This window comes from Collinsella aerofaciens (genome assembly GCF_001405375.1).
GTDB lineage: Bacteria > Actinomycetota > Coriobacteriia > Coriobacteriales > Coriobacteriaceae > Collinsella > Collinsella aerofaciens_F.
In genome coordinates, this window is sequence record NZ_CYYP01000012.1 from 1 (window position 1) to 57,671 (window position 57,671).

The following is a 57,671-nucleotide window of genomic DNA, read 5'->3' on the forward strand; positions in this document are numbered from 1 at the left end:
TTCCTAGAACCTGTTGTTGTGGTGATTTCAGATTCTAGGACGAAGGCCGTTCTTCGTTAAACGGGCGCTAGGGTGTCACCCTTACACCAACATTTTCGACGCGATCCCAGAATAATCTACGATTGTCCATTAACTAACACTTTTACAGTCACTCATCCTGCATTTTCGCAATTTTAAACCCCTCCAAACGCTCAAATCACGTCTGAAGGGGTCGATTTTGCTGCGACTAAATTAGTGACAGTACTCATATTTGGCATTTTTTGCACACGGGGTCCCGGGGAAGCGACAATTCGACTTCCCGGGACTGTTCACCTATTCGGAAATCGGCGCTCCGTGGCCCCAAGAACCTTCCATGCCGCACACGGTCGAGGCAAACCCGGCAGCAAAGTCGAGCGCGCGCTCGATGGCCTCGGCGCCATCTTCACCACGCTTGGCGGAATCGAGATAGCACATCAAAAACGAAGTCAGGAACGAGTCGCCCGCACCCATGGTGTCCTTCATGTCCGCCACGGGCTTGGCATGCTGCCGATAGTAACGCTCGCCGTCATAGGCAATGCAACCCTCAGCGCCAGCCGTGGCCGATACAAAACGCGGACCCAGGCTCTTCACCCATGCCAGACGCTCGCGAATCTCGTCCTCGCTCGCGACGTCTGCTGCGCTAAAGAACGCGAAGTCAACGTAGGGAGCAATCTGTTCGTAGTACTCGTCGGTCGAATCATCCGAGAAGTCAAACGAAACGGTAATACCCGCTGCCTTCAGCTTAGGCAGCTCACGCTCGGTAAAGCAGTAGTTACCCGAATGGACCACATCAAACTGTTTCATATATGCCAGATCAAAACGATCGAGCACATAGCGCGCATCACCACGGATGCCACCCTCGTTAGACCCCAGAAATACACGATCACCATCAACCACAGTAACGCGTGCCACGCCGTTCTCGCCAATGAGCTGCTTGCACTTGGCAAGTTCAACGTCCTCATCCTCAAGACTCGCAATCACATGCTCGGCAGCAGCATCATTGCCAAAGATGCCCATATACGCGGAGCGCGCGGCTCCGCATTTCTTGGCATACACGGCAAAGTTCACCGCGTTGCCACCCGGATACATCGTGTGAATATGCTCGTAGCGGTCGACGACGTTGTCACCAAACCCAAGAGCGTTAACGTTGAATGTCATAGCGCTGTCCCCTTCTCGTCCTAACGAGATCGCCGTAATGGCCGCCGTGCCGCCCTGGCCCTACGCAAGCTTCAGCAAATCGGGCAGCTGGTCGATAATCTTGTCTGCTGCATCCTGGCTAAAGCCAAAGCGCTCCTCGCGCTTGGCGATTACTGTCAGACCGGCGCGCTTACCTGCGGTAATGCCATACAGAGAGTCTTCCACGCAGCAACAGCGATCCGCAGGCAATCCTAAACGATCTATGGCATGCAGATAGATATCAGGATCGGGCTTGCTGCGCTTGAACTGCTCGCCCGAGACCAAAAACTCAAAGTATTCGCGAATGCCGCAAGTACCCAGCACCTCTTCGATATTGTTGAGAGGAGACGACGATGCCAGCGCAACGCGAACCCCACGTTCTTTCAGCCCCGCCAGCGTCTCGGCAACGCCGGGGTTGAGCAGTTTTCTATAGTCGCAGGAATACGCGCTCGCCCACACCTCATAGCGTGCCTCGGCAGCCTCGACGTTGAGCTTGCCCAAACCCGCACGCTCATGCCAATCGACGAGCACCTGCTGAAAATCACGGTGCGATGAACCAACAATCGCATTAAGCTCGTCGCGCGTCACAGAAATCTGCAGGTAATCGATAAACTTCTCGAGTTCCTTTTGATAGTAAAACTCGGTGTCGACCAAAACGCCGTCCATGTCAAAGACAACGGCGTCAAAAGGAAATGCGGACACGGCACCCTCCCTAACAAAAGGACGCCCGCGAGCAGGCGCCCGAACCATGCATTAATCGGCGATTCTAACCCAGCAGCTTATCCAACGCCGCTGCAATACCATCTTCGTTGTTATTGGCGGTCACCATCTGGGCCACGGCCTTAACCTCGTCAACCGCGTTGCCCATGGCAACACCAGTGCCGGCCCACTCAATCATGGACTTGTCGTTCTGGCCGTCGCCAAACGATACGACCTCGCTGGCATCGATACCCAACTTGGACAGGGAGCCCTCGAGCGCGCGAGCCTTATCGATGCCGGGCGCCGTAAACTCAAAGTACCAATCGGCCGTAAACATACCCGAAAGCGTCTGAGCAAAGGGCGCGTACATCTCCTCGTGATGCGCTTGCAGATAGGCCGGGTCTCCCGCCGTCAGCAGCTTGTCCACAGGATAAGTATCCACGACCTCATGCAAGCTCTCGACCTCACGGATCTTAAGGTCGCAGGCATCGCGCTCATACTTGACGATATTCTTCTGCGAGCCGTCAGGCAGCGTGATCATGCAATGGTACGAGTCCTCGACGTGCAGATCGCGACCGAGCGAAATCATAGGGATCACGTCAAAATTACGCAGGTGATCAATCAGGCGATGCAATTCGTCGGCAGGCATAGCCTGATCGAACAGCACCTCATCGGTCTGGGCATCGACGACGTGAGCGCCGTTAAAGGCTACCAGCAAACCATCATGGTTCTGAAGGTCGAGCTCCTGGGCCAGGGCGTGAAGACCCCATACGGGACGGCCCGAGGCCAAGATGAGCTTAATGCCCGACTCCTGCGCCGCGAGCAGCTTCTCGCGCGTACGCTGGCTGATGACCTTTTGGTCGTTGGTAAGCGTACCGTCGATATCCATTGCGATGGCTTTGATTGCCATATATGCCTCCCTGTCATTGAACAGCCTTGTCTGAGCCATCATACAGAACACCCACGGCGGCGCTGTTTGCAGCGGGAAAAATGTCATATTGTCCCGAACATGAACGGCGCGTGGTCGTGAAGCTTTATCGCTCAGGTCAAATACGTCTGCTAGCGACACTCATCCGTCGGTGCGCCCTCGACGATCGCGATGCCCGCCGATGCACCCAACGCGCTGGCGCCGGCCTCGATGAATGCGCAAGCCTCTTCATAATTATGGATACCGCCCGCAGCCTTGATTGCCACGGCATCGCCGAGCACCTCGTGCATCAGCCGCACGTCCTCGAGCTTAGCGCCGCCATAGCTTCTGCCGGTCGATGTCTTAAGGAATCCCGGCTTAGCCTCCAGTGCAATCTCACAGACACGGCGCTTGGCGGCATCGTCGCCGTCCAGCTTGCACATCTCGACGATCACCTTGTCAGTGATGCCATGCGCGCGACAAAAATCAGCAATGGCAGTCATCTCGCGCTCGATGGCAACAAAATCGCGGTTCTCGACCGACTCCTGATTCAAAACGTAGTCAATCTCGGTAAAGCCGCGCGCAGCGTATTCCTCAAACCTCGCAAGCTTCTCCTCAAGCGTCATAGTGCCCTGGGGAAAGTCGATAGCGCCGGCAAGGATGATGTCAGAGTCCTCGAGCATGGCGCGACCCGTCTCGTACTCCTGCAGGCTCGCAAATACGCAGCGGAAGTTGTACCTTAACGCCTTCTCGACATACTGCTCAAACGTGTCCTCGGGGGCATCGATATAGTCGATGTATTTATTGATGGGTTTGGCAAACGTCATGCTGGGCCTCCTTGTTCAGGACCGACAACCAATCCGTGGGTTCACGCGAAAAACCACGTTCAATGTACGCCCGATACGCAAGGACAGCGTCCTCATTCCGACAAGCGGTATGAAATTAACCTTAAAAGTATATTCATGGACAGCGAATGGCGCCGCACGCGAATGCCGACAGCAAGACACTCCCCTCAATACACCCTCATGCCCATTCAGAATAGCAAGGGGCCCGTATCTGTTGGGATACGGGCCCCTTTCGGCCATGACCTATCTCAGCAACAAAGACTACTTGCGGTGAGCGCGGTAGAACTTGATCGCACTATCTTATCCGAGCCGGGGCACGTTCGCACAGCGCGCGTATGACGGTTGCAAAACCACCCCATTTGAAACAAAGGCAAAAAAGTACTTGCAAAGACGCGTTCCGACATATAAGTTGATAAAAGACCGCCGTTGCGGTTTTAAGTAGATCGAGCATATGAAGTTTGAGTTTTAGCGTGTAAGAGAAGGAAGATCGGCAAAGTACAACCCCAAACGCAATGACAACTTAATGAGGTAACTGCCACATGTGAGGCACCCAGGGCATTGCTGTCTCGATTTTGAGCACGATGCCTTCCGCCTTGCATGGGCCGTTCCATCCCGCCCCTGCAGCAACTGCCTCACGGGCTCATTGAAAACCGCATAGCACCCCAACGTCAGCACATCACCCACGGCAAGCACATCACTCACGACAACCAACACATCAACAAACAGCACGAACATCAACCGATTGGAGAAGCTATGACAAACCACCACGCTGAAGACGGCGATAAGAAAAGCATTCTGGATGCCCGCATTGAGCAAGCATATGCAAACGAATATGACGCCGCCTTTGCCGCCGCGACCATCAAGAACTACGCGTCGCTACCGCTCGCGACAATCTTGGCCGACCACCCTCAACTGCTGAAGCGCTGCATAAAGATCATGGGCGACCCCGACATTCGCAAGCTGACAGACCCCTATGCCCCAAAACGCGACAACGATTCGTACGTTCTTACCGTAGGCCGCCTAGCCCATATGCTTACGGCGCTCGACACGAAACTCAAGCTCGAATGGGAACCCGACGAGCGTCATGAACTCGAAAGCAAGCGGAACACCCTGCGCACCGCACTGTTCCTTCCGTTGGACGGCCTCAAGCGCTGCAACGTCGAGCTCAATACACAGGCGCGGCAAAAGCCCGGGACCACAGGGCAGAAAACTCCAAGACCCCATGCGGCCATCGTCGACCGCAACCGATATAACCGCACGACCGCGCACTTTTCCGCCGACGGAGCAGCCATAAGGACGCTGATCGACCTGCTGTGCCTCCTGAGCATCAACGAGCTATTTGAGGGCTATCTCGCCCTTGTTCCCGCGACGGCACCCAAGTCGGTAGCAAAGATCATCGAGACCTGCAGACGCCAGTTTGAGCGTCATCGCAATGGCAGCGAGATGAACACCAGCATCGCGCAGTACTACGCGGCTCATTACAAAAATGACGGATGTGCCCCTGTCGAGCATCAGCTGCGGCTCGCCTACACCACGCCCGCCGCAACGCTCTATCGCTTTGGAGCCCTTGGCGCTTGCGAGCCGCACGAACAGGCAGCCTGCCCCACAACCGAGCTCGATCTCAGGCTCGGACGAACCCTGTAGCCCGCCAGCCCCTCCGCGGGCAACAATCCTATTCCTCCACAACACAGCCAACAGAAAGGAGTCCTCATGGACACCAATCATTCCCCCATCATCAGCCCCCTCACCATGCGTGAATCCGCCCGAGGCATCACGCTCACCAGCATTTACGATGAGATGCTCGCCCGTCGCGAGCTCTCCGTCATGGGAAACATCGAAACCCCGATGGCCCACGACCTATGCCAGCAGATCCGCCTGCTCGATGCCACCGACCCCAGCCGCCCCATCACCATATTTGTCGCCAGCGCCGGCGGAAGCGTGCGATCGGGTCTTGCGATCTATGACGCCATGCGCCTTGCATCGTGCCCCATCCGCACCGTCTGCCTGGAATTCGCCGCGTCCATGGGCGCCGTGATCTTTATGGGCGGCGACGATCGCCGTATGGCGCCCCATGCAGAGCTCATGATTCACGACCCGCTGATCCCCCAGGGGGCAGGCGGCTCGGCACTTGCGCTGCAGGAAACCAGCCGGCGTCTCATGCAGACCCGCAAGACCCTCACGCAAATCCTCTCGGACCGCAGCGGCCTCACGCCCAAGCGCATCCAGTCCCTCACTGCAAAAGACACCTACCTTTCGGCCGAGCGCGCCGTCGAGCTCGGCTTTGCCCACGAAATCCTCTCGACCACCAAGGAGGTCGCCCATGTCTAACCTCGCCAGCCGCCTCGCCGCATCTGAGTCCGCATCGTCCACCATCCTCGCCAAGGATCGAACGCTTTCCTGCGACACCCGCCAAACGGGACTCAACAACAACGCACTTGTGATCGGCCCCTCGGGAGCCGGCAAGACCCGAAACGTCCTCAAGCCCAACCTGCTGCAAATGAACGCAAGCTACATCGTGCTCGACACCAAAGGCACGCTCTGTCGCGAAGTGGGACCCGTGCTGGCAGCCCACGGTTACCGCGTGCAATGTCTCAACTTCGCCGACCTCAACACCGTCCCGGCCCTTGCGCCCGGCATCGAGCGCTGCGGCTACAACCCCCTGAGGCACATTCGCCGCAAGGCGGACGGCAGGCCCAACCAGCAGGACATCCTCTCGGTGGCAAAGGCCATCTGCCCCATCGAGGACAACAACCAGCCTTTTTGGGATCATGCGGCGGCAAACCTGCTGTCGTGTCTTATCGCCTACGTCACCGAACAGCTACCCGCCGACGAGCAGACGATCAGCTCGGTCATCAAGCTGATCGAGCACCTGCAGGACGGTGCCACGGGTCGATTGTTTGACGACCTGATCACGACCGACCCCCAAAGCTATGCCCTCTCGCTATGGCGACGCTACGCCATTACGCAAAATGCCGAGCGCATGCACGCGAGCATCGTCGGCATCCTTGCCGAAAAGGTCATGTGTCTGGGATTCGACGGTGCGGCACAGCTCTATCGTGAGTGCCATCAGGTGGACTTCGCTTCCATGGGACACACCCCCTGCGCCCTGTTTGTAACCGTGAGCGATATTGACCGCAATCTCGATCCGCTGACCGGCCTCTTTATTTCGCAGGCGTTTATGGGCCTCATTCGTGAGGCCGATAGGCAGCCCGACGGCAGCCTGCCCGTGCCCGTGCGCTTTATGCTCGATGACTTCGCAAATCTGCAGATCACCCAGATCGACAACGTGCTCTCGATTATCCGAAGCCGCAACATCTGGGCAACGCTGCTGCTGCAGTCGACCAACCAGCTCGATGCGCTCTATGGCGAGGCACGCGCACGCTCCATCATGGGCAACTGCGACACGCATCTGGTGCTGGCGTTCCAGGATCCCGAGAGTGCCCGGGTGTTTTCCGACCGCGCCGACGCGCTGCCCAGCACGCTCATGGCGACGCCGATCGATCGCTCGTGGCTCTTTGTACGCGGTCGCACTCCCGAACAGGTCGAGCGCTTTAAGCTCGAAGACCATCCGCTCTACGGGGAGCTGCCCGAGGCGCAGCGAGGCCATGCGGAGGCCGAGATCTAGGCGCAGGGTTCTCGCAGCGCGCGGCGCCCCGGCGATGTTCCACAAAAGCCGTGCGTCCCGGGACCACGGCAAAGCAAAGGGGCCCGCATCCGATAGGATACGGGCCCCTTTCGTCATAAGCCAAGTCAGCCGAAAAACTACTTGCGGTGAGCGCGGTAGAACTCGATGAGCGCCTGGGTCGAAGCGTCCTGCTCGGCCTTGGCGGCGTCGTCGTGGAAGGCCGGGGTAATCTGCTTGGCAAGCTGCTTGCCCAGCTCGACGCCCCACTGGTCGTAGGAGTCGATGCCCCAGACCGTGCCCTCGACAAACGTGATGTGCTCGTACAGGGCAATGAGCTCGCCGAGCGCAAACGGGGTCAGCGTGTCGCCGAAGATCGAGGTCGTCGGGCGGTTGCCCTCAAAGCAGCGAGCCGGGACGATCTGCTCGGGCGTGCCCTCGGCACGAACCTCGTCGGCCGTCTTGCCAAAGGCGAGTGCCTTGGTCTGGGCCAGGAAGTTGCCCAGGAACAGCTCGTGGACATCCTGGCCGCTATCGGTTGCGGGGTTGGCAGTGTTGGCGAAAGCGATAAAGTCGGCCGGGACCACCACGGTGCCCTGGTGCAGCAGCTGGTAGAAGGCATGCTGGCCGTTGGTGCCGGGCTCGCCCCAGAAGATCTCACCGGTGTCGGAGGTCACGGCGCTGCCGTCCCAACGGACATGCTTGCCGTTGGACTCCATGGTGAGCTGCTGCAGGTAGGCCGGGAAGCGGTGCAGGTACTGGCAGTACGGCAGCACGGCGTGGCTCTTGGAACCGAAGAAGTTGACGTACCAGACGTTGAGCAGGCCCATCAGCGCGACGGCGTTGTTCTCGAGCGGCGTGTTGCAGAAGTACTCGTCGATGGCGTGGAAGCCCTCGAGGAACTGCTGGAAGCGCTCGGGGCCGAGCACGACGATCAGCGACAGGCCCACGGCGGAGTCGACGGAGTAGCGGCCGCCGACCCAGTTCCAGAAACCGAAGGCGTTGGCGGGGTCGATGCCGAAGGCCTCGACCTTGTCGAGTGCGGTGGAAACGGCGACGAAGTGCTTGGCCACGGCCGCGGCGTTCTGCTCATCGGAACCGTCGATGGCGCCCTGAGCCTTGAGCTGCTCGAGCATCCAGGTCTTGACCTCGCGGGCGTTGGTGAGGGTCTCGAGCGTGGTGAAGGTCTTGGAGACGATGATCACGAGCGTGGTCTCGGGATCGAGGCCCTTGAGCTTCTCTGCCTGATCGTTGGGGTCGATGTTGGAGATATAGCGGCAGTCGATACCGGCGTCGGCATAGGGACGCAGGGCCTCGTAAGCCATGACCGGGCCCAAATCGGAGCCGCCGATGCCGATAGACACCAGGTGCTCGATCTTCTTGCCGGTAACGCCCTTCCACTCACCGGAGCGCACGCGCTCGGCGAAGGCATACATGCGATCGAGGACCTCGTGCACGTCGGCGACGACATCCTGGCCGTCGACAATGAGCTGGCCCTTATCGCTTGCCGGACGGCGCAGCGCGGTGTGCAGGACGGCACGGTCCTCGGTGGTGTTGATGTGCTCGCCGGAGAACATGGCGTCGCGGCGCTCCTCGAGCTTCACCTCGCGGGCAAGATCGCACAGCAGCTTGACGGTCTCATCGGTCACCAGGTTCTTCGACAGATCGAAGTGCAGGTCACCGGCGTCAAAGCTCAGCTTGTTCACGCGCTCGGCATCGGCGGCGAACCAGGCCTTGAGGTCGATACCATCGGCCTCGAGCTTCTCCTGATGAGCCTCGAGTGCCTTCCAAGCGGCAGTCGACGTAGCATCGATAGGTGCGGCAACAGTTGCCATAGAGTCCTCCTCAGCATACGGGCGCACGCCTCCATGCACCCGGACATTCAGATGCCACTATTCTAGCGCAGGTCAAGACTACAATCAGCGAGCGTTGCCAATCGGCCCCCAAACGGCAGCCGATCAAAAAGGGACAGGCTTATTTTGGCAGGTCAAACGCTTTACCAACCAAAAATAACCCGTCCTTTTCTGGCAAATATTAGGCCGCGGCGCAGACGCTACCGAGCAACTCACGCAGAGGAGACCCGATGCCCTCCAGCAGTTCGGGCGCGATAATGGCAAAAACGGGAACCTCGCCGGTGCCCACGACAGCAGGCACCTTGCCCTCCGAGACAATGCATCCATAAGGCACAAAGCCGTCTTCGCCGGCATCGAGCGCCGCCATGCGACGCGCGAGTTCGCGCGCAAAGCCAGCAGTATCGGCATCGCCAATCGCCAAGACAAAGTCCACGCCTTCGTCGGTCGCCAGGGCCACGGCTTCGTCGATCAGCTCGTCTTCCCCGTCGCCCTCAACCGAGCCGCAGCGGAAAAGTACACGCTCGAGTAGTGCTCGATCAAGCGAGCCAAGTGCCGCCGAGACAAGCTCATCGCACGTATGCTTGTCACCGCCCAGCACGACCAGTGCCTTGGTACCACCGTAGTGAGCAACCAATCGCCCGCACCAGCGAGCCACGTCTCCATCCGCAACAAGGCGCGTCGGCATACCAAACCCATAATTGACCATCTTTCCCACAACCCTTCCGTGCGTATAGGCGATATCAATCGTTAGGCTCATGCTACGAAGCGAGGTTTTCCGGGCTGTTTCGCACTCTTTAGAGCTGCGTTAAAACCCCGATGCAGCCGCACGACCATACCTACCAAAACAAACCAGTCCCTTTTTGGCAGGTTTTGACGATGTCCGGATGAGCGGGTATTATCGAACATGTATTCGATAAGAACATGTGTTTGATGGGAGGACGCGTGGGGCACGAGCGTCACACCTATATCTGCATCGACCTTAAGACGTTTTACGCCAGCGTCGAGTGCGTCGACCGCGGACTCGACCCACTCACCACCAACCTGGTCGTTGCCGACGAATCACGCGGGCGTACGACCATCTGTCTCGCCATTACCCAAGCCATGAAGGACCTCGGAATCCATAACCGCTGTCGCCTGTTCGAGATTCCCGACGGCATCGACTACATCAAGGCCGCACCGCGCATGCAGCATTACATGGAAGTGTCGGCGCAAATCTACGGCATCTATCTGGAATACGTGAGCCCGCAAGACATTCACGTCTATTCAATCGACGAATGCTTTATCGACGTGACGCCCTATCTAGACCTCTACCACACTAATGCCAAAGGCTTTGCCTGCATGTTGCGCGATGAGGTCCTCGCGCGCACCGGCATCACGGCGACGGTCGGCATCGGCCCCAACCTATTCCAAGCCAAGGTAGCGCTCGACATTACCGCCAAGCACGTACCCAGCCGCATCGGCATACTCGACGACGAGACCTTTCGCAAGGAGATCTGGCCCCATCGTCCCATCACCGACATCTGGGGCATCGGCCCCGGCGTGGCAGCCCGCCTCGAAAAGTACGGGGTATACGATCTGATGGGCGTCGCGGCGCTCGACGAAAACCTGCTTTACGACGAGCTCGGCGTCAATGCCGAGTATCTTATCGACCACGCCTTTGGGCGCGAGCCGACAACCATCGCCGATATTCAGGCCTATCGCCCGCAGGCAACCTCAACAACCACGGGGCAAGTGCTATCGAAAGGCTATGCCTATGAGCAAGCCTACACCGTGTTGCGCGAGATGGTCGACAACGCTGTGCTGGACTTAGTCGATAAGCACGTGGCGTGCGACAGCATCTCGCTCTTTGTAGGCTACGCGAGCGAGCGCGCCGACATACGCCGTCTCGACGCCAGCGGCACAGCGCAATATGTGGACGGATGCGGGCATTTGCGTTCGAGCACGTCGAGCATCGAACCCGCCGCAACCGCCGGCCACGAGCTCGCACCCCGTGCGCCCAAGCCCGTCCAACGCGATGACGAACGGCGCCGCCTGGTGCGCGAAGCACAGGCAATCGACGGCATCTTTGTGGGAGAGCACGGCGGCAAACCGCGTGGTGGCTATGCTGCGCTGTTCGCACATTCCAATGCATCCCGCAAGCTGCCCGAGCGCACCAATTCGTTTAAGAAGATCATGGGCTATTTCGATGAGCTCTGGGCGCAGACCGTCGATCCCAAACGACCGGTCAAACGCATCAACTTGGGATTTGGCAACCTCATGCCCGAAGAATTTGCCACTATCGACCTGTTTAGCGATATCGAGGCCGATGAGCGCGAGCGCGAGCTGGCGCGCGCCGTCCTGGCCGTGAAGGGCAAGTACGGCAAGAACGCGCTCGTCAAGGGATTGAGCTTTACCGCCGGCGCCACCGCACGCGAACGCAACGATCAGGTAGGAGGACATCGTGCCTAAGTCCCAACAACAGCCGATGCGGCCACCGACGCCTTTTGAACGTCTAGCGGACCCCGAGGGAAGACGTCGCTCCACCGACCCCAAGCTCACCGCCAACGGCTCCGTCCGCGCCGGCCGTGCCGCGCAGTTTATGCCCTTTGCCGCCCTCACGGGATACTACGAGCTCGTACGTAAGCAGGAAATCACCGTCGAACCCAAATGCGAGCTCACGGAAGAAAAAGCCCTCGAGCTTTCGAAAAAGCTCGAGGGCCTCAAACGCGGCGACTTGGTGCGCGTTACCTATTACGATACATACGGCTATCGCAGCCGCACCGGCATCCTCGACGAGGCGCTCCCTGCGTTCAAGCTCCTCAAGCTCCGAGACATCGCCATCGACTTCGACGACATCCAGGACATTGAGCTACGCGGACGAGCCTAGCGACGAGAACGCTTGCGCAAGACGAGAGCAATGCCAAGCACTGCGGCAGCTGCAACCAGCAATCCCAAGACCAGCGTGAGGGTCGAGTCGCCAGCGCGAGGCAGCGAGCCGTCCTTCGGAGTCTTCTTAGCGGTCGTCGTGACGGTGGTCGTGGTGCTGCTCGACTGGTCGTTGCCACCCGTCTGGCTGCCGCCAGGCTGATCGCCGCCACCCGGCTGCGAAGGATCGGTGGGTTCCGTCGGATCCGGAGTACCGGGATCAACCGGATTCTCCGAATTCTCCTTGCGCTGGATCCAGACCTGGCAACCATAGAACGGGTTGGCGGTACCAAGGCACAGACCCTGGTTGGTCACCGCAAAGGTGCGCAGACCATGGTTATACGGATCGTTAAAGCCATTGGTCGTCAGCGTCGTAAAGTTCACGCCGTCCTCGGTCACATACATATCAAAGCCGCGCTCGGCATCGCGCAGGTAACACATGCACGTAAGGACACTCTGCAACTTCTTGAGGTTCTCCTCGCTCAGCAGCTTATCGAGCGCATCCTGAATATCGCTCGGCAGCTCGGTGCCATAGGCATCCTCGTACTGCTGCTTAAGGCTCTCATAGCTATCGAGCATGTCCTGATACTGGTCGGCAAAGGACTTGAAGTACGCGATCTCGCCATCGATCTTCTGGACATAAGCGGCGTCGTCCTCAAAGTCCTGGGACATCGTCGCGGCCTGATCGCAAAGACCGCCCGCGGCATCCTCCAGCGCATCGCTCAGATCGCCAAAGCCCTTAGCAACCTCGGTCTTCTCGTCATCGACATCGACGGCCTTGTTTGAATCATCAACCTCAGCAGCTTCGTTCGAATCATCGACCTCGACGGCCTCGTTTGAATCATCGTCCGCAAGCGTGTTCACGGGAACGATGGGGTCGTCAGGCGATTTCTTGTCGAGCAGGTGATCGAGCAGGTCCCTAAGGCGCTGAACCTGAGAGTCCCACTCCTCGGGCGTCATATCGATAATGTCGCCATTGGAGAACTGGCCGATCGGCTCAAGCAGGCTCGCGGTATCAAAGGTACCGATATACAGCTTGCCGTCGAACTTCTGCATGCGCCAAATGTACTGGTTCTCGTTTCGGCCAAAGCCCGAAGTCAGGCCGGAAATACCGCCCTCGGGGAACATGTCGGTGCGATCGCCAACGACGAGCTCCATGTTCTCGTCCTTGTCCATGCGATAGATGTTAACCGACTGCTCAAGATTGGCATTCACAAACGAGCAGTCAACGCCACCCATGCTGCTCTTGCCGCCCTCTTCGGTGTTGGATTTGTTGAACAGGATGCGCTCGAGGGCAATCTCCTCGTCGTTGTATTCACCGATATAGAGGTAGTCGTTGTAGACGATGAGGTTGGCAGCGCCAGAACGGGTACGGGCAGGATCGATGCCAAAGCAGTACTTTGCACCGTCCGTCTTCTGATCGCCGACAATGGGAGTCCACGAATACCTGCCGTCGGCATTCTTGTCGCCACGGACCATGGCAAACGACTGCATGGAATTATCATCGGGAGCGTTCTCGGGCGTACCGGTGCAGATGGTCGCATAGAGATGGCCATTGTACGAGACCATATCCCAAATGGCGCCGCCGTAGATGCTGTCCTGATAGCGAATCGCCGGATAGCCAAACAGCGTCTCCGAGTTGGCAATCTCGGTGAAGCTGTCCTGGCCCTTCGAGGGGTCAGACGACGTCAGGATTGTCGACACAAAATTACCGTTCGCGTCTTTACCCACATTACTGATGACGAGCTGGCCATCATGGACGCACATGCCGCGGATACCGGTAGAAATGCCCTGCTTGTAGGCAGCACCGTAATCCTGCATGCTCGAAAGGCCCTGATAGACAACTTTGTACTCATCCGTCTTAGGATCGATCTCGCATACAGCAGGCAGGCCGCCTTTGCCGTCATTGGTCCTGACGCTGCCGCAGAAATAGAGCTTACCCTTATAGCTCACGGCATTGCGGAACAAAGGAGCGACGCCGTTGAGCGATTCAGAGAGTAGCAGCTTGGTCTCACCGGTCTTGGTATTGATCTTGACCAAGATGCCGCCGCTGTCCTTGTCGGCCGTGCCGTCCTCCTTCTGCTGTCCATAGAAGAAGGTACCGTTAAACATGGCCTCCAGCGTCAGGCGCATGGTTTCGACATCAAAGGAATCGCCCAGCGTGCTGTTCATGAGCGTCAGCGTGTTGCCCATCGCCGCATAGCAGGTGCCCACATAAAGCCAGTCACCATAGCTCGCAGCCGCCCAAGTGTAGCTCTGGCCGCGATCGCCTTCGTTGTTGGCCGTATTACCATCGGCGCCCGGAACGGCAACGGCACCGTTACCCTGGTAGTCGACGATGCCATCCGGCTGCGACGTTCCTACCGTAGGATGCGAGAGCTTCTCAAAGGAATACCCATTTCCCGCATTGTAGGTAACGGCACCCGATGCGTCTTCGGCGTGCGCCGGCAGCGGCGATACCAAGATAGCGGCAAGCGCTGCCACCAAGCCAAGTGTTCCCACTCGTCTCATAAGGTTATAGCCTCCCCTGTCCTAAAGCCCAGTTTTAGCATTCTTCATTTCTGTCCACGGTTAATTGCAATCTGAGCACAGCAATAATCAGTGTATAAATATACACCTGTAATTTTTTGGACGGGTTCATAGATGCTCGATTGGTAGCGAATTCCGCGCAAACCGTCACCAAACTCCACTTTTGCCGCATCTAAAGGTTATTTTTGCGCAAATTTTTGGATGCCGATAGTCACAATGGGCAGGAGGCTGGTACCCACCGGAGAGGGCAACGCCTACATTTTCATAACGTAATAGCCCGCACCCCTCACTGCCGTCTCGAGTGTGTCGCGATCAACCGGGCGCTTCGAGCGCACGCGTGCCGTGTGGTCCGCGTACGTTACCGTAGCCCACACGCCATCAAGCGCATTGAGGGCATTCGTCACATTCCGGGCGCAGCCGTCGCAACTCATGCCGCCGATAAGGAGTTCCTCACGATAGGGGTAGTGGGACTCGTCGGTGTCTGCCACCACAACCTTTTTGGCCTTCTTGCCGCTCGCACCATCGCTGCAGCAACTCTTCCCGTGTGTCGAAGCGGCAATGCGACGCAGTCCAAAAAACATGCCGACGGCAATGACGGTCAGCACGATGAGATTCGCAGGGTTGAGCAAGTCACTCATGCGTTCCCCTTTCAAGTAGCTCTATCTAGATACCCCCATGGGGTGTCCCCATCTTAACCCAAAATCATGTCCGTTCGGTCAATTAGTTTCCCTCTTCAAACTTTTTTGTTGACCGTGGCTTACTTTCGTGTATAAGTTTTCCTTGGCTAACAACTGAGGACCCGAAAGGGGCATCGTGACTCGAACCATTGACATCCCAACATACCAAACGGCTGTCGTGCGCAACTGCTCCCCTACGCTCGCAGGTATCAAGCCGGCTTCGCTCTTTACCTATCCCGGCGTTTACGCCAACCAAAACGGAAAACCCAGCGCCGCCCATATCGAAGAGCGACGCTCTCGCCTGCTCGCCGTCATAGCCCAATGCAACTGCGAGCTCCAGCCACTCGGGATCCATATGAGCGTTTTGGTCTGGCGCCCCTGCGGAGCGCTCATCTATGTGTACCGCCCTGCAGACCTCATGCGATACCTCTCCGACCCCCGCGCCACGACGGCGCTTGCCGCCGAAGGTTACGATGTCCACAACCTGCCCGCGTCCCTGGTGCATCTCGCCGCGCGCATCACGCTGGCAAGCAGCAATGCCGCAGAGAGTGCCTATGACGGCAGCGTCTGCGCGCTCGCGCGAAATAGGCACTGCGATACGGGGTGCATGTGCGAGTTCCCCCACGAAATTGGCTATTTTTTGGGCTATCCCTACGAAGATGTCCATCAGTTTATCGTCCAGCACGGCGAAAACTATAAGGTCTTTGGCGCATGGAAGGTATACACAAACGTTGAGCAGGCGCTCACGACCTTCGATTCCTATCGCGCATGCACGCAATACCTTACCTACATCTATCAACAGGGCTGCACTCTGGGACAACTTGTCCAGGCAACCCGATAGAGCATACAAAACGCGGCCGCACGCCGCACAACCGAAAGGAAGACATATGAGCAAGATCGCAGTCGTCTACTGGAGCGGTACAGGCAACACCGAGGCCATGGCAAACTTCGTTGCCGAGGGCGCAACCGGTGCCGGCACCGAGGCAGAGGTCATCTCCTGCGCCGACTTCTCTGCCGACAAGGTCGCCGAATATGATGCCTTCGCCTTCGGCTGCCCCGCCATGGGTTCCGAGGAACTCGAGTACGATGAGTTCCAGCCCATGTGGGATGAGGTCAAGGAGACCCTCGGCGACAAGAAGGTCGTCCTCTTTGGCTCTTATTCGTGGGCCGAGGGCGAGTGGATGGACAACTGGAAGGCCGATGCCGACGAGGCGGGCGTCAATGTCGTCGATTCCGTCATTTGCTACGATGCGCCCGACGAAGAGGGCGAGACCGCTTGCAAGGCCCTCGGAGCCGAGCTCGCGTAACGAACCCAGGACCTCCAAAAGAGTCTGCATCAAAGCACATCCTTATCCCTACAAAAGAGCGGGGGCTGGATTCAAGTCCAGCCCCCGCTCTTTTATAACGGCAGTTACATCAACCGGCTACGAGATATTGCCCAAGAACGCCTTGGTGCGCTCGCTCTTGGGGTGGTCGAAGACCTCGCTCGGCGTACCCTCTTCCACAATGACGCCGCCGTCCATAAAGACGACGCGGTCGGCGACATCGCGAGCAAAGCCCATCTCGTGCGTCACGACGATCATGGTCATACCGTCGCGCGCCAGGTCGCGCATGACGCCCAAGACGTCGCGCACGAGCTCAGGGTCGAGCGCCGAGGTAGCCTCGTCAAAGAGCATGACGTGCGGGTTCATCGACAGGGCGCGGGCGATGGCAACGCGCTGCTGCTGGCCGCCCGAAAGCTGACTCGGCATAAAGTCGATACGCTCGGCAAGACCGACCTTGGTCAGCTCCTCGACGGCGATCTTCTCGGCCTCTTCCTTGCTGCGCTTGAGCACCTTCTGCTGCGCGAGCATGACGTTCTTTTTGACTGAGAGGTGCGGGAACAAATTGAACTGCTGGAACACCATACCCAGATGCGTGCGCACCTTGTTAAGGTCGACGCCCTTGGCGCACACGTCCACACCCTCGACGATAATCGAGCCGCTCGTGGGATGCTCCAGACGATTGATGCAGCGAAGCATCGTCGACTTGCCCGAGCCCGAGGGGCCCAAGACCACAACGACCTCGCCCTTATGCACATCCAGATCGATATCGCGCAGGACCACGTTGTCGCCAAAGGCCTTCTGGAGGTTCTTGATGCTGACGACGACCTCGTTCGAGTTATTGGTTTCGCTCATGATAGGACCTCCTTACAGACCGGCGATGTGATCGGCGGGCGTCGCGACAACCTGTCCGGCGCTCTTGGCGGGACGCTTCTTCTTGGTCTCGGCCGTGCCCAAAAGCCTCGCCTCAAGACCACTCACCAAGCGAGCGAGCGGCAGGGTGATGACCAGATAGAACAGGGCAGCAACCACGTACGGTGTAATGGAGCCCGTCGTGGCCACGATGGTACGGGCGTTCATGACGATCTCGACCACACCCACGGCGGCAAGCAGCGACGTATCCTTGTAAAGCAAGATAAACTCGCTGGTCAGCGTAGGCAAAACATTGCGGAACGTCTGCGGAATCATGACATAGAGCAGCGTCTGGAACGCGTTCATGCCCAGCGAACGCGCAGCCTCGTTTTGGCCCTTGGGGATCGATTGAATACCGGCACGGAAGATCTCGCATAGGTACGCAGACGAGTTCATGGCCATGACGATAACGCCCAAGACATAGTCGTCCACCTTGACGCCGGCCAACGGCAGACCGAAGAACGCGATATAGATCTGCAGGAACGCCGGCGTACCGCGGATGATATTCACATAGATGCCGGCAAGGCAACGCAGGATGCGCGACTTGGAGATGCGCATGAGCGACAAGGCAAAGCCAAAGGGAATTGCCAGCGGAAACGCCACAAGCACGATCGAAAGCGACATAAGGAAGCCCTTGAAGACGATCGGCAGGCTCTGGACCAAAATGACCGGGTTTAAGAACAGGCGCAGGAACATATTGGAGTTCCAAGCCTCGACCCACGGCTGCTCCTTAAGATCGGCCAAGAAGTTATCGAAGGCCGTCACGCCCTTGATCTCCACCGACGGAATCTTGGAGATCTTCTTGGTCGACCCGTCAGCGAGCGTACAGGTGCCGCTAAAGGCCTCATCGCCGCCCTCGACGGGGAAGGTCACGCCGTAAACCTCGACACGGAAAAAGCCGCCGGCAGGCGCCGTCTCGCCAAAATCAATCTTGAGCGTCTGGCCGTCAGCCTTGCACGTGGGCTTCATGGGCGTACGATCCATGAGGTCCTCGCCCGAGAGCATCGTCAATCGCGTGTCATCGGTACCAAACGTCGTGCCGTCGACAAACGTCAGCGAAAGACCGCTCAGCTCCTCATCGGCATCGGCCTGGACCTCCCAGGTAATGCGCGTCTCGGTGCCGCCGACCACATCGCTGCCCGAACCGGTGTTGGGTCGGGCGGTAATCTTTGCGGTCTCAAGCGCCTGGGCGGTCGTGGGCGCATATGCCCCCGCGCACACCAGCGCGAGCGCCACGGCCATGACGCAGACTAGCTTTTGGAGCAAGGCGGGCAGCGGAAAACGCTGCTCCGCGGCCCCTTTGTTCAGTCGAGACAAGGTGGCTCCTATCGTAGAAGTTGCCGGCAAAACGAGACGGAAACGCTCTCCGTCAAGAGAAGCGCAAAGGCCCTCTCCGCAAAACGGAAAGGGCCCGCGCGCAATCAAGTAGCTATTTTACTTGATGTTGTACTTAGCCATGAGGGCGTCAACGGTACCGTCGTCGGTCAGGTCCTTGATGGCCTGGTTGATGTCGTCCTTGAGCTTGGTGTTGCCCTGGTTGATGGCGATGGCGTACTCCTCGCCGGTGCTAATCTGCTTAATGGTCTGGCAGGTGTTGAACTGCTCGGCAGTCAGCTGGCTGGCAACGGAGCGGTTGGTGACTACGGCGTCGCCCTTATCGGACTGCAGGGCGCTGAAGCACTCGGTGGCGTCCTTGTAGGGGACAATCTTGGCCTTGGGGAAGTTCTCCTGGGCAAAGGACTCGGCGGTCGAGCCAGACTGGACGATGATGGTAGCGTCGGCGTTGTTGAGCTTCTCGCTGTAGTTGTCGGCCGTGATGTCGGTGTTATCGACCTTGGTCACGATAGCCTGATCGTCCATGTAGTAGGAATCGGAGAAAGTGACTTCCTTCTCACGCTCGGGCGTGTCGGTGATAGCCGCGATGGAGACGTCATACTTGGCGCCCGAAGCGACGCCCGGAACCAGCGTGTCAAAGTCATTGTTGACATACTCGACATCCAGGCCCAGCTTGTCGCCGATAGCCTTGATGAGCTCAAGGTCAAAGCCCTGATAATCGCCGTTGTCATCCTTGTACTCAAACGGAGCGTACTCGGCAGAGGTGCCGACGGTCAGCGTACCGTCCTTGACGAGCGCGTACTCCTTGGAGCCGTCGACCTTCTCGACCTTAGCGTCGTCAGAGCTGCTGGAACCGGCATCAGAACCAGAGGTGGCGTTGGACGAGCCGCAGCCCGTCAGAGCGAGGGCGAGCGCCATAGCACCCGTGGCGGCAAATGCGCCAAGCTTCTTCAGCTTCATAATGAGTCTCCTTCCGGTGACCTCGTTTGATTCAGAGGTCTGCAAAAACTGTTGGCTATTATGCACCCGGAATTACGAATCTGCAATGAGAAAACTGATTGAAACAAACCCATAACGTGAATGGAATACTCTACTTTGTGACAGTCATTACTGCTGCAATGACCTTAATAGTCTAATTTCAGCTGCATAACCTGCAAGTTCATTCGGAGTCTCCAAAATAAACGGCAGCGAACACAAATGGCCATTCGATACAATATTCTGCATAACCTGCATACCGCCACCAAATTCCTCGCTGCCAAGGTATCCCTTGCCGATGCACTCGTGACGATCTTTATGGGCGCCACAAGGGTTCTTCGAATCGTTGATGTGTACGGCATGCAAGCGATCGATACCCACCACGCGGTCGAACTCGTCGAGCACGCCGTCCAGATCATGGATGATGTCGTAGCCGGCATCGCTCACATGGCAGGTATCCAAACAAACGCCCAGCTTATCGGACAGCTCTGGGCACTTGGCGGCAACGCCCTCGATAATGCACGCCAGTTCCTCAAAGCTGCGGCCCACCTCGGTACCCTTGCCGGCCATGGTCTCGAGCAGCACCGTCGTCTGCTGTCCCTCAAACATCACCTGGCACAGCGTATCAACAATCATCTGAATGCCGACGTCTGCCCCCTGACCCACATGCGCACCGGGATGAAAATTGTAGTAGTTGCCGGGCAGTGCTTCCATGCGCTGCAGATCCTCGGCCATGGCCTCCAGGGCAAACTCGCGCGCTCGCTCCTTAGCGGAGCAGGGGTTATAGGTATACGGGGCATGCGCCACCAGCGGTCCAAAGTCGTTTTGCGCCATAAGCTCGCGCAGAGCCGCCACGTCATCCATGTCAAGATCTTTTGCCTTGCCACCGCGCGGGTTGCGCGTAAAGAACGCAAAGGTATTGGCGCCAATGGACAGCGCCGTCTCCCCCATCGCCCGATAGCCCTTCGTCGTCGAAAGATGACACCCGATCGTCAGCATCTCCAGCTCCCTCCTCATCAGTTGCGGTGAAATACGGTCTATTGGTGCCTTATTTTGGCGCAAACAGACCGTATTCCACCGCAAGTTATAAAAGGGGCATCAGAGATGTGGGCCGCTAGGCACCACGGGCGCCGGCGTCATGATCCCCTACGCGTCAGCGCCAAGTCCTAGAGGGCTAGACGAATCGCATCGATGATGTGTGCACAGCGCTGCGTGGCGGCAAGGGGCATGACGGGACTCTCGAGTTTCCCCGCCTGAATGAGCTGCGTCGCATGCTGGATTTCGCCGTAGAAATCATCGACCTCAAACGGGGCATTTATTTCTAGCGTTCGACCGTCGGAATACTTCACATGAGCGAGCTCGGGGCGATGGAGGCGCTCGATTTCCAACGAGCCCCGCTCGCAGGCAATCGTTAAGCGGCTTTCATACGCTGCCTTGCCGTCGCACACCATATGAATGGGTATGCCGCCGACGCTCATACGAATCTCATCGGCCCAATCCACGCGGCCGCCTGATACGTCACGCCAGCGAACTTCACGAGACGAAACATCGCACGCACTCGCAAGCAGATCCTCAAACCACCCGACCGCATAGCAGCCCATGTCATATAGACAGCCGCCCTGCAACGGATCGAGCAGATAACTCGAAGGGGGCTCACCATAATCGAGTTTTTGCACGCTTTCGATCGAGACGATACGGCCGAGCTCGCCCGACGCAAGCAAGCCCTTCACGCGAGTACGCATCGGGCAAAACCGATTTTTCATCGCCTCCATAAACAGCACGCCGCGCTCGCGAGAGGTGGAGGCAATCGAGAGAGCCTCTTCTTCATTCAAAACGGCCGGCTTTTCGCACAGCACGGCCTTTCCCGCGCGCAGTGCCCGACAGACCCAATGCGCATGCATGCCATGTGGAAGAGCCAAGTAGATTGCGTCGACATCGGGGTCGGCAATCAGCGCATCATAAGCCGCATCGCCGCTATCGTCAGCCGTGGCATAACTGTGCGCGGCATCAATCAAAAACGCCCTGCAAAACTCCTCAACATGCGAAGGAGTGCGACCGGCGGCAGCCACAAGCCGTGCCCCGTCCACCTCCTTGAGCGACGATGCAAATCGATGCGATATGTTCCCAGCGCCCAAAACGCCCCAACGAACCTCACGTAAGTCATCACATGAATCCCGATGGTCCACGACAGCCCCCTTCAGTTGCGGTGAAATAGTTCCTGTTTGGCCCCTATTCTGCCGCAAACAGGAACTATTCCACCGCAAGTTATAAAAGGGGCATCAGGAGCGCGTTTTGCAAAAGGCCTTAAGCGCGGCCGTTACGGGGCCAGGCTGGAAACGTCGGCGCACATCGTCGAGACGCTCGGGAATATCGATGTGCTGCGGACAGTGACGCGCGCATTTGCCGCACTTGACGCAATTGCTCACCAGCTTGGGCTCGTTCGTCCGCACCGCGCTTGCCGTAAAGTATTGAGACAGCCCCGTAAACCAGCTGTGCGCGTAGCTCGCGTTGTAGGCGCCAAAGCAACCGGGAATGTTGATACCCTTGGGGCATGGCATGCAGTAGCCGCATCCCGTGCAGGGCACACGGTTCGATTTCTCAAACTCCATCAACACGCGCGCAATCGTGTCGAGCTGGTTGGCAGTCATCGAATTCGGCAACGCGAGGTCTGCCAGTGACGAATTCTCATCCACCTGCGCGATATCGGTCATACCCGAAAGCAGCATCGTCACCTGAGGATGATTCCACACCCACGAAAGACCCCAGGCGGCAGGAGTGCGCAAATGCGGGTCACGGGCACTATCGAGCACAGCGCGGGCCCGTGGCGGCAGCTTGCCCGCTAAACGCCCGCCCAGCAGCGGCTCCATCACAAACACCGCGAGCCCGCGCTCCGCAGCCGCCATGAGTCCTGCCGTTCCCGCTTGGTAACGCTCGCCGGCATAGTTGTACTGTATCTGGCAAAAATCCCAGTCATATGCGTCAAGCATCGTCAGGAAATCCACCGCGCTGCCGTGGTACGAAAAACCAATCTGGCGAATGCGCCCCGCCGCCTTTTGACACGCGATCCAGTCCTCAATGCCCAACGCCACCACACGTTCCCACTGGGCGGGCGAGGTAATGTTATGCATGAGGTAATAGTCGATATGGTCGGTCCGCAGGCGCCGCAGTTGCTCATCGAAGAACCGGTCGAAATCCTCCGCGCACTTGCACGAAGCATGCGGCAACTTGGTCGCCAGCAACACCCGGTCACGCAGCCCCAAGCGCTCAAGCGAGGCGCCCACGCACGCCTCGTTACCGGGATAGAGATACGCGGTGTCCAGATAATTAATCCCCTGCTCCACCGCACGGGAAATGATGGCATCGGCTGTCTTCGCATCCGGACGTCCCGGCGCACCGGGAAACCTCATGCAGCCCAGACCCAACGCCGAGATACGGTTGCCGCTTTTGGGGTCAACGCGATATTGCACGGCCCCTCCCTTCGCCATCAGCGCCCCGGCAAGGCGAAACACAATGGTCACGCAGCCGAAACATCGTGGAATCGCAATCGAGAACGTATCGTAACGCAGCAGAAATCGAGCTGTCACGGCACCGCTTTAACATCAGCAAAAAGCCCGATGAAAGGAGCCGGGCATGACCACGCGCATGTCTTTGCGGTCTGCCCTGCAGCGTAGCGTCCAGGCAAACGTTTCTTTTTTATAACAGCCGCCCCGCGCACCCACCAATCACCCTGGCAGCATACAATCCATCAGGCGCCCCTTACGCGGGCGCCTTTTACATGGGGAGATGATTCACATGCAGATCAACAAGGTCGCCTTTATCGGCAAGGGCGGCGTCGGCCTGCTCTACGGCAGCATGATCGCCCGGGCGCTCGGCAACGACGCCGTCGAATACATCATGGATGACACCCGTTTTGAGCGTCACGCGGGCGATGCGCTCACTGTCAACGGCAAGCCCTGCGATCTCACGTCCGTCCGCGCCAGCGAGGCGACGCCCGCCGATCTGGTCATCCTGACAGTCAAGACCACCGGTCTCGACCAAGCACTCAAGACTATGGAGCGCGTCGTGGGACCCAACACGCTCATCGCCTCGCTATGCAACGGCATTACGAGCGAGCAAAAGATTGCCGAACGCTTTGGCTGGGAGCATACCGTTCTTGGTATCTGCCAGGGCATGGACGCCGTGTTCCTCAACGGCGCGCTCACCTTTACCAATGCGGGCGAGATCCGCTTTGGCGCGGCGGCCGGCACGGACCCCGCGACCGTCGCCGCTATCGACGGGCTCTACACGCGCTGCGGCATCGCCCATACCGTCGAGCGCGATATTGCGCACCGCATGTGGGCCAAACTCATGCTCAACGACGGCATCAACCAGACCTGCATGGCCTACGGCGGGACCTACGGAAGCGCCACGGAGCCGGGCTCCGAGCAGCGCCGCTGTTTTGTCTCCGCCATGCGCGAGACGCTTGCGGTTGCCAACGCCGAGGGCGTTGAGCTGACCGAGGCAGACCTGACGCAAATGGTGCACCTCATCGAGGGAATCGACCCCGCCGGTATGCCCTCGATGGCTCAAGACCGCATCGCAAGGCGCAAAACCGAGGTTGATGAGTTCGCGGGCACCATCTGCCGCCTCGCAGCCAAACACGATATCCAGGCACCGCAAAACGAATGGCTCTATCGACGCATTCGCGATATCGAGAAAAGCTGGTAGCGCCGACGCGCCGCATTCAACAGCCTTAACAGCAAAACCGCCGCAAGGGAACCTCCCCCCCCTGCGGCGGCCTTCATCTTCGTCTATGACCGGCGGCCGATCTCACAACAGTTAGCGTTGCGACCCCGACACCTCGTCCTCATCGTCGCGGCAAAGAACCACGCCCGCGCTTCCCAGCAGTGCGGCCGCGATCAGCGCGCCGACCACGATAGGAGCAGTCCCGCATGTCCCCTGCATGCCCGCGACGAGCGCGACCGTGGGACCAAGGCAGCCGAGCATCAACGCGACGGCGGCAACGGCAATATCTCGAGCATTCACAAGACCACTTCTTCCAAGAGAAAGACCTTATTTCTCATGAACTAGTGTGCCCCGCATCCATACGCCCAGCGTACCGCCACGGTAAGGGCTCTGTTAACTCAAACGCGCATAAAGAACGGGCGGCTTTACGTTGCCTAAAAGCTCAGTAAAGACGTCCGCCCATCATGTGCCTATTTTGCTTATGGCAGATTACCAACCGGTGTAGTAGTCGGTGGTTCCGGCAGCGCAGCCGGAGTCATAGACCTTGCAATCACCCTTGGAGCCCGTAAAGGTCGAGCCCTGGGCCATATCGCCCGCGGCAACAACGTAATAGCCGTCGGAATCGCGCCAGAAGCCCTCAGAATCCTGAGTCCATTCGCCCGTGCGATAGTGATAAAGCACATTGCTGCTGTAATAGGTCTCGCGGCGCCCGTTGTAGTTATTGACACCCGCAGAGCGCGTCAGGCCCGATCCGTTCGCGTAGGACGCGGCAGACGCGTAAGGCGGAGTGTAACCGGCGTTGTAGTACGAAGCCCGGGCGGCCTCGGCAGCCTCCGCCTCGGCGGCAGCCTCGAGCGCTTCGCACTTGGCATCCTCAAGCGCAGCGCGCAGCTCATCGAGCTCGGTCGACTTGGCGTCGACCTCCCCCATCGTCAACAGGCTACCCGCACCGTCGATGCAACCCTGCAGCACAGCGCGCTCGTCATCGGTGGCATAGTCGCCATACATATTCATGATGATCTGAGCGCGCATCTCCAGGGAATCGCGCTTGGCCTCCATCGAGGCGTTCCACTCCTGCATGGAACCATAACCATCGCCACGATAGTCAACGGGCTGCACCAGCGTCGTCTCGGACGGAGTAGATCCAACCGTATCGGACAGTGTTGCGGCGTGGGCATCAGTTGCACCGGCGCCCGCCAAAAGTGCCACGGTCAGAGCGGCGGAAAGGGCGGCGGTTTTCGGTTTTCGTGAATCAATCCTCATGTAGCTGGAAACCTCCGTAGTGCGTTTTTGCTGCGTTTGAGCTGCGTGTGATTCGATCGCGCTGCATAGTACCCCGAGCAAATCGCGACCTGCGGTTTTACTTAAAAGGCGCACGTCAATTGCGTAAAACTCACATCCTCTCAACAGGAGTTTTCCACAACTCGAATGCATAAAGCGTGTCAAAAACCCTGTTTTTGCACCCGCTCTATGCAAAAAAGGCGCCTGTGCAACCATTGTTCGCACAGGCGCCTTGAGCAGGCATTTTATGCAGTTATACCTATCGAGTCGCAAGGGGTCCTTGCACAAGTCGCCTTACTCGTCCAGCGCGGCGAAGGCCTGCTTCAGATCCCAAATGATATCCTCGGCGTTCTCGGTACCGATGGAAAGACGGATCGTAGAGGGCGTGATGTTCTGCTCGGCGAGTTCCTCGGCAGAGAGCTGGGAGTGCGTGGTGGTAGCCGGGTGCACGACGAGCGACTTGACGTCGGCCACGTTGGCGAGCAGCGAGAAGACCTGCAGATGGTCGATGAACTTCCAAGCTGCCTCCTGGCCACCCTTAATCTCAAAGGTAAAGATCGAGGCACCGCCGTTGGGGAAGTACTTCTGATAGAGCTCGTGATCGGGGTGCTCAGACAGGATCGGGTGGTTCACCTTGGCGACATGGCTATCACCAGCCAGGAACTCAACGACCTTCTTGGTGTTCTCGACATGACGGTCAACGCGCAGCGACAGAGTCTCGGTGCCCTGGAGCAGGACCCAGGCGTTGAACGGGCTGATGCAGGCGCCCTCGTCACGCAGCAGGATGGCGCGGACATAGGTTGCGAAGGCGGCGGGACCGGCAGCCTCGGCAAACGAGACGCCATGGTAGGAGGGGTTGGGCTCGGCGATCTGCTCATACTTGCCGCTCGCCTTCCAATCGAAGTTACCGCCGTCGACGATCACACCGCCCAGCGAGGTGCCGTGGCCGCCGATAAACTTGGTTGCGGAGTGGACGACGATGTTGGCACCATGCTCCAGCGGACGGAACAGATACGGGGTGCCGAAGGTGTTGTCGACGACAACCGGTAAACCGTGCTTCTTGGCGATCTCGGAGATGGCGTCGATATTGGGGATGTCAGAATTGGGGTTGCCGAGCGTCTCGAGGTAGATGACCGTGGTGTTGTTCTTGATGGCGCCCTCGACCTCGTCCAGGTTGTGGGCATCGACGAAGGTGGTCTCGACGCCAAACTGGGAGAGCGTATGCTCCAGCAGGTTGTAGGAGCCACCGTAGATGGTCTTCTGAGCCACCACGTGGTCACCGGCCTGGGCAAGAGCCTGCAGGGTATAGGTGATGGCAGCAGCACCGGAGGCGACGGCAAGACCTGCCACACCACCCTCGAGTGCGGCGATACGGTCCTCGAAGACGCCCTGGGTGGAGTTGGTCAGACGGCCGTAGATGTTACCGGCGTCGGCAAGACCAAAGCGATCGGCGGCGTGCTGGGAGTTGCGGAACACATAGCTCGTGGTCTGGTAGATAGGCACGGCGCGGGAGTCGGATGCGGGATCGGCGCTCTCCTGGCCAACGTGAAGCTGCAGGGTATCGAAACCAAAGGTGTGCTCGGGGTTGTTGATGAACTGGCTCATGATGATCTCCTTGATCGAACAAAAGTTAATAAATTAGAGAGAAGTAAGTCGCTGTCTCCTGATCACGCCGACGGGCGCAAACAGGAGCCCGGCATTCGTCTTGGTAAGCATTTCATATGCGGGCCTCCTTTCGCATCCCGGTTCCGTGGTCGGTTTAATTACCTACCGCCTTTGTGTGTTTTGAATAGTACGAGCATTGTTTCGCTCGGTCAATCACTTAAAAGCGCTAACCTGTTATCGGTTTTGTAGATAACGCTCGAAAGGACGGCGCCGATGACCCTCCAGCAGCTTCGTTTTCTGATCGCCGTGGCAGAGTCCGGCTCAATCAACGCCGCAGCTCAGCGCCTCTATACTGCTCAGTCCAACATCTCAAACGCCGTCAAAAGCCTGGAACAGGAGCTCCATCTGGAGATCTTTACGCGCTCCAGCCGCGGCGTCACGCTCACCAACGACGGCACCGAGCTTTTGGGCTATGCGCGTCAAGTCGTAGAGCAGGCCGATATGCTCGAGGCGCGCTACGAGGACGGCGGCACCCCGCAAGCCCGCCTCGCCATTTCCGCCCAGCACTACGCCTTTTCGGTCGAGGCCTTTGTCAACGTGGTCGAGCGCTGCCGCGACAGCAAGTTCGAGTTCATCATGCGCGAGACCACCACATCGCAGATCATCGATGACGTCCGCGCGTTTCGCAGCGATATCGGCATTCTGTATCTGGATGACTTTAACGCCCGCGTTCTGCAGAAGGCCTTCGCCGATGCCCGCGCAAGCTTCCATCCCCTCTTCGACGCGACGGTCCACGTCTTCGTTAGCGAGCGCCACCCGCTCGCACGCCGCCCTCAGCTGTCCCTTGCCGACCTTACACCCTATACGCGCTACAGCTTTGAGCAAGGCACCTCGAACTCCTTCTATTACGCCGAGGAACCTTTTAGCTATATCCCTTGCGACCGCAACATACGAATCTCGGACCGCGGAACACTTACTAACTTACTTATCACGTCGAACGGTTACACCCTGTCGACCGGTGTCCTCTCCAATGAAATGCAATGGGGTATGGCATCGATCCCGTTAGCAGACGCCCCAACGATGCACGTAGGCTATATCATGCACAACGAGCGCAAGCCCTCTTCCCTCTTGCAGCAATACCTCGACGAGCTCAACCGTATCATCCAAGAAAACCAGCCATCAGAGGACGGGGTAGATATGGTAGATTGCTAGCCCTCGGCGAACGCGGCGCTACAATGGTCACTCACGCGAAACGTATCCAACGAAAGGAAGCCCGTGAAGGTCATCATCTATACCGACGGCTCGGCCCGATCAAATCCGGGACGCGGCGGCTACGGCGCCGTGCTCAAATACACCAACCCCGCCGGCAAGACCTTCACCTCCGAGCTTTCGCGCGGCTACGCCAAGACCACCAACAACCGCATGGAGCTCATGGCGGTCATCGTGGCGCTCGAGGCACTTAACCGCCCCTGCGAGGTCGAGGTCCATTCCGATTCGCAGTACGTCGTCAACGCTTTCAATAAACACTGGATCGACGGCTGGAAAAAGCGCGGGTGGAAAACTGCCAACAAGCAGCCCGTCAAGAACCGCGACCTGTGGGAGCGCCTGCTTGCCGCCAAAAGCAAGCATAAGGTGGAGTTCATCTGGGTTAAGGGGCATGCCGGCCACGAGCTCAACGAGCGCTGCGATGAGCTCGCCACCACGGCGGCCGACGGCAGCAACCTCGATATCGACACCGGCTTTAACGAGAGCGACCTGTAATAGCGTTTTCGCGCAGCTTTATATCCCCACGCGCTACACTCATCCTGTAGACCAAACAACGCAAGGGGGACGTATGCTGCGCATCGCGACCATCGGCACATCCATGATTACCGACGACTTTATCCAGGTCGTCAACGCCAACGACCAAGCCGCGTTTGTGGGCACGCTCTCGCGCGATGCCAATCGCGGTGCTGCCTTTACCGCCGAGCGCGGTGGCGAGCGTAACTTCACCGCACTTGACGATCTCGCGTCCGCCGCCGACGTCGACGCCGTCTATATCGGCAGCCCTAACGCACTTCACTACGAGCAGGCCCTTGCCTGCATCGCCGGTGGCAAGCACGTCATCGTCGAGAAACCCTTCTGCGCCACCGAAGCGCAGGCGCTGGAAGTCTTCCGCGCTGCCGAGGCAGCAGGTGTCGTGGCCCTCGAGGCCATGCGTCCCCTCCACGATCACGCCTTCCACGCCATCGAGGACGCCCTGGGCGAGATCGCCCCCATCCGCCGTGCCTCATTGCGCTTTGGCAAGTATTCCTCGCGCTACAACGAGATTCTCGCGGGACGCGCCACCAATATCTTCGACTGCAATATGGCATCGGGTTCCCTCATGGACATTGGCGTCTACGCCGTCGAGCCCATGGTCGAGATTTTCGGCATGCCCTCCGGCCTTACGAGCATGACTACTCTGCTCGACCCCACCACGCGACAGCTCACGCACGGCCCCATCGACGGCTGCGGTTCCATCCTCGCCAGCTATGGCGGAGGCCGCATCTCCGTCGAGCTCGCGCACTCCAAAATTACGAATGACCTACTGCCCTCGCAGATCGAAGGCGAGCGTGGCACTATCCAGATTGACCATCTGTCAACGCCCCGCAACGTCCGCATCGACTATCGCGGCGACGTCGTACGCGGCTCGGCGACCGAGGCGCCGCGCGAACAGGGCGACAACGGCCGCGTGCTCGACCTGCCCAAATCGAGCAACACTATGGAATACGAACTCACAGACTTTATCACCGCCATCGGCGGTATCGATAACGTTAAGGAAGAGATTTGGGAGACCCCGGCGGGACGCCACGAGCTCGGACACTACCGCGATGTCACGCTCGTCTCACTGCGCATCATGGATGCCGTACGCCAGCAGGCCGGCATTACCTTCCCGGCCGACGCAGACAAGCAGGCCTAGCGATGAGCTTCTTCGATACGTTCTTCTCCAGCGTCGCCGGCGGCAGCCGCGAACCCCAAAAGCTCTCTGGCGTCGAGCTCGAGCTGCGCCGCAGGCTCACCGTGCTCGCAAGCGACGAGGCCACTCAAGACGCCCCGCAACGCTATTTCCTGCGGTGGGAGGGGCAAGTCCAGGGCGTCGGTTTCCGCTTCACCAACACCAACCTCGCACAGGCGCGCTCCCTCACCGGCTGGGTGCGCAATATGGAAGACGGCTCGGTTGAGATGGAGTTACAGGGCACGCCGGCAAACATCGTGTCTCTGCTCGAGGCGCTTCATGCCTCCTATGAGCGCATGGGGACACGTTTTCGCCTTGTAGACGCTCAAGCTCGCACCCCGCTTGCCAACGAGGATGGTTTTAGCCCTCGCTATTAGTATTGTGTTCTAAATAAGGTATCATTTGCTTCATGCCGTTTACAGAAAAGAGGCGAGGCGCATGGCGGTGCAAAGAAGGAATACCAGGCAGCGAAAGCTGGTTCTTGACGCTGTGCGCCAAAGCTATAACCATCCCACCGCCGACGAAATCTACAATGTCGTACGCGAACAGGATGACAAGATCAGCCGCGGCACGGTCTACCGCAACCTCAATCTCTTAGCCGACGCCGGCGAGATTCTCTCTATTAAGACGCCGGGCGGCAGCCGCTTCGATCGCACCATCGAGCCGCACGCACATATCATCTGCACCTCGTGCAGCCGCGTCATCGACGTGCCGCTCCCCTTCGATGCCCAGCTCGACGCCAGGGCATCCGAACAAATCGGATGGAGCGTCAGCTCGCACTACACCATCTTTGAGGGACTCTGCCCCGACTGCCGGTAGCCTTTGGGGCATGCCTGCAAATCTACTTTCCCATCCGTTACAGCAAACAGTACATTTCTAGGCATGTCCCGAAAACCTACTCGGCGAGCAGGCGGCGCAGTTCTTCTTCGACCGTGTGCACGTAACGGACGCGATCGTTGATACCGCGCATGGTGGGGTTGCAGCTCTCCATCAGATAGGGATGGCCCACGACGTTGAGCATGTCGCGATCGTTCTCATTGTCGCCAAATGCCATCATCTCATCGGGCGAAATCCCCAGGATACGACCGTAATCGGCAAGCGCGGAGCCCTTGCCCGAACCGAAACCGATAAGGTCCGTCCATGCGGTTCCTGACGTCATCACATCGACACGGTCGCCAAAGAGGCGCTCGAAATACTCCCGGGCCGCCGGATAATCCACCTCGGGCGTCTGGAAGCCAATCTTAATGACGTCCTCGTCGATGTCCTCGGGACGGTCGACCACCGCCACATCGCAGTGGACCACATAGCGCAAATGGTCGACGAACGCATCGTTGCCGCTCATGGTGTAGATGTGCCCCTCACACGAAAGGGTCATGTCGGTATGGGGATACGCAACCACGGTATTCGCAATAACCATAGCAAGGCTACGCTCCATGGAACGCTTGACGACGGCACGCCCCTCGCTCATCACCAGGGTTCCGTTTTCGCATACATAGGCGAGCTCATCGGCCACCGGGGCAAACAGGTAGCGCAAGCTCGCATATTGACGGCCACTCGCCGGCATAAACACGATACCACGACGATGCAGCTCATCGATAAGCTCAAAGGCCTCGGAACGCAGCTCGCGCTCCCCCGGATGCAGCAACGTGCCGTCCAAATCGCATGCAATCAGTTTGATTCCCTCAAGACCCATATGCTTCCCCCAAAGCCTAATATCAACAGCAAGACGGACCTTGATCGGTCGCCCCTCAAAGCCCGTCTTGCGCATACGCGCGCTTAGCCGCGCGCCTTTTTTACGATGGTAAAGTCGGGAGCCATGCTCACGACGACCTCCGCCGCACTCGACGCAAAGCGCCGGTCCGCATCGAGTTCACGGGTAACCAGCGAGAGCCGAACACCCTCGACACCCCGGAGCATGCGGCCCAAAACAGGCTGCACCGGCGTATACATGCGCACAGTATGCTCGTCCGAGTCGCCCCGGAAGAGCGGCGCATGCATGTTGCCGATCTCCCAGCACGAATGCGCGAGCGCAATCGGGTCCATGCGGTCAACTTCGACCAAATAAACCTCGGCGCTGCGCAAGCGCACGACAACCGCCACGGGCACCATGCCCGAACGGTCAATGGCGAGCACGTCGCCGTCGGCAAGACGACCGCCGTCGGCAGTATCCAGCCGAACATCGACCGTGCGCCCCAGCTCCGTCACGCCCACAAACGCGTATACATCAGCCTGGTCCCAATCGAGCAGTAGCTCGTCAACTTCAAAGACGCCGCCCAACTTCCGGCGAAGCAGAAGTTCATAGGACGGATCGTTGAGATTTCCCAAGCATGTCGTCGAAACCAAGCGCTCAGGCATGCTCTAACCCTCGACCTCGACGAGCTCGATATCAAAGTTGAGGTCCTTGCCGGCAAGCTCGTGGTTGGCATCGAGCGTCACAGCCTCGGGCGTTACGTCGATGACGACGGCGGGGACAGGCATGCCGCTCGGCGTGGACAGGAAGAGCTTCATGCCCTTCTCGATCTGCTCGATGTTGGGAACCTGCTCGGCCGGGAAGGTAATAACCATCTCGGGATTGTGCTCGCCGTAGGCATCGGCAGCAGGAATGTGCACGGTCTTCTTCTCGCCCACCTGCATGTCGACAACAGCGGCGTCGAAGCCCTTGATCATCTGACCGGCGCCGCAGGTGAACTCCAGCGGCTCGCCGCGATCGTAGGAGCTATCGAACTGCGTGCCGTCATCGAGCGTGCCGCGATAATGGGTCTTGACCTTCTTGCCCTGGTTGGACATGGTAACCTCCGTGATAAGGGCGGCGCACAACGCGGGCCGCCGTGAACATATGGCGCTAACTATACCCTAGTCATACAATTCAATGACAGTTTGCAAAGAAACGCTGCAACCGGAGGAACCATGGCATATCCCGTATTTGACCTACACTGCGACACCGCCGACCGAATCGGCTGGGCCACGCTCGATCTCGACCTGCGCTTTACCGCCGGCACCGACGGTTATTTCCCCGGCGACGAAACGCATCCGCAAGATTTCGACCTCATCGAGGGTAACGCCTGCGCCATCTCGCTCGCGAAGATCGGCAACACGCCGTGGGCACAGTGCTTCGCCACGTTTGTCCCCGACGAGATTCCCACCGCCCACGCCGCGCGCTTCCAGGCGCAGATCATGGCGCACATGAGCGGCCAGGCAATGCTCAACCACGACCGCATGGTCAACGTACGCAGCGCGGCAGACATTCGCCCTGCGCTCAAAGATGGCAAGGTCGCCTGCATCCACACCATCGAAAACGCCACGTTCTTTGCCGAGGACCCCGCGCTGATCGAGGTGCTCAAGAGCTTGGGCGTACTCATGTCATCACTCAGCTGGAACGCGCAGGGACCGCTCGCGAGCGGCCACGACACCCACGCCGGCCTCACCGCCGCCGGCATCGAGGCGCTTACGCAGATGGAGCACGCCGGCATGGTGCTCGACGTCTCCCACCTCAACGATGAGTGCTTTGACGAGGTTGTCGCCCACGCCACGCGCCCCTTCGTCGCCAGCCACTCCAACTCCCGCGCAGTTTGCGGCGTTAAGCGCAACCTTACCGACGACCAGTTCCGCACCATTCGCGACATGGGTGGCATCGTCGGCCTCAACTACTGCAGCGAGTTCCTATCCAACGACGCAACCGACAAGACAGCCGCAGACGTCACCTTCGACCAGCTGGCGGCACATATCGAGCACTGGCTTGACCTGGGTGGCGAAAATGTCATCGCGCTCGGCGGCGACTGGGACGGTGCCGCGGTGCCCGCTTTCCTCTCCGACGCCAGCAAGATGCCCGAGTTCCAGAACATGCTCTCCAAGCACTTTGGCAAGACTGTGATGCAGAAGCTCTGCAGCGACAACGCGCTTGCCTTCTTTGAGCGTTATTAATTTCACATCCCTTGAGCGGGCCGGCATGCCGAACGGTCGACATGCCGGCCCGTCCCCAATCTGAAGGACCGCTTTTGACGCAGCAGTTTACGATTTCCGTACCCCGACCGGATGGGACGCCCATCCCCGTCGTCGTTACCAAAAAGTGCGTCAAGAACTTCAACCTACGCGTCACATCGAGCGGTGAGGTCCACGCCAGCGCGCCGCTCGGCGCCAGCCGCGAGCGTATCGAAGCGTTTGTGAAGCGCAACAGCGCCTGGATTATCAGCCGGCTTGCCCAGCGCGAGCAACGTCAGGCGACGGCACGAGAGCCGCTCAGCCCCTCGTCCATCATTGCGCTTTGGGGCAAGCCCATCACGGTACAGGACGCACTCGATCACAACTTTGCATCACCCGCACCGCGGCCCAAGCAGGCCACCTTCGCAAGTTTTATGGGTGCCGACGAGCCAGACGAACGTCCGCAGGCCAAGTGGAATGCGACCCTCGACGGCTTAACGCCCAGTGAGATCCAAGCCCATATTGACCAGCTCTATACGTCCGAAGTCACATCGGCGCTGCGCGATATGGTACGCGCGTACGAAATCGCAATGGATGTCGCCGTTTCCCGCGTTTCCGTGCGCAGCATGAAAACGCGCTGGGGATCATGCACGCCCAAAACCGGCGCCATTCGCATCGCACGAGAACTTGCCGCCTACCCCGTCGAGTGTCTCGGCATGGTTGTCGCCCACGAGCTCGTCCACCTGCTCGAGCCAAGCCACAATCAGCGGTTTCACGCCCTGCTCGACACGTACTGTCCCAACAATAGAGCTCTATCGCAGCGGCTCAAGCAGCCGCCCATAGAGACGTATTAGAACCGGTTAGCGCACGCGCTCGATCTCGACGCCGCAGCTTGCCAGGGGAAGACCGACGGGAGCCCAAGGCTTATCGAGCTTAACACGCACGCCAAGCAGCAAGGGGTAACGACGCAGCAGCATCTGGGCCACACCCTCGGCTGCCGCCTCGATGAGTTTAAACGTATGCTCGCGCAGATAGCCATCGACATCGTGGCACACCGAGCCGTAGTCAATCGAAGCGTCCAGGTTATCGTGCTCCCCCGCTGCACGCAGGTCGGCATAGAGCACCAAGGACACGATGAACTTCTGGCCCAGCGCATTCTCTTCGGGATACACGCCGTGGTTGGCAAAGACCTCGAGACCGTCGATAGTAATGCGGTCAGCATGGCGCAGATCGTCATAACTCACGTGGGGCACCGCCGTTGCGGTGGATATATCGCCCCTTCCACGGCGGGCGAGCTCGGCGCCTTCAGTCTTGGTTGCATTCTCGGGCAGTTTCTTGTTGCTCATCGCGATCGTCTCCTTCGTTTAGAACCCCGACCGCGTAAACTAACTACACGCGAATCGACAGGTTCTTTTTATCATCGCTCCAGTTGCAAGCATTGCGCGCGGGGCATGCAAAGCAGGCGCGCGACGCTTTGTCGGCTGCATAGAGCAGACGCTCAAGCGGTTGGCTGTTCACACGCAGCTTTCGATGGCCCAGAATGGCCGTCTTAATGGCTGCGGCATCGGCCGGCTCAAACGCCACATCATCGGGCATGCCGCCGAGAATCGCATCAGCGACGCGTTCGCTTGCAACATCATGGGATATACCCGATTCATACTGTTCATCTTTGCCGATATCGTGAAGAAGTGCCGTGGCGTAGATGACCTCACGGTCAAATTCGAGCTGTTCCTCGAGATTCTTGATCCACATAATGCGAGCGACATCGAGAAGATGGTCAATACCGTGGCGGCAGAAGATGCGCCCCGATTCCAACTGTGCAATGTTGCCCAGGTGCCGCCGGAACAGACCGTTGGCACAGATGTAATCAATGCGAGGCATGGCATCAAAAGGGGCCAGGCCCGAAGCCATGAAGCCGCGACGCGGCGTCCCCCCATCGGTCTTCGATGTAAAGTCATTGACGACCCTCATGCTAACGGCCCAGCATCCTAAAGAACCGCTCCTCGAGCGACGGATCGGTCTCAAAGACGCCGCGGCGAGCGAGCGTCACGGTCTTGGTGCCAGGCTTTTGCACGCCGCGCATGGTCATGCACATATGCTCAGCCTCCATGAGCACAATCGCTCCCTGGGGAGCGAGATACTCCATGAGGGCATCGGCAACCTGTGCGCACAGCTGCTCCTGCAGCTGCAGACGACGGGCGTAGCCCTCAACCGTGCGGGCAAGCTTAGAGAGCCCTGCGACACGGCCGTTGGGGATATAACCAATGGCGGCCTTGCCATAAAACGGCAGCAGATGATGTTCGCACAGCGAGTAGAACGTGATGTCGCGCTCGATAACCAAATCGTTCGAAGCGACGGCAAAGGTTTTGGACAGGTGCCCCTCGGCACTCTGGTCCATACCGCCGGCGATCTCACCATACATACGGGCAACGCGCGCCGGGGTCTCCAGCAGGCCCTCACGAGTTGGGTCCTCGCCTATGCCCTCAAGCAACAGCTTAATGGCGGCCTCGACTTTTTCCTGATCGATCATCTGGGCCTCACTTTTCCGATTTTGCGTTCGCGCTATGGTACCACGCCCTTTGGCATCGGCCACAAGCTACATAGTATGGGTCGAATAGACTGGATCGTCCCGCCAAAGTTCAACCGCATCACAAAGCGCAACACCCTCGCGCTCAGCACGGTCGCGCGTAGCGTTCATATCGATCACACGCTGGTTACTCGAGCCCCTAAAGCGCAATGAGATATCGTACAGATCCTGAACGAACGGGCCGTCCACCAACATGTCGAGGCAGGCCAGGATACGGTTCGTCGCCTCGGTATGATGACGGCCACCCGGCATAAGCTCCTCGAGCACGTCGCCGGTAAAGCACCAAATGGTCTTGCCCGACCCCGCGGGATAGGCCGCACGCACGCGTTCGATAAAGTCAACAAGCCCCGCCTGATTCTCGGGCTCCATAGGCTCGCCGCCCAGAATCGTCAGGCCATCGATAAAGGGATGGTCGAGACTCTCGATAATCTTGTCCTCGACGGCACGATCGAACGGCTCACCCGCAGCAAAGTCCCACGCGACAGAGTTAAAGCAATTCTTGCACCCACGACGGCACCCGCTCACAAACAGAGAAGTACGAACGCCTTCTCCATCAGCAATGTCGAAATACTTAATGTTCGCGTAGTTCATAGGTAACCTTTCTGGGGGTCTGGAGTATATCATCCCGTCCTCAAACAGCTTCGCTCGCTGCGCTCGCTGCAGAACTGCGGGCGGGACGATATACTCCAGACCCCTCGCGAGCGATACTCGGTGAACGAAGCGAACATCGAGTATAGGGTTCGAGGTCTAATAAATACTGAGTTGCAGCTCAACCAACTTCGCAAGCAAAGCGCTGTTGCAAGTCAACTCAATTCCACTAAGAACTTCGAGGAGTGAGCAGGCCTCATGCTGCATCTCAGCTACGTCAACTTGGCCGCCCCGTAGCGAGGCCCCGGACCTTTGCTCGATATGAGTTCCGCACGAACAGGAGGCGCCAGTGGCGCCTCCGTCGTGAGCCAGGACTGTCCGAAATAGCGAGCAAAGGTCCGGGGCCTCGCTACGGGGCGGCCTGGGATGGTTATTAGAGATGCAGCACGCGGTCGCGGATCTCCTCGGTTCGACCCTGGTTCCAGAACTGGGTACCGATGTAGCCGCACGTACGACGGGCGACGTTCATCTTCTCCTGGTCACGATTGCCACAGTTGGGGCACTCCCACACCAGCTTGCCGTCATCCTCGACAATCTTGATCTCACCGTCGTAGCCGCACACCTGGCAGTAATCGCTCTTGGTGTTGAGCTCGGCGTACATGATGTTGTCGTAGATGTACTGCATCACGCGGATGACAGCCTTGAGGTTGTCCTGCATGTTGGGAACCTCGACGTAGGAGATGGCACCGCCCGGCGAAAGCTGCTGGAACATACCCTCGAATTTGAGCTTGTCGAATGCGTCGATCTCCTCGGACACGTGGACGTGGTAGCTGTTGGTGATGTAGCCCTTGTCCGTCACGCCCGGGATGATGCCAAAACGACGCTGCAGGCACTTGGCGAACTTGTAGGTCGTCGACTCAAGCGGGGTACCGTACAGCGAGAAGTCAATATCGCTTTCGGCCTTCCACTCCACGCACTTGTCGTTCATGCGCTGCATGACGGCCATGGCAAAGGGCGTGCCCTCCTTCTCGGTGTGGCTGTGGCCCGTCATGTACTTGACGCACTCATACAGGCCGGCATAACCCAGACTAATGGTGGAGTAACCGCCCACGAGCAGCTTGTCGATCGTCTCGCCCTTCTTCAGGCGGGCGAGGGCACCGTACTGCCAAAGAATCGGCGCGGCATCCGAAAGCGTACCCATCAGACGCTCATGACGGCACAGCAGGGCGCGGTGGCATAGCTCAAGGCGCTCGTCGAAGATCTTCCAGAACTTGTCCATGTCCTGATGCGAGCTCAGCGCGACATCAGGCAGGTTAATGGTCACAACGCCCTGGTTAAAGCGGCCATAGTACTTAGGCTTGGTCGGGTCATAGTTCAGCGCGTTGGCGACATTGTTAAAGCCGTTGCCCGAACGGTCGGGCGTCAGGAAGCTGCGGCAGCCCATGCAGGTATAGCAGTCGCCGTTGCCCGCGGTCTCGCCCTTCGACAGCTTGAGCTCGCGCATCTTCTTCTCGGAGATGTAGTCGGGCACCATGCGCTTGGCGGTGCACTTAGCGGCCAGCTGGGTCAGGTAGAAGTACGGGGAATTCTCGTGAACGTTATCGTCCTCGAGCACATAGATGAGCTTGGGGAATGCCGGGGTAATCCATACGCCGGCCTCGTTCTTAACGCCCTCGTAGCGCTGGCGAAGCGTCTCCTCCACGATCATGGCAAGGTCGTGCTTCTCCTGAGGCGTACGGGCCTCGTTAAGATACATAAAGACCGTCACGAACGGCGCCTGGCCGTTGGTGGTCATAAGAGTTACGACCTGATACTGAATCGTCTGAACGCCGCGACGGATCTCGTCACGCAGGCGGTCCTCAACAACCTCGCGGACCTTTTCGGGAGATGCGGAAACGCCGAGCTCCTCGAGCTCGCGGGCGACCTCGCCGCGAATCTTCTGACGGCTCACCTCAACAAACGGAGCAAGATGGGTCAGCGAAATCGACTGGCCGCCGTACTGGGAGGAAGCAACCTGAGCGATAATCTGCGTCGCGATGTTGCAGGCGGTCGAGAAGCTGTGCGGCTTCTCGATCAGCGTGCCCGAGATAACGGTGCCGTTCTGGAGCATGTCCTCCAGGTTCACCAGGTCGCAGTTGTGCATGTGCTGAGCAAAGTAATCCGAATCATGGAAGTGGATCAGGCCCTCATTATGGGCGTCCACGATCTCCTGGGGCAGCAGCACGCGCTGGGTCAGGTCCTTGGAAATCTCGCCGGCCATATAGTCGCGCTGAACGGAGTTGACGGTCGGGTTCTTGTTGGAGTTCTCCTGCTTGACCTCTTCGTTATTGCACTCAATCAACGACAGGATCTTGTCATCGGTCGTGTTCTTCTGGCGCTTCAGGCTCTGAACATAGCGATAGATGATGTAGTGGCGGGCAACCTCGTAGCAGTCGAGACGCATGATCTCGTCCTCGACCAAATCCTGGATCTCCTCGACCGAAACGGTGTGGCCCGCGTTCTCGCATGCCTCGGCGACGTTTTGCGCCGCATAAACCACCTGGCGGTCGGTTAGACGAGAGCTCTCCTCGACCTCCAAGTTGGCGGCGCGGATGGCATTGACGATCTTATCGATGTCAAAGACAACCTCGGTGCCGCTGCGCTTGATGATCTTCATCCTCTTGCCTCTTTCGCGTCGTAGCCTCATTGCGCTTCAGAGCCAAACGATGCCCGGCAGGGCTTGCCCCTGTCTTGCGGCGCCGTCGCGCAATCTGTGTTCTCGATAAACCATAAGCCTCCATGCGGACATTCCCTAGAGCCAATCAAGCGGCTCAAGGACACGTTCGAAAGAGGCAGTTAAGGTCTTCGTTCTCTGTCCGCCATCTATCATACGACAAAGACACATCTATATCCTGTATTCTTTTTTTAGTTCAAACACAACATATAGTGTTTCAGCAGGTCAAAGCAATTGGTCATTTTCCAGACGCATTAATTATGAGGGGTTCTTGGCAAGTCGGTAAAACGTTACCAACACGGCTACCTGCATGGCAGTTATAAAACCCCCTTAGTCAAGCCGCTGACAAATCCTACCAAAACCAAGCCGCTCACGCCAAAAGAATCCAAAAGATTATGCTTGACCAACATGTTGCGGTCACGATCGGCCAGGACGTATGCAATCTGCCGGCACCTCTACGGGATGCGAAGACCATCGCGTACAGACCTTGGATCAATATTTGGTGGCTTATTTGGCGGCGTGCTTGGTGGCAAAACAAAACAGCCCAGAGGACATAGCCTCTGGGCTGCGAACATTTGGTGGGCGTTAGAAGATTTGAACTTCTGACCTCTTCCGTGTCAGGGAAGCGCTCTCCCCCTGAGCTAAACGCCCAAATGGAGCGGACAACGGGGCTCGAACCCGCGACCCCAACCTTGGCAAGAACTTTTTTTGAAAAGTTTTGCAACGCCCTCGCGAACCTCGCGAAGACATCAGCCGCCACGGAAGGTGTAGGCAAACGCAGGCTCGCAGCGAGATGCCCCTACATCTCACCGAGCATGATCCAGGCAGAGCTGTCCTGCGCGAGCCTGCCGTCTGCAAGCGGTGATGAGGTGAGCAGGACCCTGCCCGCCGGCAGCTCCACGGGTGCTGCACCGAAGTTCGTCACACACGCCCAGCCGTTATCGCGGCGATAGGCGATGACGCCGCCCTCAGCGCCCTCGGCACCATCCGCAAGACCGGTGCGCCCGTCAAGATCGAGCCACGCAAGATCGTTGGCGCACCCGCGCAGCTTGCGCCGCAGCCAGAGGGCGTCACGATAGAGCGCAAGCATCGATGTCGGGTCCACTTCTTCCCTATCGGCAGCATAATCGGAAAACCATGCAGGCTGCGGCAGATGGGGCGCCGCATCGGCGTCTGCCGGCGAAAACCCAAACGATCCGCCATGCGCGGGATCGTCCGCCGCCACCCACGGCAGGGGCACACGACAGCCGTCGCGCCCCTTCTCACGCTTCGGTCCGTGCGTATTGGTCGCAGTAGGGTCTTCGAGTGCAGCCCACGGGATATCAGCCACCTCAAAAAGGCCGAGCTCCTCACCCTGATACACGTATGCCGAGCCCGGAAGCGCCAGCTCAAGCAAAAGGGCCGCCCGCGCGCGGCGCTCGCCGAGTTCACGGTCCTCGTCATAAGACGACCCGTCGCGCAAGAGCCAGTCGAGCGCAATCTGGTGGTAGCGCGTCGCCTTGATTTGCGGCAGGGCATAGCGTGTCGCCACGCGCGGCACGTCGTGGTTGGAGAGTACCCAGGTCGAGGCGGAATCGGATTCGACGGCTGCCTTCAAGCCCTTCTCGATTGCAGTGTGCATGTCATCATAGGTCCAAGTGGCCTTGGCAAACTCAAAGTTGAATGTCTGGCCAAGCTCGCTGGGACGCGCGTAGAGATACTGGCGCTCGGGCAGCACCCACGCCTCGGCAACGGCACTGCGCGGCGGATTATAGCGGTCGAACACGCGGCGCCACTCGCGATAGATCTCGTGGACCTCATTGCGGTCCCACAGCGGATGGGTGCCGTCGTCAACCATGTCATCGCCCTCGGCGAGATGCCACCGGTCGAGGTCATCGCGGTCGAGATCCTTGGCGAGACCCTGCGCCACATCAATGCGAAAGCCGTCGACGCCTCGATCGCTCCAAAACGCCAGGACGTCGCAAAAGAGCGCGTGAACCTCAGGGCATGACCAGTCAAAGTCCGGCTGCTCGGGCGTAAACATGTGCAGATACCACTGACCGTCCGCAACACGCGTCCATGCGGGGCCGCCAAAGTTGGCATTCCAATTGGTGGGAGGCAGCTCGCCATGCTCGCCGCGACCATCGCGGAAGATATAACGGGCGCGTTCGGGCGATCCGGGGCCGGCGGCAAGAGCGGCTTTGAACCAGGGGTGCTGGTTGGATGAATGGTTGGGCACGATGTCGACGATGACCTTGATGCCGCGCGCGTGAGCCGCAGCGATCATGTCATCGAAGTCGTCAAGCGAGCCGAGACGTGGGTCGACATCGCAGTAGTCCGCCACATCATAGCCGCCATCGACAAGAGGCGAAGGGTAAAACGGGCTCAGCCAGATGGCCTCGATACCCAGTCGCTCAAGATAGTCCATCTGCTGGGTAATGCCCGCGATATCGCCCAGACCCGAACCAGTCGAATCCTTAAACGAGCGCGGGTAGATCTGATAGATCGCGGCATCGGACATCCATGAGCGCGAAGAAGACTTTTCTGTAGCCATGGGGCGTATCTCCCTTGCAACGAGGTTATGCGAGATGCCCACGATGATACGCCCAAAGCGGACATTCGCGACAAACAACGCCACAGCCACGCCCCAAAACGCTCGCTCCCTCTCGGGTTCAAGCCACCTGGGACGAATCGACCGATTAATGAAAAGAACGGAAGACCCACTTTCCCGGCCACGACAGCGAGCGGGCTCCGGGTGCCCCAGGTTGCCGCGAAAGAGGAGGGAAGCGTACTTTATGTACGCGACCGACGATTGAGGGGCAAGATGGGGTGCCCGGGGCCCGCGCAGCGTCAACAAAAAACGCGGTTCGTTAGAACCGCGTAAGATAGTTGGAGCGGACAACGGGGCTCGAACCCGCGACCCCAACCTTGGCAAGGTTGTGCTCTACCAACTGAGCCATGTCCGCATATGTAAAACAAAACGGGCGCCGGAGCGCCCGGATGTTGCCTGGAGGCGAAGCCCGGATTCGAACCGGGGGTAAAGGCTTTGCAGGCCTCTGCCTTACCACTTGGCCACTTCGCCGAAAAAGGACCGCCTAAACGGTCCGGAAATGCAATGGAGCGGACAACGGGGCTCGAACCCGCGACCCCAACCTTGGCAAGGTTGTGCTCTACCAACTGAGCCATGTCCGCTTGCGGGTTATTAATTTACGCGAGTTGTCCAAAAGACGCAAGTACTTTTTTCAAAAAACTTGTCTGCCGCATGTTCTTAGTAGCCAAACGCGCTAAAGCGATTGGCTAGGCACACGATTCCAGCGCTCCGCTAAACAGCTTCACCATCTGCACGCGCGTGCCGGCGCCGTCCGTACGACGAGCAACCTCCACGTTATCGACGAGCATACGCATAAGCTTGATACCACGGCCGCGTTCCTCAGATGCAACCGGCTCGCTCGTTTCATCGATAGAATAGCCGGCACCTCGATCAAGCACCTCAACCACAACGCGATCGCCATAGGCCTGAACCGTCAGGACGCACCCGATACCGCCCGCATGGTCATAGGCATTACCCAGCGCCTCCCCCGACGCCAATGCGACATCGTAGCGCTCGTCACGGCGCAACGGAAGCGATTCAAGGAGTTCAGCGATGCGATGTCGGTAGTATGGAAGATTCTCGATACCCTGACGGACCTCGACACTCTTACTCCAGCGAGGCAGCTCCCCCACCGGAATGGCGGGAATAGACTCCCGTGCCGGCCCCGCGACATGAAGGATATCGACAAGACGAGCAATCTCCAAAAAGCGAACAACTTCACCTGATGCATTGACGAGCGAAAGCAGGCCTTCTCGCCTCATGAGCTCACGAGCGCGCGTAAGCAGGAATGCCAAGCCCGTCGAATCGATAAAGCTAACAGCCTGACAGTTGATGACGACGCGACGCACGCCGCGGCCAATCAGAGCATCCAACCGCCGACGCAGCGCAGGCACCGTGGCGATGTCGATATCGCCTGGTGGCGTCAAAACCGCTATGTCATTCCACTCATTCATACGACCATGGTTCCCCAAAAAAGCCCACTCAATGCATTCGTTTCCCCAACCGTACGGATTCAGCCCGCCCAGCGTCGTCTATGAACGACCCCGTAAAAACTCAAGGGACACCAATGCAATGTCATCGTCCAGCGCCGATTCGGTAAATCGGTCAAGCTCGCCCAAGACCTTGCCGCAGATTCCCGATACGCCCTCCCCCGAAACAGAAAGCAGAAGATCGCGCAAACGCTGCTCGCCAAAGAACGCTCCGGTGCGGTCGCGGGCCTCAATCGTTCCATCCGTATACATGAAGAGCATGTCACCAGGAGCGAACGTAAACACGCCTGTCTCGTACACCATGCTCTCAAAGGCACCGATTACGCCCGATTGGCATCCAAGTAGCTCGACCTCTCCCCCACGGGCCTCGCCGCCACCCAGCGGCATCGACTCTGGCCTGATGACCATGGTCGGAGGATGGCCCGCCGAACAATACGTTGCGCGTCCGGCTTTAAGGTCAATCTTGGCGATAAAGGCCGTCACGAACGTCTCGACCCTCGAGAAGCCCATGAGCATGCTGTTAAGGGAGCGTGCCATGCGGGCCGGTCCAGCGCCCTCCCAGGCATATGCCGTCAGGGCCGTCTTGACGAGCGCGGACATCGATGCAGCCTCAATGCCTTTGCCAGACACATCGCCCAGAATCATGACGGCGCAGTCGTCGGGAAGACGGATGAGCGTATAGAAATCGCCGCCGACCAACGCCGAGTTCGTGGCCGACAGGTACACCGAATCGGTTGCGATACCCGGAACATCCCCCAGGGAATTTCTCATGCCGATCTGAAGGGTCTGAGCGATATGGCGCTCCTCGCGCTTTTGAGATTCGCCTTCGTAGATAAGCTCAAAGTCATGCGCTAAGTGCACCAAGTAGTCATATTCAAGGTCATCAATCGGCTCTTGGCTACCATCACGAAGCAGCAGCGCGCGCGTCGTCGGGCTCTTCGCAACAGAAGCAGGAACAATCGCGTCGTTACTGTGTTTGCCATCACCCTCAGAGCGCGGGCGCCCCGCCTCGATGCCGGAGTCGACGTAGAGACCTTGACAAGGCAGACCATGCGCCCTAAGCCAACCTCCCATAGGCATCGATTCGTCAACGCGAGTTATACGGACGTGTTTAAGGTCCTCGGCACTCGTGCCGCCCAAAACAGATGCCTCAAAGCCATCAGGGCCAGCCCCCAGACGTGCCGCTGGCGCCGTCGTGGAAAAGAAAAGCTTCTCGGGATCGTCCGGCAAAGCAACGCGACTGCCGCCTTCAAAATCTATGACGTAGGAATCCAGACTGGCGTCATACTCAACAGGGCAAAAATGGCAGTTAAGCATATTGCAGATCTCGGACGATACCGCCTGGGTAGCCGCGGCGGAATCGTCTAGAAAGGTAAACAACTCATCACGCAAGACATTGAGCGAGCGGCCAAGCTCGGCCGTGCGACGGGAGCGAAGGCTCGATGCCATGCCGACCAGCTGGATAGACAGGTAATCGCAAATGACCTCGAGCACATTAACGTCATAGGCGAGCGGTGCCTGAGGGCGTTTCCAACCAACTTCCAGCACGCCAAGAATCTGCGTACCGTAAAAAACGGGAAGACAGATCTCGCTGCGGTACGGAGGCATATCCTGCATGCGCAACAGGTGCTTAGAACGATTGTCCAAGTCCATAAACATACCGGAGGCGGCCTTATCACCCTCAAGGTCCTGTTGAATCGACAAGCGACAGGCACGCGACTCACGAAGAACATACGTCGGAATGCCAGCGCCATACGGCAAAAACTCAGGCAGGTAGCTGTCGTACAGCTCCTTGGAAACACCGCGAAGTTTAAAACCGCCGCTCTCAGAAAAATAGATAGCGGCACCCGAAGCATCGAGCGTTCCGACAAGCTGGTTCAAAACAGCATCAAGTAGGCTGGGTAACTCATCGGAGCCCACAGTGCTCATAATGACCGAGAGCGTGCCAGAGAGGCGCTTGTTCGCCACTCTAAGCTCCGATAACGCACGCTTGAGCTGACGGTCGTGCGAATACTGTTCTTCGATGCTATGGAGCGCCACCAGGACACGTGGCGCGCGGCGCCCAAAGATGCGTGGAGGCGTTACGGAGCCCGCACGAACCAAGACGGGGATAAAGGAGCCGTCACTCAGCTTGAGCATCAGTTCGTTCTCGGAGCCATCAGTTTCAAATGGCAGACGATGTTCCGTCGCACGTTCAAAAGCGGACGAGTACAGGACGTCTTTAACATCTCCACCGATGACGTCGGCGCGTTCCTCGCACATCAAACCAAGTAAGCGATTATTCACATGCAGAATGGTTCCGTCGAGCTCACAGATGATGACAGCATCGCTCGTGATCTCGACTAGTTGGGCAACGTCTGCCCACTCGTTGCGTTCAAGCGTTTCCATCGTGGACCCCACCGTCTATCGGTAACAAAAAAGCCTCCGAAGAGGCTTCTCAAATGCGATGGTGTCGGAGGCGGGACTTGAACCCGCATGACCAAAAAGCGGTCACTAGCACCTCAAGCTAGCGCGTCTGCCAATTCCGCCACTCCGACATGCTATGTTGTTGATTCGCAGTTCGTTTCGTTGGACCCGCGCGTTCAACGAGGAAGATAATAACCTATGATTCGAGAACTGTGCAAGCACTTTTTTCAAAAAAGTTTACGAATTTGTAAATGCGCAGGTAGATCCGTGTGTCCGGCCCCGAATCGGTGTTGCCTCCCGGCGCGTCCTCGGGCATGAGCGATATTTTGCTGCGCACTTCGTGCTGCAAAATATCGCTCCCCCTGCGGAATGCGCCGGGAGGCAACACCGATTCGGGGCCTGCAAATACGTACTTCAGGCACAGTTCTCAAACATGTTCTGGGAGCTGATATAAATTTAGTGGCTCGGCTTTGCCTAGCCCTTATATAAGGAGGCCGGAGCTAAAGCTCCGGCCTCGCTATCTTTCCTATTAGATTAAGTGAGCGATCAAGGAATCGCACCCCTCCCTGCCGCGTTGCCGCAGGGCCCGTGCTGGACTTAGTTTTCAGAACATTCCGCAGACCAGGAAACCCCCTTATCCGCAGCTCCGAAGGAGCAGGATAAGGGGGTTTCCATGGTCGAGGACGTTCTGAAAACTAAGTCCAGCGCGGGCCCGGACGAGAACAACCGACTACAGGTCGATGTGCGATTCCTTGATCGGGAACGGCTCCGCGAAGTGGCAGGCGCAGCAGTGACCCGGTGCAACTTCCTTAAACTCGGGAAGTTTCTCAGAGCAGATGCCCTGCGCGATCGGGCAGCGGGTGTGGAAACGGCAACCGGTCGGCGGATCCAGCGGTGACGGCGGATCGCCGGCAAGGATGATGCGCTTACGGGTCTTCTGGATATCCGGATCGGGCACCGGCACGGCAGACAGCAGCGACTGCGTGTACGGATGGTGAGGCTCACTATAGAGCGTCTTCCAGTCCGAAACCTCGACCATCTTACCCAGATACATAACGGCAACGCGATCGGAGATGTGCTGTACGACGGACAGGTCGTGGGCGATAAACAGATACGCGGTACCGAACTTGTCCTGCAGTTCCTTGAGCAGGTTCAGAACCTGGGCCTGAATGGAAACATCCAGAGCGGAAACCGGCTCGTCGCAGATAATCAGCTTGGGCTTCAGCGCAAAAGCGCGGGCAATGCCGACACGCTGACGCTGACCGCCGGAGAACTCATGAGGATAGCGGTTGATGTGCTCGGGGTTCAGTCCGACAACGTCGAGAAGCTCGCGGACGCGCTCAATGCGCTCCTCCTTGGTGCCCACGCCATGAATGGTCATGGGCTCGGAGACGATCTCACCGATGGTCATACGAGGGTTGAGCGAAGCATAGGGGTCCTGGAAGATGAACTGCATCTCGCGACGCATGTCCTTGATCTCGTGCTTGCTCATCTCGGCAACGTCTTTGCCCTGGAAGAACACTTTGCCGGCCGTCGGCTTGGTGAGGCGCATTATGGTACGGCCCGTGGTGGACTTACCGCAACCAGACTCGCCGACCAGGCCAAAGGTCTCGCCCGGATAAATCTCGAACGAAATGTCATTCACAGCAGAGACGACACGCTTGGAGAAGCGCTTGGCGAACATGCCGGACTCAGCGGGAAACTCCTTAGAGAGGTGCTCGACCTTCAGCAGCGGAGTGCGCTCGTTGGTATCTGTCATTACGCCTCGCCTCCCTTCTTGGAATCCTTGCGCGTACGGGACGTCTCAGGAGCGTTCTTGAGGAACTCGGGGTCACCGGAGTAGTGGCACGCAGAGTAATGACCAGACTCGGTGACAACGCGCTCGGGGCGCTGCTTGCGGCACTTGTCCGTCGCATAGGGGCAGCGAGGAGAGAACACGCAGCCCTCAGGCAGGTTCATGAGCGAAGGCGGGTTGCCGTGAATCGGCGTAAGCGGCTTCTTCTCTTCGATGGCCTGCTCCGGGATGGAGCGGATAAGGCCCCAGGTGTAGGGGTGGCGACTCTCGTAGAAGATTTCCTCAGCAGTACCGAACTCGACGGGACGGCCGGCGTACATAACCATGATCTTATCGGCCATATCGGCAACGACGCCCAGGTCATGGGTAATCATGATGATGGCGTTGCCGTTCTTCTCCTGCATTTCCTGCATGAGCTCGATAATCTGAGCCTGAATGGTAACGTCCAGAGCCGTCGTGGGCTCGTCGGCAATCAGGATATCGGGATCGCAGGCAAGAGCCATAGCGATCATGACACGCTGACGCATACCGCCGGAGAACTGGTGCGGATACTCATTGACGCGCTTTTCGGGCTCGGGGATACCCACGAGGTCCAAAAGCTCGGTAGCGCGCTTGAGCGCCTCCTGCTTGGAGTAGCCACGGTGCAGACGAAGGCCCTCGCCCACCTGCTTGCCGATCTTATAGACCGGGTTCAAGGAGGTCATAGGATCCTGGAAGATCATCGCGATGTCGTTTCCGCGAATGTGCTGCATCTCTTCCTCGGTCATCTCGAGGATAGAACGACCGCGATAGCGAACGTCGCCGCCCTCGATCTTTCCCGGAGGCATCGAGATGAGGCCCATGATGGTCATGGCGGTCACGGACTTACCGGAGCCGGACTCACCGACGACACCCAGAGTCTCGCCGCGATCGAGCGTGTAGGACACACCGTCGACAGCGCGAACGACACCATCCTCGGTATGGAAATACATCTTAAGGTCATCGACCTCGAGCAGATGCTGGCCCTCGGGAACCGGCTGGTCCTTCAGGTCCACATAGTTCTTGTTCTTCTTCATCCTTATGCGTCCTTCATCTTGACGTCGAGGGCGTCGCGCAGACCGTCACCCAGCAGGGTGAAGGCGAGCACCGTCGAGAGAATTGCCAGACCGGGCATGATCATCATCCAGGGAGCAGTCAGAAGATACTGCTGACCGTCCTGAATCATGGAGCCCCACGAAGGCGTAGGCGGAATAACGCCCATGCCGAGGAAGGACAGAGCGGACTCGGTCAGAATGGCGCCACCAATGTTCATGGTCGCGTAGACCACGATGGAGGCGACGGAGTTCGGGAAGATGTGACGCACGACGATACGAGCATCAGATGCACCCATCGCGCGCGCAGCGTCAACATAGTCGTTTTCTTTGACCGTCAAGATTGCAGAGCGGAAGACGCGCGCAATCGAAGGCCAGCCGAGAATACCGATGGCGATAAAGACGTTCTGAAGACCACGGCCGATAACGGCGATCATGGCGACAACGAACAGCACGTACGGGAACGCCAGGAAGATGTCCGCACAGCGCATGATGATCGTATCCCAGATCCCGCCGTAGAAACCGGCCAGAGCACCCATGACCAGACCGATCACCGTGGAGATCGCGGTGGCCATAATGCCGACGGACAGCGAAACGCGTGCACCGTAGATAACGCGGACGAGAATGTCGCGACCAAGGGCGTCGGTGCCAAACGGGTGCTCTGCACACGGAGCCAACAGCGACGTCTCGGCCATGGTGGTCGAGTCGGAAGCCGTCGGCGAACCGAGCCAGGGCTTAGCCCACAGATCTGCGGTCAGGGCAACCACAACGACGATGATGATCCAGCAGACACCGATAACGGCGAGCTTGTTCTTGCGAAGACGCTTAAAAGCGTCACCCCACAGCGTGCGGGACTTGGCGGGAGCAGATGCGGCCTTGGTGGCGGTAGCCTGCTCCTGAGACTGAGAATCAGTTTCCTGCATGAGACGTACCTCCCTTAGGCCTTATCCGACGGACCGCCAAGGCGGATGCGCGGGTCGAGGAATGCATAGCTAATGTCGACGAGCAGGTTAATCACCATGACGACGACGACGATGAGCGTAACGCCGCCCATAACGATGGGCCAGTCACGCATGCTAATGGCGCGATAGACCTCATAGCCGATACCGGGCCAGTTAAAAACCGTCTCGGTCAGGATGGCGCCCGAAAGCATGCCACCAAAGTCGACACCAATATAGGTAACGACGGGGATGAGTGCATTCTTAAGCGCATGCTTGACGATGATCGCGCGATTGGAGAGACCCTTGGCCTTTGCCGTACGGATGTAATCCTGGTTCATGACGTCAAGCAGCTGCGAGCGCATAATGCGGGCGGCATAAGCGGTCGAAACCGAAGCCAGCGTAATGGTCGGAAGCACATAGTGCATCCAATCCTGATACTGAGAGCTGGAACCGCCGGCACCCGAGATCGGCATGGAGATTGCACCGCCCGTAGCGTCCTTGAGGATGACGCCAAAGAACAGCTGCAGCAACATACCGAGCCAGAAGGCCGGGACCGCAACGAGGATCGACGTGGTGAGCGTTACCAAAATATCCCAGAAGGAATAACGCTTTACCGCCGAAATGATACCCGCACCGATACCCATGATTGCCTCGAGCACGATGGCGCACGCGGCAAGTTTGACCGTATACGGATACTTCTGGGCAAAAATTTCCGTAACCGGCAGCTTGCGCTGATACGAATTGCCCAGATCGCCATGAAGCAGGCCATTCATGTAATACAAGTAACGGTCCACGAGCGACGTTTGAACGGGGTCGCCGTTCTCGTCAAGGATCGCGTTGCCGTCCTCGTCCGACTGGACCAGGTGATAGCGGACGCGAAGCTGAAGCTCCACCTCGGGGGACAGAGCCTTGTCTCCACCGATCAGCTTGATCGGATCTCCCGGCACGATATTCTGAAGGGCGAACAGAATCAGCGTAACGCCCAAAAATACCGGGATGAACTGAAGCACACGTTTAACGATGTACTTACCCATACCACTCCCCTATCTAGGGATTAACCTAAATGGGATGCCGATCGCCAGACCGGCATCCCAAAATTACCATCAGCCAGTTTACCCCAGGTTAGGGAGAACTGTATGTTTCCCATGAGGTCTACGTAAATACTTGACCCTCACGGAAGCTGCAAACTCTTAGGCGAGCTCAGCGGTACCCAGCTCAGCGTGCTTCTGCGGATCGACATAGAGGTGCTTGATGCGATCGGAGCCGACGATGGTGTGCGTGTAGAACATCACCGGGATGACCGGGCAGTCGGCAGCGACCATAGCGTCGGCCTCCTGCATCTTAGCAACGCGCTCTTCGTCGTCAACCGTGGTGCGAGCCTCGTTGACCTTGGCGTCGAACTCGGGGTTGTTGTAACCGGAGCGGTTGTCGCCACCGAGGGAGTCGGAGTGGAACAGCGGATACAGGAAGTTGTCCATAATCGGGTAGTCGGCAATCCAACCCAGACGACCGAACTGATAGTTAAAGTTCTGGTACTGCTCGAGCAAGGCAGACCACTCAGGGGTATCGGAGACAGCGGTAACGCCAACCTTGGCGAGGTCACCGATGATGGACTCCATGATCTCCTTGTGGCCACCATCCTGGTTGTAGGAAAGGGTCACGTTAATGCCACGATCGCCGTTAGCGCCAGCGGGAGCAACCTTGTCCAGGTACTCGTTAGCCTTGTCGACGTCGTAGGCGCAGAATTCCCATGCGCCCTCCTTGTAGCCATCGATGCCCGGAGGAACAATGCCGTCGGCGGGGGTACGGGTACCCTTGAAGATAGTCTTGCAGATGGCCTCACGGTTGATGGCCAGGGAGATACCCCTGCGCAGGTCGGCGTTGTTGAACGGCTCGGCCGTGTTGTTGCAGGTCAGGTAGTAGGTGGAAGGCTCGGAGCCGAGCAGCATGCGCTCGCCGTCACCCATGGTGTAGCCGTCCTTGGACACGCCGCGATCCTTCTTGGCGGCGTCGATCTGAGCAACGGGAACGTCGCAGACATCGAGATTACCGGCCTGGAACTCCTTGTAAGCGGTCTCCATGTCCTTGATGACCTGGAAGTGGATGCCATCGATCTTGGCCTTGTCGCCATAGTAATCGTCGAACTTCTTGAGGTTGATCTCCTGACCATCCTCCCACTTGCCGTCCATCATGAACGGGCCGTTACCGACCGGTGCAAGGTAGAAGCTCTTGGCATCGGACTCGGCGCACTCGGGAACCGGGGCCAGAGCCGGGTGAGAGGCGACGAAGGGGAAGTCGGCGTAAGCGGAAGACAGCTTGACGACGAGGGTCTCATCGTCGGGGCAGGTAACACCGCTGAGTTCAGTAGCGTTACCGGCAAGCAGATCGTCATAGCCCTCGACCATGGAAAGGTGATAGGAGACCTCGGAAGGGCCATACTCGGTAGCGATGGCCGACTTGGTGTTGACCAGACGCTCCCAACCGAGCTTGAAGGACTTGGAGGTAACGTCGTCACCGTTGTGGAACTTGGCCTTCTTGATCTTGAAGGTGAACTCGGTGGCGTCGTCGTTGGCCTCGAAGGACTCGCAAGCCAGCGGAACGATCTCGCCCTTCTCGGCGTCATAAGAGGTCAGAGCGTCAAAGAGCTGGTACTCGACCTGAGTGCCCTGGTCCTCCTGGACATTGTAGGGGTCGATGCAGACCGGGTTGTTGATGTAGAAGTTCAGCGTCGAACCGGACTCAGAACCGGAAGTGTCGCCGCCCTTCTTGCCGCATGCGGCAAGAAAAGCCATGGAGCTCGCAGCGAGGGTGCCGCCAACAAAGGCGCGACGACCCATAACGGGCTGGTGGAACATAGAATCAGCCATGCCATCCTCCTTATGAGATAGGACAAAGTAAGTTCGGTCGGGCAACGTCAAGACAGCCCAATCGAACCATTCAAACGCGGTCCGCCGTTTTGGCTGGTTATACAAAGCGGACCAACGTATTGCAATACAGTAGCGCATTTTATGCACGATTTGGGGCTAATTCCGGTTAACGGTCGAGATTTTCTTTAGTTGGGCGAAGTATATGAGGATATTTTGACTCTGTTACAAATATGTAAACAAAAAGGGCCCCGCACATGCGAGACCCTTTACAAACGTATAAGCGCCGATGCTTAGTAGCCGACGATACCCTGCGGGAAGAAGAACATGCACAGCACGACGCACACGGCAAACACGACAGCCATGATGACGGTCAGGCGGTCAAGGTTCTGCTCCATAACGCCCGTGGCAGAGCTGGAGTTATACAGCGAGCTGGCAATCATATCCGAAACGCCGGTACCCTTACCGGAATGCATCAGGACGAGAATCGTCAGCGCCACGGCAGAAACAGCCCAAACGACAAACAGAAGAATCTGGAACGGACCCATAGATAAGCTCCTTAATAGAACAATTCAAACTCCAGTACTGTACCACAATCCCCCGTTCTCCCCTACCTGCCACTCGGGGACGGGGCGGAAATGGCAGAAATACCAAAAAAGGGGATTGTCCGATTGTGGACAACCCCCTTGCTAGAAAACGGTATTTGTTTTCTCTTAGGCCTCGGTGGCGAGCACGCGACCCGTCATCTCGGCGGAAGGCTCCAGACCAGCCATGGTGAGCATGGTCGGAGCGATATCGGAAAGACGACCGTCCTCGATACCGGTGAGCTGTGCCTTCTCATCAACGATGATGAACGGCACGCGGTTGGTGGTGTGCGCCGTAAACGGATGCTTGGAACCGTCGGAAGCAACGTCAAACATGTGATCGGCGTTGCCGTGGTCGGCGGTAATCAGCGCAAAGCCGCCCTTGGCGAGAATCGCCGGGACAACCTTGGACAGGGCATCGTCAACAGCCTCGACAGCCTTAACGGCAGCGTCGAAGACACCGGTGTGGCCAACCATGTCGCAGTTCGCGAAGTTCACGATGTAGAAATCAGCGCGATCCTCGTTGATGGCGGCGACGAGCTTCTCGGTAACCTCGGGAGCGCTCATCTCGGGCTGCAGATCGTAGGTAGCAACCTTGGGGGAAGCGACGAGCACGCGCTCCTCGCCCTCCTTGGGCTCCTCGATGCCACCGTTGAGGAAGAACGTCACGTGGGCGTACTTCTCGGTCTCGGCAGTGTGCAGCTGCTTCAGGCCATTGGCGGCGATAACGTCGGCCAGGACGTTCTCGGGGAACGTCTTGGGGAAGGCGACCTCGACGTCAAACGTCGGATCATACTCGGTCATCGTCACAAAGTGCGAAAGCTTGATCTGCTCGCGCTCAAAGCCGTCGAACTCCTTGTCCGTGAACACGCGGGTCATCTGACGAGCGCGGTCGGGACGGAAGTTGAAGAAGATGGCCGCGTCGCCCTCGTGAATGCCCTCGTTGTGGGCAGCGAAGGGCTCGACGAACTCGTCGCCGCGCGGGTCCTTCTCGTAGTAGGCCTTGATACCGGCAACGGGGTCGGTATCAGCATCGGACGCGTTGACCATGACGTCGTAGGCGCGCTGGATGCGCTCCCAACGATTATCGCGGTCCATGGCCCAATAACGGCCCGAGACGGTGGCAACGCGAGCGTCGCAACCGGTCTCCTCGGAGATCTTAGCCAGGAAGGCGCAGAACTCACTCATGTAGCCGGCACCGGACTGCGGGTCAACGTCGCGGCCATCCATGAAGGCGTGGACGCGAACGGTCTTGACACCGTGCTCGGCAGCCATCTTGACCAGAGCCTCGACGTGGTTCATGTGGGAGTGAACGCCGCCAGGGCTCATAAGGCCCATGAGGTGGAGAGTCTTGCCGTCAGCCTTGACATCGTCCATGGCCTTGACGAAAACCTCGTTCTTGGCGATGGAGCCGTCCTTGATGGCATTGTTGATGCGCGAAAGCTCCTGGAACACGATGCGACCGGCACCGATGTTGAGGTGACCCACCTCGGAGTTGCCCATCTGGCCGTCGGGAAGGCCCACGTCCTCGCCCGAAGCACCGAGCGTGGTGTGAGGATACTTCTCGTACAGGCCATCAAGGAAGGGCGTCTTGGCAGCGGCGACGGCGTTCTCGCCATCAGCCGGAGCCAGGCCGCAGCCGTCCATGATAATCAGGAGTGCAGGAAGATGACGTTGTGCCATATGTCCTACTCGCCTGCCTTGACGACCATAGAGGCGAAGTCGGCAGCCTTGAGCGAAGCGCCGCCCACGAGGGCGCCGTCAACGTCGGGCTTGGCGACGAGCTCGGCGATGTTACCGGGCTTGGCGGAACCACCGTAGAGAACGCGGATGCCGTTGGCGAGCTCCTCGCCGAACATCTCCTTGAGGGTCTCACGGATAGCGCCGCAGACCTCCTGAGCATCCTCGGCGGTAGCGGTCTTGCCGGTGCCGATGGCCCAGATGGGCTCATAGGCGACGACGACCTGCTTGGGGCAGGTGATCTCAAGACCAGCAAGGCCAGCCTTGACCTGGTTCACGACGTGCTCGACATAGGTGCCGGCCTCGCGGACCTCAAGGGACTCGCCGCAGCAGAAGACGGGAACAAGGCCGGCGGCAACGAGAGCCTTGGCCTTCTTGTTCTGGTCCTCGTCGGTCTCGTGGAAGTAGTCGCGACGCTCGGAGTGACCGATGATGCAGTAGGTGCAGCCAGCGGACTTGAGCATGTCGCAAGAGGACTCACCCGTGAAGGCACCCTTGGCCTCCCAGTACACGTTCTGTGCACCGAGGGCGATGGGGGCAGCCTGAATGCGGTCATGAACCGTGGTGATGTCGATGGTCGGAGGGCAGACGAGCACCTCGACGCCAGCCGGAACCTCGGGCAGAGCCTGAGCCAGCTCGTCGGCGAGCTTGGCGGCCTCGGCGACGTCGTTGTTCATCTTCCAGTTACCAGCGATAAGAAGGGTGCGATTAGGCATCGAGAAGCGCCTCCACTCCGGGCAGGGCCTTACCCTCGACGAGCTCCATGGAAGCGCCACCACCGGTGGAGATCCAGCTCATCTTGTCGGCCAGGTTGAACTTGTTGACAGCTGCGACAGAGTCACCACCGCCGATGATCGAGGTGCAGTCAGCCTCGGCGAGAGCCTCGGCGATAGCCTGGGTGCCGTGAGCAAAGTTGTCAAACTCGAAGACGCCCATGGGGCCGTTCCAGAACACGGTCTTGGCGCCCTTGACAGCCTCGGCATAGAGCTCCTCGGTCTTGGGACCGATGTCCATACCCTCACGATCGTCGGGGATAGCGTCGGAAGCAACAACCTCGGGGACAGCGTCCTCGCCAAAGTGATCGGCAACACGGTTGTCGATGGGGAGTAGGATCTTGACACCCTTCTCCTCGGCCTTCTTGAGCATCTCGCCGGCGCGCTCGACCCAGTCCTCTTCCTTGAGGGACTGACCAACGGTCAGGCCCTGAGCCAGGAAGAAGGTGTAGGCCATGCCGCCACCGATAATCAGGGTGTCAGCGGAGTCGATGAGGTGATCGAGAACACCGATCTTGGAGGAAACCTTGGAACCGCCGACGATGGCGACGAAGGGACGCTCGGGCTCGGCGAAGATGCCGGTCAGCGTGTCGACCTCCTTCTCGAGCAGGAAGCCAGCGACGGCAGGCAGGTAAGCGGCGGGGCCCACGACGGAACCCTGGGCGCGGTGAGCGGTGCCGAAGGCATCGAGAACGAAGACGTCGCCATAGGAAGCGAGCTTCTTGGCGATCTCGGGATCGTTCTTCTTCTCACGCTTGTCAAAACGGACGTTCTCGAGAACGAGGACCTTGCCCGGCTCGACGTCGGCGACAGCCTCAGCAGCCTTCTCGCCGTAGGTGTCGGCGACAAAGGCAACGTCGAGACCAGAGAGCTCAGCGAGTTTCTTGGCGACGGGCTCGAGGGACAACTCGGGCTGGAAGCCGGTGCCCTCGGGACGGCCGAGGTGGCTCATGAGGATGACGCGAGCGTTGTGCTCAACGAGATAGTTGATGGTGGGCAGGGCAGCCTTGATGCGGGTGGTGTCGCCAACGACGCCATCCTTGATAGGCACGTTAAAGTCAACGCGGACGAGAACGCGCTTGCCGTCGACATCGATGTCGCGGACGGTCTTCTTGGTAAAGGCCATGTTTGCTTCTACCTTTCGTACGTGTCTGCCTCCCATTACGGCAGACGATTTCTTATAAAAAGGGCGCGACCCTAGGGTGTAAGCCCTATAAGGCCGCGCCCTTCTTTAGACGCTCAACGAGCTATTCGCTAAAAGCTAAATTAAG

Annotated in this window: 53 protein-coding genes and 5 tRNA genes (1 of these 58 running past the window's edge); 15 read left to right on the forward strand and 43 right to left on the reverse strand. The window is 58.6% G+C overall.

Annotation, left to right across the window (positions count from 1 at the left end; translation table 11 throughout):
- Positions 1 to 312: 312 nt before the first annotated feature.
- The 4 genes from ARB25_RS06825 to deoC form a co-directional block, all read right to left on the reverse strand.
- Positions 313 to 1,176, reverse strand: coding sequence for a PfkB family carbohydrate kinase (locus ARB25_RS06825; protein WP_055286865.1), 864 nt, complete (start codon positions 1,174 to 1,176; stop codon positions 313 to 315).
- 60 nt (positions 1,177 to 1,236) lie between these two features.
- Positions 1,237 to 1,896, reverse strand: coding sequence for an HAD family hydrolase (locus ARB25_RS06830; RefSeq protein WP_366223328.1), 660 nt, complete (start codon positions 1,894 to 1,896; stop codon positions 1,237 to 1,239).
- Positions 1,897 to 1,960: 64 nt separating this feature from the next.
- The gene (locus ARB25_RS06835) at positions 1,961 to 2,803 is read right to left on the reverse strand and encodes a Cof-type HAD-IIB family hydrolase (RefSeq protein ID WP_055286868.1); all 843 of its coding nucleotides are present in this window, start codon (positions 2,801 to 2,803) and stop codon (positions 1,961 to 1,963) included.
- Positions 2,804 to 2,952: 149 nt separating this feature from the next.
- On the reverse strand, positions 2,953 to 3,627 hold the full coding sequence (gene deoC / locus ARB25_RS06840) for a deoxyribose-phosphate aldolase (RefSeq protein ID WP_055286870.1): 675 nt from the start codon (positions 3,625 to 3,627) through the stop codon (positions 2,953 to 2,955).
- A gap of 615 nt (positions 3,628 to 4,242) precedes the next feature.
- Between deoC and ARB25_RS06845 the strand changes: the two genes are divergently transcribed.
- From ARB25_RS06845 to ARB25_RS06855, 3 genes are all read left to right on the forward strand, one after another.
- Positions 4,243 to 5,289, forward strand: coding sequence for a hypothetical protein (locus tag ARB25_RS06845; protein ID WP_156327707.1), 1,047 nt, complete (start codon positions 4,243 to 4,245; stop codon positions 5,287 to 5,289).
- 66 nt (positions 5,290 to 5,355) lie between these two features.
- A complete protein-coding gene (locus tag ARB25_RS06850) occupies positions 5,356 to 5,973 on the forward strand; it encodes an ATP-dependent Clp protease proteolytic subunit (RefSeq protein WP_022094432.1) in 618 nt (205 codons plus the stop codon).
- Positions 5,966 to 7,270 carry a VirD4-like conjugal transfer protein, CD1115 family gene (locus ARB25_RS06855; protein ID WP_055286873.1) on the forward strand — a complete coding sequence of 435 codons (1,305 nt, stop codon included), beginning with the start codon at positions 5,966 to 5,968 and terminating at the stop codon, positions 7,268 to 7,270. The genes ARB25_RS06850 and ARB25_RS06855 overlap by 8 nt, the downstream gene beginning before the upstream one ends.
- Before the next feature lie 137 nt (positions 7,271 to 7,407).
- Here the strand turns inward: ARB25_RS06855 and pgi are convergent, their stop codons facing one another.
- Together pgi and ARB25_RS06865 are read right to left on the reverse strand one after the other, a co-directional pair.
- Positions 7,408 to 9,102: a glucose-6-phosphate isomerase gene (pgi, locus tag ARB25_RS06860; protein WP_055286875.1), complete on the reverse strand. Its 1,695-nt coding sequence runs from the start codon at positions 9,100 to 9,102 to the stop codon at positions 7,408 to 7,410.
- Between the two features lie 199 nt (positions 9,103 to 9,301).
- On the reverse strand, positions 9,302 to 9,826 hold the full coding sequence (locus ARB25_RS06865; RefSeq protein ID WP_172676336.1) for an iron-containing alcohol dehydrogenase: 525 nt from the start codon (positions 9,824 to 9,826) through the stop codon (positions 9,302 to 9,304).
- A 215-nt stretch (positions 9,827 to 10,041) separates the two neighbouring features.
- Here ARB25_RS06865 and ARB25_RS06870 point away from each other — a divergent pair, with 215 nt between their 5' ends.
- Both ARB25_RS06870 and ARB25_RS06875 read left to right on the forward strand, forming a co-directional pair.
- Entirely contained in the window at positions 10,042 to 11,568 is a 1,527-nt protein-coding gene (locus ARB25_RS06870; RefSeq protein ID WP_070100758.1) for a Y-family DNA polymerase, read from the forward strand.
- Positions 11,561 to 11,986: a hypothetical protein gene (locus ARB25_RS06875; RefSeq protein ID WP_253276070.1), complete on the forward strand. Its 426-nt coding sequence runs from the start codon at positions 11,561 to 11,563 to the stop codon at positions 11,984 to 11,986. The genes ARB25_RS06870 and ARB25_RS06875 overlap by 8 nt, the downstream gene beginning before the upstream one ends.
- Here the strand turns inward: ARB25_RS06875 and ARB25_RS10250 are convergent.
- Entirely contained in the window at positions 11,983 to 14,535 is a 2,553-nt protein-coding gene (locus ARB25_RS10250; protein ID WP_216595126.1) for a hypothetical protein, read from the reverse strand. The two genes, ARB25_RS06875 and ARB25_RS10250, sit on opposite strands and share 4 nt — an antisense overlap.
- A 272-nt stretch (positions 14,536 to 14,807) precedes the next feature.
- The gene (locus tag ARB25_RS06885; protein ID WP_006234377.1) at positions 14,808 to 15,191 is read right to left on the reverse strand and encodes a heavy-metal-associated domain-containing protein; all 384 of its coding nucleotides are present in this window, start codon (positions 15,189 to 15,191) and stop codon (positions 14,808 to 14,810) included.
- A gap of 175 nt (positions 15,192 to 15,366) precedes the next feature.
- On the opposite strand from ARB25_RS06885, the gene ARB25_RS06890 reads away from it, so the two are divergent.
- On the forward strand, positions 15,367 to 16,071 hold the full coding sequence (locus ARB25_RS06890) for a DUF3793 family protein (protein ID WP_055286885.1): 705 nt from the start codon (positions 15,367 to 15,369) through the stop codon (positions 16,069 to 16,071).
- Between the two features lie 46 nt (positions 16,072 to 16,117).
- A complete protein-coding gene (locus ARB25_RS06895) occupies positions 16,118 to 16,537 on the forward strand; it encodes a flavodoxin (protein ID WP_055286886.1) in 420 nt (139 codons plus the stop codon).
- A 117-nt stretch (positions 16,538 to 16,654) separates the two neighbouring features.
- On the opposite strand, the gene ARB25_RS06900 is transcribed toward ARB25_RS06895, so the two are convergent.
- The 6 genes from ARB25_RS06900 to ARB25_RS06925 form a co-directional block, all read right to left on the reverse strand.
- The gene (locus ARB25_RS06900; protein WP_055286888.1) at positions 16,655 to 17,407 is read right to left on the reverse strand and encodes an amino acid ABC transporter ATP-binding protein; all 753 of its coding nucleotides are present in this window, start codon (positions 17,405 to 17,407) and stop codon (positions 16,655 to 16,657) included.
- 12 nt (positions 17,408 to 17,419) lie between these two features.
- On the reverse strand, positions 17,420 to 18,781 hold the full coding sequence (locus ARB25_RS06905) for an amino acid ABC transporter permease (RefSeq protein ID WP_253276071.1): 1,362 nt from the start codon (positions 18,779 to 18,781) through the stop codon (positions 17,420 to 17,422).
- Positions 18,782 to 18,898: 117 nt separating this feature from the next.
- On the reverse strand, positions 18,899 to 19,759 hold the full coding sequence (locus ARB25_RS06910) for an ABC transporter substrate-binding protein (RefSeq protein WP_035138867.1): 861 nt from the start codon (positions 19,757 to 19,759) through the stop codon (positions 18,899 to 18,901).
- 147 nt (positions 19,760 to 19,906) lie between these two features.
- Complete coding sequence (locus ARB25_RS06915; protein WP_055286890.1) at positions 19,907 to 20,773, reverse strand: deoxyribonuclease IV; 867 nt, start codon at positions 20,771 to 20,773, stop codon at positions 19,907 to 19,909.
- Positions 20,774 to 20,940: 167 nt separating this feature from the next.
- On the reverse strand, positions 20,941 to 21,960 hold the full coding sequence (locus tag ARB25_RS06920; protein WP_055286892.1) for a Gfo/Idh/MocA family protein: 1,020 nt from the start codon (positions 21,958 to 21,960) through the stop codon (positions 20,941 to 20,943).
- A gap of 93 nt (positions 21,961 to 22,053) precedes the next feature.
- Positions 22,054 to 23,241 carry an aldo/keto reductase gene (locus ARB25_RS06925; RefSeq protein ID WP_055286894.1) on the reverse strand — a complete coding sequence of 396 codons (1,188 nt, stop codon included), beginning with the start codon at positions 23,239 to 23,241 and terminating at the stop codon, positions 22,054 to 22,056.
- 325 nt (positions 23,242 to 23,566) lie between these two features.
- On the opposite strand from ARB25_RS06925, the gene ARB25_RS06930 reads away from it, so the two are divergent.
- Positions 23,567 to 24,481 (forward strand): ketopantoate reductase family protein, encoded by a 915-nt coding sequence (locus tag ARB25_RS06930; RefSeq protein ID WP_055286896.1) that lies wholly within the window; start codon positions 23,567 to 23,569, stop codon positions 24,479 to 24,481.
- A 111-nt stretch (positions 24,482 to 24,592) separates the two neighbouring features.
- Here the strand turns inward: ARB25_RS06930 and ARB25_RS06935 are convergent, their stop codons facing one another.
- The 3 genes from ARB25_RS06935 to ARB25_RS06945 form a co-directional block, all read right to left on the reverse strand.
- A complete protein-coding gene (locus ARB25_RS06935) occupies positions 24,593 to 24,799 on the reverse strand; it encodes a hypothetical protein (RefSeq protein WP_055286898.1) in 207 nt (68 codons plus the stop codon).
- 189 nt (positions 24,800 to 24,988) lie between these two features.
- The gene (locus ARB25_RS06940) at positions 24,989 to 25,762 is read right to left on the reverse strand and encodes a hypothetical protein (RefSeq protein WP_055286900.1); all 774 of its coding nucleotides are present in this window, start codon (positions 25,760 to 25,762) and stop codon (positions 24,989 to 24,991) included.
- A 312-nt stretch (positions 25,763 to 26,074) separates the two neighbouring features.
- The gene (locus ARB25_RS06945; RefSeq protein ID WP_055286902.1) at positions 26,075 to 27,385 is read right to left on the reverse strand and encodes an O-acetylhomoserine aminocarboxypropyltransferase/cysteine synthase family protein; all 1,311 of its coding nucleotides are present in this window, start codon (positions 27,383 to 27,385) and stop codon (positions 26,075 to 26,077) included.
- Positions 27,386 to 27,658: 273 nt separating this feature from the next.
- Between ARB25_RS06945 and ARB25_RS06950 the strand changes: the two genes are divergently transcribed.
- The 5 genes from ARB25_RS06950 (at position 27,659) to ARB25_RS06970 (ending at position 31,181) form a co-directional block, all read left to right on the forward strand.
- A complete protein-coding gene (locus ARB25_RS06950) occupies positions 27,659 to 28,597 on the forward strand; it encodes a LysR family transcriptional regulator (RefSeq protein WP_055286904.1) in 939 nt (312 codons plus the stop codon).
- A 63-nt stretch (positions 28,598 to 28,660) separates the two neighbouring features.
- Complete coding sequence (gene rnhA / locus ARB25_RS06955; protein ID WP_055286906.1) at positions 28,661 to 29,146, forward strand: ribonuclease HI; 486 nt, start codon at positions 28,661 to 28,663, stop codon at positions 29,144 to 29,146.
- A 73-nt stretch (positions 29,147 to 29,219) separates the two neighbouring features.
- The gene (locus tag ARB25_RS06960; protein WP_055286908.1) at positions 29,220 to 30,326 is read left to right on the forward strand and encodes a Gfo/Idh/MocA family protein; all 1,107 of its coding nucleotides are present in this window, start codon (positions 29,220 to 29,222) and stop codon (positions 30,324 to 30,326) included.
- A 2-nt stretch (positions 30,327 to 30,328) separates the two neighbouring features.
- The gene (locus tag ARB25_RS06965; RefSeq protein WP_055286910.1) at positions 30,329 to 30,739 is read left to right on the forward strand and encodes an acylphosphatase; all 411 of its coding nucleotides are present in this window, start codon (positions 30,329 to 30,331) and stop codon (positions 30,737 to 30,739) included.
- A 61-nt stretch (positions 30,740 to 30,800) separates the two neighbouring features.
- Positions 30,801 to 31,181, forward strand: a complete 381-nt coding sequence (locus ARB25_RS06970) for a Fur family transcriptional regulator (RefSeq protein WP_172676337.1) — start codon at positions 30,801 to 30,803, stop codon at positions 31,179 to 31,181.
- Positions 31,182 to 31,257: 76 nt separating this feature from the next.
- Here ARB25_RS06970 and ARB25_RS06975 read toward each other — a convergent pair whose 3' ends face one another.
- The 3 genes from ARB25_RS06975 to ARB25_RS06985 all read right to left on the reverse strand — a co-directional run bounded on the left by ARB25_RS06975 (position 31,258) and on the right by ARB25_RS06985 (position 33,149).
- Positions 31,258 to 32,055, reverse strand: a complete 798-nt coding sequence (locus ARB25_RS06975) for an HAD-IIB family hydrolase (protein ID WP_172676338.1) — start codon at positions 32,053 to 32,055, stop codon at positions 31,258 to 31,260.
- Positions 32,056 to 32,138: 83 nt separating this feature from the next.
- Positions 32,139 to 32,717 carry an urease accessory protein UreE gene (locus ARB25_RS06980; protein WP_055286914.1) on the reverse strand — a complete coding sequence of 193 codons (579 nt, stop codon included), beginning with the start codon at positions 32,715 to 32,717 and terminating at the stop codon, positions 32,139 to 32,141.
- 3 nt (positions 32,718 to 32,720) lie between these two features.
- The gene (locus ARB25_RS06985) at positions 32,721 to 33,149 is read right to left on the reverse strand and encodes an FKBP-type peptidyl-prolyl cis-trans isomerase (protein ID WP_055286916.1); all 429 of its coding nucleotides are present in this window, start codon (positions 33,147 to 33,149) and stop codon (positions 32,721 to 32,723) included.
- Positions 33,150 to 33,269: 120 nt separating this feature from the next.
- Between ARB25_RS06985 and ARB25_RS06990 the strand changes: the two genes are divergently transcribed.
- Positions 33,270 to 34,283, forward strand: a complete 1,014-nt coding sequence (locus ARB25_RS06990; protein WP_055286917.1) for a dipeptidase — start codon at positions 33,270 to 33,272, stop codon at positions 34,281 to 34,283.
- A 74-nt stretch (positions 34,284 to 34,357) separates the two neighbouring features.
- Positions 34,358 to 35,134: a M48 family metallopeptidase gene (locus ARB25_RS06995; RefSeq protein ID WP_172676339.1), complete on the forward strand. Its 777-nt coding sequence runs from the start codon at positions 34,358 to 34,360 to the stop codon at positions 35,132 to 35,134.
- 6 nt (positions 35,135 to 35,140) lie between these two features.
- Here ARB25_RS06995 and folB read toward each other — a convergent pair whose 3' ends face one another.
- The 23 genes from folB to gap form a co-directional block, all read right to left on the reverse strand.
- Complete coding sequence (folB, locus tag ARB25_RS07000; RefSeq protein WP_055286920.1) at positions 35,141 to 35,626, reverse strand: dihydroneopterin aldolase; 486 nt, start codon at positions 35,624 to 35,626, stop codon at positions 35,141 to 35,143.
- Positions 35,627 to 35,669: 43 nt separating this feature from the next.
- Positions 35,670 to 36,251, reverse strand: coding sequence for an HD domain-containing protein (locus ARB25_RS07005; protein WP_172676340.1), 582 nt, complete (start codon positions 36,249 to 36,251; stop codon positions 35,670 to 35,672).
- A gap of 1 nt (position 36,252) precedes the next feature.
- Positions 36,253 to 36,810 (reverse strand): GTP cyclohydrolase I FolE, encoded by a 558-nt coding sequence (folE, locus tag ARB25_RS07010; protein WP_055286922.1) that lies wholly within the window; start codon positions 36,808 to 36,810, stop codon positions 36,253 to 36,255.
- A gap of 66 nt (positions 36,811 to 36,876) precedes the next feature.
- Positions 36,877 to 37,458, reverse strand: coding sequence for an anaerobic ribonucleoside-triphosphate reductase activating protein (gene nrdG, locus ARB25_RS07015; RefSeq protein ID WP_055286924.1), 582 nt, complete (start codon positions 37,456 to 37,458; stop codon positions 36,877 to 36,879).
- Positions 37,459 to 37,888: 430 nt separating this feature from the next.
- The gene (gene nrdD / locus ARB25_RS07020; RefSeq protein WP_055286926.1) at positions 37,889 to 40,111 is read right to left on the reverse strand and encodes an anaerobic ribonucleoside-triphosphate reductase; all 2,223 of its coding nucleotides are present in this window, start codon (positions 40,109 to 40,111) and stop codon (positions 37,889 to 37,891) included.
- 633 nt (positions 40,112 to 40,744) lie between these two features.
- Positions 40,745 to 40,819 (reverse strand) — tRNA-Val (locus ARB25_RS07025).
- A gap of 148 nt (positions 40,820 to 40,967) precedes the next feature.
- Entirely contained in the window at positions 40,968 to 42,701 is a 1,734-nt protein-coding gene (locus ARB25_RS07030) for a glycoside hydrolase family 13 protein (RefSeq protein WP_138112044.1), read from the reverse strand.
- Between the two features lie 336 nt (positions 42,702 to 43,037).
- Positions 43,038 to 43,113, reverse strand: a tRNA-Gly gene (locus tag ARB25_RS07035).
- Positions 43,114 to 43,155: 42 nt separating this feature from the next.
- Positions 43,156 to 43,229, reverse strand: a tRNA-Cys gene (locus ARB25_RS07040).
- Between the two features lie 34 nt (positions 43,230 to 43,263).
- Positions 43,264 to 43,339, reverse strand: a tRNA-Gly gene (locus ARB25_RS07045).
- Between the two features lie 105 nt (positions 43,340 to 43,444).
- Positions 43,445 to 44,191: an anti-sigma factor antagonist gene (locus tag ARB25_RS07050; protein WP_055286928.1), complete on the reverse strand. Its 747-nt coding sequence runs from the start codon at positions 44,189 to 44,191 to the stop codon at positions 43,445 to 43,447.
- A 78-nt stretch (positions 44,192 to 44,269) separates the two neighbouring features.
- Positions 44,270 to 46,615 carry a GAF domain-containing SpoIIE family protein phosphatase gene (locus tag ARB25_RS07055; protein ID WP_055286930.1) on the reverse strand — a complete coding sequence of 782 codons (2,346 nt, stop codon included), beginning with the start codon at positions 46,613 to 46,615 and terminating at the stop codon, positions 44,270 to 44,272.
- 59 nt (positions 46,616 to 46,674) lie between these two features.
- A tRNA-Leu gene (locus ARB25_RS07060) sits at positions 46,675 to 46,764 on the reverse strand.
- A gap of 599 nt (positions 46,765 to 47,363) precedes the next feature.
- Positions 47,364 to 48,392, reverse strand: coding sequence for an ABC transporter ATP-binding protein (locus ARB25_RS07065; RefSeq protein ID WP_055286932.1), 1,029 nt, complete (start codon positions 48,390 to 48,392; stop codon positions 47,364 to 47,366).
- Entirely contained in the window at positions 48,392 to 49,483 is a 1,092-nt protein-coding gene (locus tag ARB25_RS07070; RefSeq protein ID WP_022094887.1) for an ABC transporter ATP-binding protein, read from the reverse strand. The genes ARB25_RS07065 and ARB25_RS07070 overlap by 1 nt, the downstream gene beginning before the upstream one ends.
- 2 nt (positions 49,484 to 49,485) lie before the next feature.
- Complete coding sequence (locus tag ARB25_RS07075; RefSeq protein ID WP_055286934.1) at positions 49,486 to 50,421, reverse strand: ABC transporter permease; 936 nt, start codon at positions 50,419 to 50,421, stop codon at positions 49,486 to 49,488.
- 14 nt (positions 50,422 to 50,435) lie between these two features.
- On the reverse strand, positions 50,436 to 51,473 hold the full coding sequence (locus ARB25_RS07080; RefSeq protein WP_022094885.1) for an ABC transporter permease: 1,038 nt from the start codon (positions 51,471 to 51,473) through the stop codon (positions 50,436 to 50,438).
- Positions 51,474 to 51,629: 156 nt separating this feature from the next.
- Complete coding sequence (locus ARB25_RS07085; RefSeq protein WP_055286936.1) at positions 51,630 to 53,306, reverse strand: peptide ABC transporter substrate-binding protein; 1,677 nt, start codon at positions 53,304 to 53,306, stop codon at positions 51,630 to 51,632.
- A gap of 290 nt (positions 53,307 to 53,596) precedes the next feature.
- Positions 53,597 to 53,851 (reverse strand): preprotein translocase subunit SecG, encoded by a 255-nt coding sequence (gene secG / locus ARB25_RS07090; RefSeq protein WP_006236144.1) that lies wholly within the window; start codon positions 53,849 to 53,851, stop codon positions 53,597 to 53,599.
- Positions 53,852 to 54,016: 165 nt separating this feature from the next.
- Positions 54,017 to 55,570 (reverse strand): 2,3-bisphosphoglycerate-independent phosphoglycerate mutase, encoded by a 1,554-nt coding sequence (gpmI, locus tag ARB25_RS07095; RefSeq protein WP_055286937.1) that lies wholly within the window; start codon positions 55,568 to 55,570, stop codon positions 54,017 to 54,019.
- A 5-nt stretch (positions 55,571 to 55,575) separates the two neighbouring features.
- Positions 55,576 to 56,343 carry a triose-phosphate isomerase gene (gene tpiA / locus ARB25_RS07100; protein ID WP_022094882.1) on the reverse strand — a complete coding sequence of 256 codons (768 nt, stop codon included), beginning with the start codon at positions 56,341 to 56,343 and terminating at the stop codon, positions 55,576 to 55,578.
- Entirely contained in the window at positions 56,336 to 57,526 is a 1,191-nt protein-coding gene (locus ARB25_RS07105) for a phosphoglycerate kinase (RefSeq protein ID WP_055286939.1), read from the reverse strand. The genes tpiA and ARB25_RS07105 overlap by 8 nt, the downstream gene beginning before the upstream one ends.
- 140 nt (positions 57,527 to 57,666) lie before the next feature.
- Positions 57,667 to 57,671 carry the 3' end of a type I glyceraldehyde-3-phosphate dehydrogenase gene (gene gap / locus ARB25_RS07110; protein ID WP_055286941.1) on the reverse strand. It continues 1,021 nt past the right edge of the window, so the window shows 5 of its 1,026 coding nt (coding positions 1,022-1,026); the start codon falls outside the window, past its right edge; its stop codon occupies positions 57,667 to 57,669.

Bases quoted from the DNA above. Each gene is read 5' to 3' on its own strand.
- ARB25_RS06945 (WP_055286902.1), bottom strand. From the start codon at position 27,385: ATGAGCCAGTTCATCAACAACCCCGAGCACACCTTTGGTTTCGATACC.
- ARB25_RS06850 (WP_022094432.1), top strand. From the start codon at position 5,356: ATGGACACCAATCATTCCCCCATCATCAGCCCCCTCACCATGCGTGAA.
- ARB25_RS06930 (WP_055286896.1), top strand. From the start codon at position 23,567: ATGCAGATCAACAAGGTCGCCTTTATCGGCAAGGGCGGCGTCGGCCTG.
- ARB25_RS07080 (WP_022094885.1), bottom strand. From the start codon at position 51,473: ATGGGTAAGTACATCGTTAAACGTGTGCTTCAGTTCATCCCGGTATTT.
- ARB25_RS06975 (WP_172676338.1), bottom strand. From the start codon at position 32,055: ATGGGTCTTGAGGGAATCAAACTGATTGCATGCGATTTGGACGGCACG.
- ARB25_RS06895 (WP_055286886.1), top strand. From the start codon at position 16,118: ATGAGCAAGATCGCAGTCGTCTACTGGAGCGGTACAGGCAACACCGAG.
- ARB25_RS06985 (WP_055286916.1), bottom strand. From the start codon at position 33,149: ATGTCCAACCAGGGCAAGAAGGTCAAGACCCATTATCGCGGCACGCTC.
- ARB25_RS06965 (WP_055286910.1), top strand. From the start codon at position 30,329: ATGAGCTTCTTCGATACGTTCTTCTCCAGCGTCGCCGGCGGCAGCCGC.
- ARB25_RS06980 (WP_055286914.1), bottom strand. From the start codon at position 32,717: ATGCCTGAGCGCTTGGTTTCGACGACATGCTTGGGAAATCTCAACGAT.
- ARB25_RS07055 (WP_055286930.1), bottom strand. From the start codon at position 46,615: ATGGAAACGCTTGAACGCAACGAGTGGGCAGACGTTGCCCAACTAGTC.
- gpmI (WP_055286937.1), bottom strand. From the start codon at position 55,570: ATGGCACAACGTCATCTTCCTGCACTCCTGATTATCATGGACGGCTGC.
- ARB25_RS07005 (WP_172676340.1), bottom strand. From the start codon at position 36,251: ATGAGGGTCGTCAATGACTTTACATCGAAGACCGATGGGGGGACGCCG.
- ARB25_RS06825 (WP_055286865.1), bottom strand. From the start codon at position 1,176: ATGACATTCAACGTTAACGCTCTTGGGTTTGGTGACAACGTCGTCGAC.
- ARB25_RS06950 (WP_055286904.1), top strand. From the start codon at position 27,659: ATGACCCTCCAGCAGCTTCGTTTTCTGATCGCCGTGGCAGAGTCCGGC.
- ARB25_RS06870 (WP_070100758.1), top strand. From the start codon at position 10,042: ATGTGTTTGATGGGAGGACGCGTGGGGCACGAGCGTCACACCTATATC.
- ARB25_RS06915 (WP_055286890.1), bottom strand. From the start codon at position 20,773: ATGCTGACGATCGGGTGTCATCTTTCGACGACGAAGGGCTATCGGGCG.
- ARB25_RS06940 (WP_055286900.1), bottom strand. From the start codon at position 25,762: ATGAGGATTGATTCACGAAAACCGAAAACCGCCGCCCTTTCCGCCGCT.
- ARB25_RS07030 (WP_138112044.1), bottom strand. From the start codon at position 42,701: ATGGCTACAGAAAAGTCTTCTTCGCGCTCATGGATGTCCGATGCCGCG.
- ARB25_RS07065 (WP_055286932.1), bottom strand. From the start codon at position 48,392: ATGACAGATACCAACGAGCGCACTCCGCTGCTGAAGGTCGAGCACCTC.
- ARB25_RS06960 (WP_055286908.1), top strand. From the start codon at position 29,220: ATGCTGCGCATCGCGACCATCGGCACATCCATGATTACCGACGACTTT.
- ARB25_RS06900 (WP_055286888.1), bottom strand. From the start codon at position 17,407: ATGAGCGAAACCAATAACTCGAACGAGGTCGTCGTCAGCATCAAGAAC.
- nrdG (WP_055286924.1), bottom strand. From the start codon at position 37,458: ATGAACTACGCGAACATTAAGTATTTCGACATTGCTGATGGAGAAGGC.
- ARB25_RS06990 (WP_055286917.1), top strand. From the start codon at position 33,270: ATGGCATATCCCGTATTTGACCTACACTGCGACACCGCCGACCGAATC.
- folB (WP_055286920.1), bottom strand. From the start codon at position 35,626: ATGAGCAACAAGAAACTGCCCGAGAATGCAACCAAGACTGAAGGCGCC.
- ARB25_RS07070 (WP_022094887.1), bottom strand. From the start codon at position 49,483: ATGAAGAAGAACAAGAACTATGTGGACCTGAAGGACCAGCCGGTTCCC.
- ARB25_RS06855 (WP_055286873.1), top strand. From the start codon at position 5,966: ATGTCTAACCTCGCCAGCCGCCTCGCCGCATCTGAGTCCGCATCGTCC.
- ARB25_RS06885 (WP_006234377.1), bottom strand. From the start codon at position 15,191: ATGAGTGACTTGCTCAACCCTGCGAATCTCATCGTGCTGACCGTCATT.
- ARB25_RS06910 (WP_035138867.1), bottom strand. From the start codon at position 19,759: ATGAAGCTGAAGAAGCTTGGCGCATTTGCCGCCACGGGTGCTATGGCG.
- ARB25_RS10250 (WP_216595126.1), bottom strand. From the start codon at position 14,535: ATGAGACGAGTGGGAACACTTGGCTTGGTGGCAGCGCTTGCCGCTATC.
- secG (WP_006236144.1), bottom strand. From the start codon at position 53,851: ATGGGTCCGTTCCAGATTCTTCTGTTTGTCGTTTGGGCTGTTTCTGCC.
- pgi (WP_055286875.1), bottom strand. From the start codon at position 9,102: ATGGCAACTGTTGCCGCACCTATCGATGCTACGTCGACTGCCGCTTGG.
- deoC (WP_055286870.1), bottom strand. From the start codon at position 3,627: ATGACGTTTGCCAAACCCATCAATAAATACATCGACTATATCGATGCC.
- ARB25_RS06970 (WP_172676337.1), top strand. From the start codon at position 30,801: ATGGCGGTGCAAAGAAGGAATACCAGGCAGCGAAAGCTGGTTCTTGAC.
- ARB25_RS07085 (WP_055286936.1), bottom strand. From the start codon at position 53,306: ATGGCTGATTCTATGTTCCACCAGCCCGTTATGGGTCGTCGCGCCTTT.
- nrdD (WP_055286926.1), bottom strand. From the start codon at position 40,111: ATGAAGATCATCAAGCGCAGCGGCACCGAGGTTGTCTTTGACATCGAT.
- ARB25_RS07105 (WP_055286939.1), bottom strand. From the start codon at position 57,526: ATGGCCTTTACCAAGAAGACCGTCCGCGACATCGATGTCGACGGCAAG.
- ARB25_RS07050 (WP_055286928.1), bottom strand. From the start codon at position 44,191: ATGAATGAGTGGAATGACATAGCGGTTTTGACGCCACCAGGCGATATC.
- folE (WP_055286922.1), bottom strand. From the start codon at position 36,810: ATGATCGATCAGGAAAAAGTCGAGGCCGCCATTAAGCTGTTGCTTGAG.
- ARB25_RS06845 (WP_156327707.1), top strand. From the start codon at position 4,243: ATGGGCCGTTCCATCCCGCCCCTGCAGCAACTGCCTCACGGGCTCATT.
- tpiA (WP_022094882.1), bottom strand. From the start codon at position 56,343: ATGCCTAATCGCACCCTTCTTATCGCTGGTAACTGGAAGATGAACAAC.
- ARB25_RS07075 (WP_055286934.1), bottom strand. From the start codon at position 50,421: ATGCAGGAAACTGATTCTCAGTCTCAGGAGCAGGCTACCGCCACCAAG.
- ARB25_RS06865 (WP_172676336.1), bottom strand. From the start codon at position 9,826: ATGGTCAATTATGGGTTTGGTATGCCGACGCGCCTTGTTGCGGATGGA.
- ARB25_RS06835 (WP_055286868.1), bottom strand. From the start codon at position 2,803: ATGGCAATCAAAGCCATCGCAATGGATATCGACGGTACGCTTACCAAC.